The following is a 46988-nucleotide window of genomic DNA, read 5'->3' as shown; positions in this document are numbered from 1 at the left end:
AGGCATATAGGTTAATGTAGCATAAAAAACTTTAGATTTAACATTGTTAATAATTTCTTCAGAGTAATAATTATCATTAAAAGTTATATTAGGGTCTTTTAAATTAAGCAAATTTAGTATAAAATTATTATGAGACATGAGAAATCACTCCTTTTATGATTTTTTTGTGGTGATTAAATTATAACTAAGTGATTCTCTCTTGTCTCGTTTTTTTATACAAAAAATTAGTGTTAGTTTTCACCAACACTAAATATTATAGACCCAATTAACAACAGTCTTTTATTTTTTGTAGAAGAATATTTTTGTGAAAAGTGAATATGCTAAATGAAGGAATACATTATGTAATGTTTTTGAAATAATTTGGTTAAAATATAGAAATGAATATAGTATTGAGGTGGAAAATTTGAGATACAAAATAACCCCGTATCAGCTTTTTATTATGATGATTATTTTGCCTTATGGTAGTGCAATCCTTTTTTTCTTGGGCCCAAAGACAAAACAAGATGCATGGATAGCTATGTTTTTTTATTCATTATCAGGGGTTTGTTTACAAATTATATATACAGCATTACATTATAAGTATCCTAAAGATAGTTTGGTTGAATATATGCCAAAAATTTATGGAAAATTTTTGGGAAATATTTTAAGTGGAGTTTACATATGTTATTTTACATATATAGCATCAAGAGTGTTAAGGGATTATGAAGAAATGATATTTAATACTAGATTAAATAATACCCCGATGTTTTTTGTGGGTGTGTTTTTAATTATAGTTATAACTTATGGATTATATAAAGGTATTGAAGTTATTGTTAATCTTGCTAATTTGACATTTGTAATATTAGTAGGTATGCCTATTGTAGTGTTTATATTGGCGATATTTACAGAAGGATTATTTACGGTGAATAATCTCAAACCTGTTTTGGAAAATGGTTTTTTAGAAGTGATAATAAATGGATGGCAACTTATAGCATTTCCATATGGAGAAGAAATTGTATTTACTATGTTTTATCCTTATGTATTTGAAAATTATAAGGTAAGAAAAATAGCTATATTAGCTGTTGTTATTGAAGGGATTATATTGTCTATAAATGTAATACTATTTATAGGAGTATTAGGTTTAGAAATAGCAAGTGTATCTGTTTCGCCTTTTTTGCAGACTGTAAGTGTATTAAAAATAGGTTTTTTAGAGAGATTAGATACTTTATTTGTCGTTACATTAGTTGTTGGAGGATTTTTTAAAATTTCAATTTTTATGTATGCTGCTATTTTAGGAACATCTCAAATTATGAATTTAAATAATACGAAAATATTGGCAATTCCATTTGGAATTATTGTTTTATTTTTATCTCAAATTATAGCAAAAAATTATTTTGAACATATAAAAATAGGGCTTGAATTTGTAGTTAAGTATATACACATACCGTTGCAAGTTTTTATCCCTATTTTTACATTAATACTTTTATATGTTAAGCAAATTTTTATTAGTTGTAAGAAATAATATTTTATAAATAATTAATTTGAAGTAGGGGGAAAATAATTGAAAGAGGATAAAATGGATAAAATAGAAAAAAAATTAGATGAAATAGCTCAAATGTTAGATAAAAGCAGATTGAGAGAATATACAGATTTAATGAACAATCCGTTAAGACTTATTTATATTAATTTTATAGCTGGACTTGCTAGAGGACTTGGAACAGCTATAGGGTTAACTATTTTAGCAGCTGTAGTATTTTATATATTGAAAAGTTGGGTAAATTTACCTTTGATAGGGCAGTATATAGCAAAACTGTTAGATGTTATTGAAAATTACAGATAGGAGGAAAAATATGGGGAATATAGATTTGAATTATTATAAAAAAATTCTTTTAAAGGAAAGAGAAAAAGTTATAAATTTAATAGATGAAATTGATGATAATACTGTTTACGGAGATAATACTACACGTGTTAGCATGAGAGAAAATACTGGAGAATTATCGGGATATGACAATCATCCGGCAGATATGGGAACGGAAGTTTTTATGGCAGAAATGAATATGAATTTAAGAGATAATGAAAAAAATAGATTGTATCAAATAAATGCAGCATTAGAAAGGATAAATAATGGAACTTATGGAATATGTGAAAAGTGTAAAAAAGAAATAGAAGAGGAAAGATTAGATATAATTCCGGAAAGTTCTTTATGTTTTAGTTGTTCAAGTGAATACGATAAAATTTATAAAAATCAAGATTATAGACCAATTGAAGAAGAACTTTTAAATAAGAGAGACTATTTTTATAGTGATATAGTTGAAGATTTAGCAGATTTGAATAGAAATGAAGAACATGATCAAGTAGAAGATGATTTTTAAAATGCTATGGAAAGTATCCATGGCATTTTATTTTATGGTATAATTTTATGGATTAATTTATTAGGGGGTTGTATACGTGAGCATAATGTTAATTTTATTTTTAATAGGGTTAGATCAAATAACAAAATATTTTGTTTTAAAGTATTTATCTCAAGTAGGATCGATTGTTATTGTTAAAAATATTTTTAATCTTACATATGTAGAAAATAGGGGGGCTGCTTTTGGAATACTTCAGAATCAAAAATGGTTTTTTATTACAATTTCGCTAGGGGTAACTGTATTTATTCTATATTATTTATTTTCCAATAAAAATTTAGGAGTATGTACAAGAATTTCTTTAATATTGATTTTATCTGGAGCAATAGGTAATTTAATAGATAGAATAAGATTGAATTTTGTAGTTGACTTTTTGGATTTTATAGTATGGCCTGTTTTTAATGTAGCAGATATATGTGTTGTAATAGGAGGAATATTACTTTCATATACTATAATTTGGGGCAAAGAATAGGAGGAATTTTATGCAAGAAAAAGAGTTTATAGTTTTAGAGGAAGATGAAGGAAATAGATTAGATGTTTTTTTATCAAATGAATTAGGAGAAATGTCTAGATCATTTATACAAAAGTTAATAAAAGAGGGAAATGTACTTGTCAATGATAAAAAGGAAAAACCGAGATATTTAGTAAAAGAAGATGATAAAATCAGAATAAGTATACCTGAACCTAAAGTTTTAGAAGTAGAACCAGAAAATATACCTATAGACATAGTGTATGAGGATGAAGATGTTTTAGTAGTAAATAAACCTCAAGGTATGGTTGTTCATCCAGCACCGGGAAATTATACAGGGACTTTAGTAAATGCTATTTTATATCATTGTAGGGGTAATTTATCTTCAATAAATGGAGTGATAAGACCAGGTATTGTTCATAGAATAGATAAAAATACATCAGGGCTTTTAATGATAGCTAAAAATAACAATTCACATAATTTTTTGGCAGAGCAGTTAAAAGAGCATAGTATAACTAGAAAATATGAAATGATATGCCATGGCGTTTTAAAGGAGGATAATTTAACTGTAAATGCTCCGATTGGAAGACATCCTGTTGATAGATTAAAAATGGCTGTAGTACCTAATGGTAAAAGAGCTGTAACTCATTTTAAAGTAATTAAACGATTTGAAAAATATACATATGTTCAAGCACAACTTGAAACGGGGAGAACTCATCAGATAAGAGTTCATATATCATATAATAGACATCCTTTACTTGGAGATAGTGTATATGGGCCTAAAAGTTCTAAATTTAATCTAAATGGACAAGTTTTACATGCAAGAACTTTAGGATTTATCCATCCAACTACTAAAGAGTATATGGAATTTACATCAGAACTTCCAGATTATTTTCAAAAATTATTAAAAATACTTGACTAAAATATTTTTTAATGATACAATTTGTTAGAAGTAGATAAAATACCTTTAATTTCAGTCCAGAGAGGCTGGCAAGGATTATACTAAAAATTTTTATGGGATTATTATAACTTCTTGCCGTCTGGCAGGAAGTTTTTGTATTTATGGAGGTGTAATTCTTGAAAGAAAAAGCTAAATTAATGGATGAAAAGGCTATGGGAAGAGCTATAACTAGAATAAGTCATGAAATTATAGAAAAAAACAAAGGAATAGAAGATGTGGTTTTAATTGGAATAAAAACCAGAGGAGTTCCTTTGGCGAATAGAATTAGTAAAAAAATAGAGTCAATAGAAGGAAAAAAAGTCGAAGTAGGTGAGATAGATATAACCTTATATAGAGATGATTTAACTAAAGAAGATGTAGACCCAATAGTTCACGGTTCAAATATAGATTTTGATATAAATGATAAAAAAATAGTTTTAGTAGATGATGTTTTGTATACAGGAAGAACTGTAAGAGCTGCCATGGATGCAGTTATGGATATAGGAAGACCAAAATTAATACAACTTGCAGTACTTGTAGATAGAGGACATAGAGAACTTCCTATAAGAGCTGATTATGTAGGTAAAAATGTTCCAACATCAAAGAGTGAAATTATAAGTGTGAATTTAAATGAAATTGACGGTCAAGATTATGTTTCTATAAATGAAAAGTAAATAATCTAATTAGACCTTTTAATTCAGTCCAGAGAGACTGAAAAAGGGAGAAATTTTTCTCCCTCCTTATAAAAAATAAAGGAGGTATTTTTATGAAAACATTAAACCTATCTGTTAACAAATCTTTTGAGGCATCTGAAAATATTAAAAAAGTAGTTTTAGCAATTCAACATTTACTTGCCATGTTTGGAGCAACAGTACTTGTTCCTATCTTAACTGGATTTGATCCATCTGTAGCATTAATATCAGCTGGACTTGGCACTTTAATATTTCATTTAGCAACTAAAGGAATGGTTCCTGTATTTTTAGGCTCAAGTTTTGCATTTATACCTGTAATACTTACAGTTAAACAAATATATAATGGAGATTTATCTTATGCTCAAGGTGGAATAGTAATAGCGGGGATTTTATATGTTATAATGTCTTTTATAGTAAAAAAAGTAGGAGTTGAAAAAGTAAAAGAATATTTTCCTGCTCAAGTTACAGGACCAATGATTATGGTTATAGGGTTAAACCTTGTACCAGTAGCATTTGATATGGCGTCTGGCAATTATATAGTATCAATAGCAACTCTTTTAATAGCTATTTTGATAACTTTTTTAGGAAGAGGATTTATAAAACAACTTTCAATATTAATAGCTGTAACAGTAGGATATGTTATTTCTTTAAAATTAGGAATAGTAGATACTGGTGTTATAAAAGAAGCTTCTTGGATTTTGATTCCAAATTTTACATTGCCTAAATTTGAGATAGGAGCAATAGCTGTAATTGCTCCAGTGGTATTAGCTGTTTTTATGGAGCATATAGGGGATATAACTACAAATGGAGCAGTAGTTGGTAAAAACTTTATAGAAAATCCAGGGCTTAATAGAACGTTAATAGGAGATGGTCTTGCGACAATTATAGGTGGATTTATAGGAGGACCTGCTAATACAACATATGGAGAAAATACAGGAGTGCTTGCTATAACTAAAAATTACGATCCATCTATACTTAGAATTACAGCAGTATTTGCAATAGTACTTGGATGTATAAGTAAAGTGGGAAGTTTTCTCAGAACTATACCAACTCCAGTAATGGGTGGAATAAGTCTAATGTTGTTTTCTATGATAGCATTTATTGGATTTAAAACTATAAAAAATAGCAATGTAGAATTTAAAGTTTCAAATATTGTAATAATGATTTCAATATTAACAATAGGACTTGGAACAAATTATTTTCAAAGTAAAGGAATAGTTATTGGAATACCAGTTACTTCAACTGTCAAAATAACGGGGTTAAGTCTTGCAGCCATAATTGGAGTGTTACTTAATAAAGTGTTAAATAGAGAAAAAGCATCTTAAGATGCTTTTTCTATTTGTATGTCTTTATTTTTTATTTTACTTGCAAGTTTTCCTGTTTTATCTCCTAAATATCCAAGTATTGCTCCACATAATAATCCTGTTGCAGCCATTTTATAATCTCCATTTAATCCAAATGTTACAAAACATCCTATAAAACAGCATGGAATACAAGAAAGTATGTTAAATCTAGATTGATAAATTAAAAATACAGTTGCAACTCCTGTTGTAAGAACTATAGTTATTGCAGGAATATTTATTAAACTACTTATATAAAGTGTAACGCTTGCCCAAAATACACCACTTAAATTGCATATATATGATTTTATTGCTTTTTTTAGGGGATCGGTTCCATCAGCTACACAAAAACTTGTCCATCCTGCAAATCCTACCCATGTAAATATTCCACTTAAAAAGCTAGCACTTCCCCAAATTATAGCTACAACAGCAGAAAATATTGATATTAATAGTAATTCGCTAATAACAATCATCCTTTCTATAAAAATTTCAAGGAACTTCATTATATCAAGAAAATTAAAAAAAATAAAGTTTATTTTTTGAAAAGTTATAAAATAAGCGAGAAAAATTCCTCGCTTATTCATTTTCTTTATTATTTTTAATTTTTATAATATATTCTTCTGATGGAGTAACATATATAGTATTATTTGTTTCGTAAATTACCATTCCAGGTTTTGCGCCGTTAGGTTTTTTTATATTTTTCTTTTTTGTATAGTCTACAGGGACTTGAGATGACATTTTTGCTTTGCTAAAATACGCAGCAAGCATTGCTCCTTCAAATATTGTATTTTCAGGAACTTCTTTTCCTTCGCTTTTTATTATAACATGAGATCCAGGTATATTTTTTGTATGAAGCCATATATCATCGCTAGATGCCATTTTTAAAGTGAGATAATCATTTTGTTTATTATTTTTACCTACATAAATTTTAAATCCATCTGATGATATAAATTCATAAGGTGAAGTTTTTAATTTGTTTTTATCTTTATTTTTATTAGAGTTTTTGCCTTTAATATATCCTGTTTTTATTAGTTCTTCTTTTATTTCTTCAAGCTCATCTAGATTTTCACAGTTGTTTATATTAAATAGTATATTTTCTAAATATTCAATTTCTTCATTGGTTATTTTTAATTGATGTTTAAGTTCTATTGCTGCGTGTTTGAGTTTGTTGTATTTTTTAAAGTATTTTTGTGCGTTTTCTGATGGAGTTAGTTTTTTATCTAGTTTTATTTTTATGTTTTCGCCATCAGGATTATAGAAATTTACAACATCAATTTCACTCATTCCTTTTTTTATCATGTATATATAAGATGTTATCAATTCACCATAGGTTTTGTAGATATCAGCATTTTCAGATTCTAATAATTCTTCTTTTTGCTTTTTGAGTTTATTATAAAGTCTATCTAATTTATTTGAAATGTTTTTTCTTAGATTTTGTGATTTTTGGTTTATTCTTTCTTTAATATCTTTTTCGTAGTAATATTTATCGAGAATAAAGCTTATACTGTCATTTTCTATAAAAGAATAGTGGTTATACATTGTTATTTTTATGCAGCTAAAATCTATAACTTTATTTAGTCTTTTATCAATAGCAATACAAGGATAAAATATATTATTTTTTATTTGTTTAAAAAGTCTAGTAAATGCACTGTATAGTGAGCTAAAATCTTTTTTATCAATATAATTTGTATTAATATCTATATCAATATTACTTCTAAAGCATATTTCTTTGGCTATTAATGGGCTTATTCCTTTAAATGAAGAGTATATAGCTTTATATAGTTCTTTTTTGTTGTTGATAAGTGTATTTATAAATTTTTCTTGTGATATTTCATTTAGTGGATTTAATTTATTTTGAGATGGGGGATTGACATATTTTTGTCCTGGAAGAACTTGTCTATATCTGCTTATACTCAATGGTATTCTTTTTATAGAATCTAATATTTTGTTTTCTTCATTATCTACAAGTATTATATTGCTGTGTTTTCCCATTATTTCTATAATTAAATCTTTTGTTTTTTTTATTTTTAGTTCATCTAGAGATTCTATAGTTATTCGAATAATTCTTTCAAAATCTGGTTGATGTATGTTTACTATTTTTCCGTTTTGAATGTGTTTTCTAAGAACCATACAAAACATGGGTGCTTTTATAGGGTTTTCTTTGTTGTATGTATTAGTTATATATGCTCTTGGATTAGAGCTATTTGAACTAAGTAGTAATTTATAATTTGTTCCTTCGTTTCTTATGTTGAGAAGGAGTTCATCATCTTCAGGTTGGTATATTTTGTCTATTTTACCACCTGTTAGTTTAGAAGAAAGTTCTTTGATTAAAGAATTGATAACTATTCCATCTAATGCCATATAAAGTCCTCGCTTTCCAGTTTATTTTTAAATTTATAGGGAATTATATAATTTTAATAATAAATTGTACTTTGTACTAGTATATATTATAAATTAAAATTCTACAATTAAAAGAAAAATATTAAGAAATTGTAATAATTAGAGAGTTTTTGATTTATTTTTATTAAAACAAAATATATAATATAACTTTGTAGGAGGGGAGAGTATGATTGAATTTTGGAAAATGCATGGGGCTGGAAATGATTTTATAGTTGTGGATGGAGAAAAGTATTGCATACAAGATTATTCAGATTTTGCTAAAAAAGTATGTCATAGACATTTTGGAATAGGAGCAGATGGTCTTTTAATTGTAAAAAAATCAGATAAAGTGGATTGTAAAATGATATATTATAATTCTGATGGATCACGTGCTAAAATGTGTGGAAATGGATTGAGGTGTTTTTGTAAATTTGTTTATGATAAAAAAATAGTAAATAAGGATATTTTTAAGGTTGAAACTTTAGATGGAATAAAGGATGTTAAATTAAATTTAAATGGCGATAAAATAGAAAGTATTAAAATAAATATGGGCAAAGCAAAATTTGATTCTAATTGTGTTCCTGTAAAAACTGATAAAAATATGTTTATTAATGAGGATATATTTGTTGTAGATAAAAATATTAAAATATCTTCATTACTTGTTGGAGTTCCTCATACAGTAGTTTTTGTTGATAAAATAGATAAAGAAGAATTATTGAAATACGGGTCTGAAATTGAAAAAAACAGTATTTTTCCAGAAAAGACTAATGTAAATTTTGTTGAGGTGTTAGATAAAGAAAATATTTTAGTTTCTACTTGGGAAAGAGGATGTGGATATACTCTTGCTTGTGGTACGGGAATTTGTGCTAGTGTTGCCATGGCGTATTACTTGAATAAAACTTCAAATAAAGTTAAAGCAATATCAGAAGGAGGAGAATTATTAATAGAAATTATAGATGATTATATATATATGCAAGGAAGTGCAGTGAAAATTTGTCAAGGTATATTGGAGGGTTAAACATGGCTGTTAGTATGACGGGATTTGGAAGAGGAGAATATAAAGATGAAAAATTTCACTTTATTGTAGAATGTAAAAGTGTAAATCATAAATATACAGATATAAGTGTAAAAATACCTAGAAAAATATCTTTTTTAGAAGATAAAGTAAGACAATTAGTAAAAGAATACATTAAAAGAGGAAGAGTAGATTTATTTATTAAATTTGAATTAATAGGTGAAAGTGATATAAGTTTAAATTTGGATATAAATTTAGCAAAACAGTATTATAATATATTAAATAAAATAAAAGAAGAGATAAATGTAATAGATGATATATCTGTATTAAGTATAGCTAAATTTCCTGATGTAATTAAAATGGAGGAAAAAGAAGAAGAAGAGGAAATTATATGGAATTCTTTAAAAAATGCTTTGATTAATGCTCTTTTAAAATTAAAAGATATGAGAGAAGTAGAAGGTGTTAAACTTTCTCAAGATATAAAATTAAGATGTTCTCTTTTACAAAAATATATTGAAGAAATTGAAAGCCTTTCATATAATGTAGTTATTGAATATAAGGAAAAACTTGAAAATAGGATAAAAGAATTATTAGGAGATACTATAGATATAGATGAAAATAGACTTTCTCAGGAAGTTGCAATATACGCAGATAGAAGCAATATAACTGAAGAAATAGTGAGATTTAAAAGTCATATTAAACAAATAGAAAAAACGATAGATTTAAATGATTTAATAGGAAGAAAAATTGATTTTCTAATTCAAGAAATGAATAGAGAAATAAATACTATAGGTTCTAAATCTTCAAATTTAAGAATAACAGAATTAGTAGTAGAAGTAAAAAGTGAATTAGAAAAAATAAGAGAACAAATTCAAAATATCGAGTAGGAGGATATATAATGGCAATTAAGCTTATAAATATAGGATTTGGAAATATAGTTTCAGCAAATAGAATAATAGCTATAGTTAGTCCTGAATCAGCTCCTATAAAAAGAATGATTCAAGAAGCTAGAGAAAGAGGGATGCTTATAGATGCTACTTACGGTAGAAGGACTAGAGCTGTGATAATTACTGATAGTGAGCATTTAATACTTTCTGCTGTTCAACCAGAAACTGTAGCACATAGACTTTCAACAAAAGAAGATCACCACCATCATCATAATAATCATGAAGAATAGGAAGGAAGATATGGATGAAAAGAGAAGGACTTTTAATAGTTGTTTCAGGTCCATCTGGAGCTGGAAAAGGAACTATTTGCAAAGAACTTTTAAGAAAAAATAGTGAAATAAAACTTTCTGTTTCGGCAACTACAAGAAGCCCAAGAGAAGGAGAAATACACGGAGTAAATTATTATTTTATTACAAAAGAAACATTTCAAGATATGATAGATAAGGATGAATTTTTAGAATACGCAAATGTATACGACAATTTTTATGGTACTCCAAAAAAATATGTCTTTGAAACTCTTTCTAAAGGAGAAGATGTATTGCTTGAAATTGATATTCAAGGAGCTATGAGTGTAAAACAGAAATATCCAAATGGAGTTTTTGTATTTATACTTCCACCATCTTTAGAAGAATTAAAAAATAGAATTGTAAAGAGAGGGACAGAAAGCGAAGAAGATATTAAAAAGAGATTTGGAAGTGCACTTTCTGAAATAGAAAAAATAGAAAATTATAATTATTTTATAATAAATGAAGATGTAGAAAAGTCTGCATGCGAACTTCAAAACATAATTAATGCTGAAAAAAATAGAGTATCAAGATATAAAAATGATATAATAAAAATGTTTAAGGAGGAATTATAATATGTTAAATCCATCAATAAATGAACTTTTAAAAAAAATAGATAACAGATATAGTTTAGTAATTGCAGTTTCAAAGAGAGCTAGAAAATTAATAGATGGAGATGAAGGGTTAGTTGATGTAAAAGAGAATAAACCTGTAGCTATAGCTACTTATGAAGTTGCTCAAGATAAAATAACTTGTAGACCTATGACTAATGAGGAAGTTGAAAAAATGCAGGAAGATAAGAAAAATAAAGATAACATAAAGGAGTAACAAAAATGTTAAGTGGGAAAAATATAGTTCTTGGGGTTTCTGGAGGAATAGCAGTATATAAAGCTTGTGATATTGTCAGTAGATTAAAAAAATTAAATGCCAATGTAAAAGTGATAATGACAAAGTCTGCTACAGAATTTGTAACTCCTTTAACTTTTCAAAGTTTGAGCCAAAATTTTGTTATTACGGATATGTTCAAAGAGCCAAAAACATGGGATGTAGAACATATATCATTGGCACAATGGGCAGACTTATTTTTAATAGCTCCTGCTACAGCTAATATAATTGGAAAAATTGCTAATGGAATAGCTGATGATATGTTATCAACTACAGTTATGGCTACTAAAGCTGAAGTAGTAATAGCTCCGGCGATGAATACTAATATGTATGAAAATAAAATAGTGCAAGATAACATATCAAAACTTATAAAATTTGGATATAAATTCATAGAGCCAGAATCTGGGAGGCTCGCTTGTGGAGATGTTGGAAAAGGTAAATTGGCTTCTCCTGAAAATATAGTAAAAGAAATTATTGAAATATTTACAGATAAAAAAGATTTGAATGAAAAAAATATATTAATAACAGCAGGACCTACGATAGAAAGTATAGATCCTGTAAGGTATATAACGAATAGATCAAGTGGTAAGATGGGATATTCTATAGCAGCTGAAGCTGTAAAAAGAGGAGCTAATGTAACTTTAATATCGGGAAAAACAAATTTAGATATACCTGTAGGAGTTAAAAAATTTATAGAAGTAGAATCTGCAGATGATATGTATAATGTAGTTATGGAAAATTTAGAAAATAATGATATAATAATAAAATCAGCAGCTGTAGCAGATTATAAACCTAAATACAAACAAAGTAAAAAAATTAAAAAGAGTGATGAAGATTTATGTATAGAACTTGATAGAAATTATGATATTTTAAAAGAAATAGGAAAAATGAAAAAAAATAAAGTGCTAGTGGGTTTTGCAGCAGAAACGAATGATTTAATAGAAAATGCTAAGAAAAAAATAAAAAATAAAAATTTAGATTTTATAGTTGCAAATGATTTAACACAAGAAGGAGCTGGTTTTGGGGTAGATACGAATATAGTTAAGATAATAGACAAAAATGGAAATATCGAACAATATCCTAAAATGAGCAAATCTGATATTGCAAATATAATTTTAGATAAAATAAAATTATTATTAAAATAAGCATCTATATAGATGCTTATTTTTCTAATTAAGTAGGTGTATGATATGAACAAATATGCAAAAGTTGTAGTTAGTAATAATTCAAATCATACTGATGAATTATATACTTATAAAATTCCTGAGTTTTTAATAGATGAAATAAAAAAAGGTCATAGGGTATTAGTTCCTTTTGGAAGGGGAAATAAGCCTATAGAAGCTTTTGTATTTGAAATAACTTCTTTTGAAGAAATAAATTTTAAATTAAAAGAAATTATAGATGTAATTGATGAAAAGCCCATATTGAAAGAAAGAGATATAGAAATTATCAAATGGATGAGAGAAGAGTATATGTGTACTTTTATGGATGCTATTAATTGTATGTATCCTAAAGGTGTAAGAGTGGATAATTATAAAGTAGTAAAACTTGTAAAAGAAGAATTTGATGATTTAGAAGAAAGAGAAAAACATGTATTGCAAGAATTAATAAACAATAAAAGAAAAATTAAATTAGAATATTTAAAAAACAAAATAGGCAAAGGAATAGAAAGTATAGTAAAAAAATTAAAAAATAGAGGATTAGTAGATATATGTTGGGAGTATAAAAGTATAAAAAATGAAAAGTATATTTATAATATAAGTTTAAATATATCAAATGAAGAAGTAGATGAAATAGTAAAAGTTTTGATTAAAAAAAGGGCTTTTAAACAAGCTGATGTAATGAATTTTTTAAAAAACAATCCAAATATTCAATTGAGAGATTTAATGAATTTGTTAAATGTAAGTAAGCAGTCTATAAAGTCTTTACAAGAAAAAAAACTAATAAATATAGAAAAGCTTAATTATTATAGAAAACCAAAAATAAATTATATAGTAAAGAACAAAAAAATAAATTTAAATGAAGAACAATTAAATGTATTGAGTAAATTAAAAAAAACAATATATAAAGAAAATAAAAAACCATTTTTGCTTTATGGTGTTACTGGAAGTGGAAAGACTGAAATTTATTTAAATATAATAGAAGAAGCTTTAAAAAATGATATGGACAGTATTGTTTTAGTTCCAGAAATTTCGTTGACACCTCAGACTATAGCTAGGTTTAAAAATAAATTTGGAGATATAATAGCTGTATTTCATAGTAAACTTTCAAGTGGTGAAAAATACGATGAATATAGAAGAATAAAAGAGGGACATGCAAAAATTGTTATAGGGGCAAGATCTGCATTATTTGCACCATTCAGCAATTTAGGGGTAATAATTATTGATGAATTTCATGAGAATTCTTATAAATCAGAAATGAACCCGAAATATAATTCAATAGAAGTTGCTAAGCAAATAGCTAAATTAGAAAATTGTATTTTAATATTGGGATCAGCAACTCCGCCTATTGAAGAATACTATAAATGTAAGACAGGGGAATATGAATTATTAGAGCTTAAAAATAGAGCCAATAATAAAGAAATGCCTTTTATAGAAGTTGTTGATATGAAGGAAGAATTAGATAATGGAAATAAAAGTATATTTAGTAAAAAATTATTTGAAGCTATAAAAGAAAATTTAGAAAGTAATAATCAGATTATATTATTTTTGAATAGAAGGGGATATGCGAGTTTTATATCGTGTAGAAAATGTGGGTATATTTTTAAATGTTTAAATTGTGAAATATCTTTAACATATCATAAAATAAAAAATGTAGGTAAATGTCATTATTGTGGGTATGAAGTGGTTATACCGAAGGAATGTCCAGAATGTAAAAGTAATTATGTAAAAGAATTTGGGATAGGTACTGAAAAAATAGAAGAAGAAGTTAAACGTTATTTTAAATATGCAAAAGTTCTCAGAATGGATAAAGATACTACTTCAAAGAAAGGATCTCATGAAGAAATTTTAAATAAATTTAAAAATAAAGAAGCTGATATTCTTATTGGTACACAAATGATAGGTAAGGGGCTTGATTTTGAAAATGTAACACTTGTTGGAATATTATCTGCTGATATGATTTTGAATTTTCCTGATTTTAGAAGTTCTGAAAGGACATTTCAAATAATAAATCAAGTTGCAGGTAGAGCAGGAAGGGCTCATTTAAATGGAAGAGTAATACTTCAAACTTATGATACAGAACATTATGCAATAAAGCACGCATTGAATTATGATTACGAAGGTTTTTATGAAGATGAAATAAAAATAAGAAATGCTTTTAATTATACTCCATTTAATAATTTAATTAGTGTAGTTGTATATGGAAAAAATGAAAAAAAAGTAGTTGATAACACACAAAAGTTATATGATTCAATTATTTATATACTTAGAAAAAGAGGTTATGAAAAATACGATTTTATTTTAGGGCCAAACCCTTGTCCTATATCTAAAATTAATTTAAACTATAGATGGCAAATATTATTAAAAGATATAGATATTGAAATAAAATTGTTAAAGAGTATAATAAAATATATATGTATACAAAAAAGAGAGTTGATATTTAATAAGGATATAAATATAAGTATAGATATAAATCCATTTAATACATTATAAACATATAAGGAGGTTGTTATTATTATGGCACTTAGAATTATAAGAAAAGAGGGAGATCCGGTTTTAAGGAAAAAATCAAAGGTAGTTGAAAAAATAGATTCAAGAATAATTACATTGCTTGATGATATGGCTGAGACTATGTATGATGCTGATGGAGTAGGACTTGCAGCTCCTCAAGTAGGGATTTTAAAGAGAGTAGTTATAATAGATATAGGAGGAGGGCTTATAGAACTTATAAATCCTGAAATTATAGAACAAAGTGGAAAGCAAAGTGATGATGAAGGATGCCTTAGCGTACCTGGAAAGTTTGGAAAAGTTACTAGACCTAATAAAGTCAAAGTTAGAGCTTTTAATAGAAAAGGAGAAGAAATAATCATAGAAGGAGAAGGGCTTTTAGCTAGAGCACTTTGTCATGAAATAGATCATTTAGAGGGGATTTTATTTATAGACAAGGTGGAAGGAAATTTACAAAGATAAAAAGAGGTGATTTGTTTGAAGGCTGTATTTATGGGAACTCCTGATTTTGCTGTACCATCTTTAAAAGTTTTAATAGAAGAAGGGATTGAGATATTAGGTGTTATAACTCAACCAGATAAACCTAAAGGAAGAGGTAAAAAAATGTCTATGCCTCCAGTAAAAGAGGAGGCATTAAAATATGGAATTGACGTGTATCAACCTAAAAAAGTTAAAGATAAAGAGTTTGTTGAATTTTTAAAAAGTTTAAATCCAGATATAATTGTTGTTGTAGCTTTTGGGCAAATATTATCAAAGGAAATACTGTCTATACCTAAATATGGATGTATAAATGTTCATGCATCTCTTTTGCCTAAATATAGAGGTGCTGCTCCTATAAATTGGGTTATAATAAATGGAGAAAAAACAACTGGAATTACAACAATGTATATGGATGAAGGTCTTGACACGGGAGATATGATTTTAAAAGCTGAAATTGAAATAGGGAGTGAAGAAACAGCAGGAGAGCTTCACGATAGACTTTGTATTTTAGGTGGAGAGGTTTTAAGAGATACTTTAAAATTAATAAAAGAAAATAAAGCACCTAGAGAAGTTCAAGATGATTCGCTTTCTTGTTATGCTCCTATGATGGATAAAAGTCTTGGTAGTATTGATTGGAATAAAAGTGCTAAAGATATATTTAATTTGATAAGAGGAACAAATCCATGGCCAAGTTCTTTTACAAAATACAAGGGGCAAACAATGAAAGTATGGAAGTCAAAGGTATTAGATAAAAAATCAAATGAAAAGCCAGGAACTGTACTTAAAGTTGATCAAAATGGAATTTATGTATCTACAAAAGATGGTATTTTATTGATAGAGGAAATTCAAATGCCAGGTAAGAAGAGAATGTATGTAAAAGAATATATAAAAGGAAATGAAATAGATGAAAAAGTAGTATTAGGTGAATAAAATGGCAAATGAAAATAAGTTTATTTATTCCATGTTTACTTTGGTTATGTTTTTTGTTAGTTTATATATGGGAATTAACTATATAATTAGTGGAAAAAATATAAATGTAACTAATTTTTTTGTGATATTTTTTAATGTGATTTTTTTATTAATAATAATTGTAATATTATTAGCGATAATTGTATCTTATTTAGTATTAAAAGGGAAAAAAATCAACAAAACTATTATTAAATTGAATTTAAAAATAGTAAATATATTATATCCATTTATTATAGTTATAAGTAAATTACTTAAAATACCTAAAAATGATATAAGGAAAGTATATGTAAATTTAAATAATAAATATATATATGCCAGTGATTATAACTTAAAAGCTGAAGATATAATGCTATTAACACCTCATTGTATACAAAAAAGTTTTTGTAAATATAAAGTGACAAATGATATAAAAAATTGTAGACAGTGTGGAAAATGCAATGTAGGTGATTTAGTCAAATTAAAACAAAAATATAAAGTAAAAGTTTTCGTTGCAACTGGAGGAACTCTTGCTAGACGAATAATAATGGAAAATAAACCCAAAGTAGTAATTGCTATTGCGTGTGAAAGAGATTTAACTAGTGGAATTCAAGATGTATCTAAGTTACCGGTTCTTGGAATATTTAACAAGAGACCAAATGGACCTTGTTTTGATACGGAAATAGACATTTTAGAAGTGGAAAAAGCTATAAACTTTTTTTTAGGAGGTGATTATAATGTATTATAGATTTGATCCGACTTTTATAATATTAATTCCGGCAATAATACTTGCATTTTATGCTCAAATAAAAGTTCAAACTACATTTAATGAATATTTAAGAGTAGAGAGCTTAAGGGGATATACTGGAGCAGAAGTTGCAAGATATATATTAGATAGAAATGGATTAAACAATGTAAGTATAGAAGTTACAGGTGGAATGTTAAGCGATCATTATGATCCTAGGAGTAGGGTTTTAAGGCTTTCAAATGATGTATACTATGGAACATCTATTGCATCTATTTCTGTTGCTGCACATGAAGTAGGTCATGCTATTCAACATGCAAATGCTTATTTTCCACTTGTGTTCAGAAATAGCTTAGTTCCTATTGTAAATATAAGTTCGTCTATGTCTTGGATATTTATAATGATGGGTTTTGTGGCTAGTAGATTATTTTTAGATATAGGAATACTTTTATTTTCAGCAGCTGTTTTATTTCAAGTTATAACTTTGCCTGTTGAGTTTAATGCTTCATCTAGAGCTATAGATGAATTAGTAGCGAATAATTTAATAACATTTGATGAAGAAAAATTGAGCAAGAGAGTTTTAAATGCAGCGGCACTTACTTATATTGCAGCAGCTGCAAGTGCTATATTACAGCTTTTGAGATTAGTGCTTATAAGAAATAGTAGAGATGATTAATAATATAAATCCCATATTATTTTTATTCTGAAGGATAAAAATAATATGGGGATTTTTTTGAAAAATAAAAAAGGAGAGATTATATGAAAAATGCAAGAGAAGTAGCATTGAATGCTATATATGATATAGAAAATAAAGGGCTTTACTCAAATATAGGAGTTAATAAGTATCTTAAAAATAGTAATTTAAAAGATGTAGATAGAGGATTTGCAACGGAAATTATATATGGAGTTGTTGAAAATAGGTATTTTTTAAATTATGTTATAGATAAATTTTCAAGTATTAAATCGAATAAATTATCTTCTTATGTTAGAATAATACTTCAAATGGGAATATATCAAATTTTATTTTTAGATAGTGTAAAGGAGTTTGCAGCGGTAAATGAAAGTGTAAATTTAGCAAAAAAATATCATAAAAAAGCATCAGGTTTTGTAAATGGAGTTTTGAGAAATATTGTTAGAAATCAAGAGAAAATAAAATATCCAGATAAAAACAAAGATTTGATAAAATATTTTTCGGTAAAGTATTCCTATGAACGATGGATAATTGAAAATTGGATTAATAATTTTGGAGAAGAATTTACACAAGATTTAATAGAAGCGAATAGTGAAAAACCTAATTTATATTTAAGAACAAATACTTTAAAGATATCTAGAGATGAACTCATTAAAAAACTAAAAAATTATGGTATAGAGTGTGAAAAGGTAAAAATAGTAGAAGAGGCAATAATGGTAAAAAATTTAAAAAATATAGAAAATAATAAAATGTTTAAAAAGGGATATTTTCAAGTTCAAGATATAAGCTCTATGATTATTGGACATATTATAAATCCAAATAAAAATTCTCGTATATTAGATGTTTGTTCTGCTCCAGGAGGAAAGGCTACTCATTTAGCAACTTTGATGGAAAATACAGGACAAGTTGTTGCAAGAGATATATTTGAGCATAAATTAAAACTTATAAGTGAAAATGTTAAAAGATTGGGGCTTAACAATGTTAAAGTTGAAAAATTCGATGCACTTAATATTGATGAAAAAAACATAGGAAAGTTTGATTATGTATTGGTAGATGCGCCGTGTTCTGGATTTGGAATAATAAGGAGAAAACCAGAAATCAAATATAAGACTAAAAAAGAAGTTTTGAATCTTCCACAAATACAAAAAAATATATTAAAAAATAGTTCAAAATATGTAAAAAAAGGTGGATTATTAGTATATAGTACATGTACAATAGAAGATAGAGAAAATATAGAGATAATAAATGACTTTTTAAAGGAAAATGATAATTTTGAACTTGAACCTATAAGCAATATAAAAATTGATTTGGAAAATCAAGAAAAAGGATATATAAAACTTTATCCTCATATTCATGGAATGGATGGATTTTTTATAGCTAAAATAAGAAAAGTAAGGTAGTGATAATATGGAAAAAGTGTATTTAAAATCTTTAACAGAAGAACAGTTAAAGGAATTTATAAAAAATATAGGAGAAAAATCTTTTAGAGGAAATCAAATTTTTAGTTGGTTATATAAAGGTGTAGAAAGTTTTGATGAAATGAGTAATTTGTCTAAAGGCTTGAGAGAAAAGCTTTCAAGTATAGCTAGTGTAGGTAATATAAGGATATATAAAAAGTTTGAATCTAAAATAGATGGAACGATAAAATATTTATTTGCATTAGAAGATGATAATATAATAGAAAGTGTTATGATGAAATATGAACATGGAATATCTGTATGTATTTCAACTCAGGTAGGATGTAGAATGGGATGTTCATTTTGTGCATCTACTATTGATGGTCTTGAAAGAAATTTAAAATCGTGGGAAATTATAGACCAGGTGTTGAAAATACAAAAAGATATAGGTCATAGAGTATCCAATATAGTTCTTATGGGAAGTGGAGAACCATTAGATAATTTTGATGAAGTTAAGCAATTTTTAAAAATAGTTAATGAGAAAAATGGATTAAATATAGGTTATAGACATATTACGCTATCGACTTGTGGAATAGTGCCAAAAATATATGAACTTTCTGATTTAAAACTTCCTATTAATTTGGCTATATCTCTTCATGCTCCTGATGATAAAAAAAGAAAAGAGATAATGCCAATAGCAAAGGCATATTCTATAGATGAAATTATTAAAGCTTGTAAGTATTATATAAAAAATACAAATAGAAGAGTTACTTTTGAATATTCATTAATAAAGGGATTTAATGATACTAAAAAAGATATTGAAATTTTAGCAAATAGATTAAAAGGACTTTTATGTCATGTGAATTTGATACCTATAAACAAAGTTGAAGAGAGAAATTTTGAAAAACCTAAAATGGATTTTGTATATAAATTTAGAGATGAATTAAATAAAAGAGGAATTACAGCAACTATAAGAAGAGAAATGGGAAGTGATATTAATGGAGCGTGTGGTCAATTGAGGAGAAAGCATTTATAATTTATAGGGGTGATTTTATGGAATATAAGATTTTATCTGATATAGGTAATGCTAGAAAACAAAATGAGGATTTTTGTGGCGGGGAAATTATACTTGATAATAATAAAAAATTAGGAATATTTATTATAGCTGATGGTATGGGAGGACATAAAAAAGGAGAAGTTGCCAGTAAATTAGCGGTGGAAAATACATTATATTTTTTAAAGAAAAATTTAATAAAATGCAACTATGAAGATGAAAATGAAATTAAATTTGTATTAAAACAATCTTATAATTATGCAAATACTATAGTATATAGAACTTCTTTTTATGAGAAAGAGTATCAAGGAATGGGAACTACTTTAACAACAGCATTAATTTATAAAGACAACTTGTATGTTGCAAATATTGGGGACAGTAGATGTTATTTGTTTAGCGATGGAGTATTAAAAAAAATTACAAAAGACAATTCGTTAATTCAAGAATTAATGGATAAAGGTGCTATAACAGAGGAAGAGGCTTTAATTCATCCACAAAGAAATGTAATTACAAGAGCTATAGGAACAGATGAATATATAAAAATAGATTTTTATAAAGAAAATATTAAAAAAAATGATAAAATATTATTGACTACAGATGGACTTACAAATAGCGTTTTAATAGAAGAAATGAAGGAAGTATTAAGTAGCAATATTGATTTAGATTTGTGTTGTACTAAATTAATTTCTCTAGCAAAAGAAAAAGGTAGCCATGATAATATATCTGTTATATGTATATCAATCTAATTAGAGAGTGGTGATAAACTTGGTAGGAAATGTACTTGATAATAGGTATGAGATACTAGAGAAAATAGGAGATGGAGGAATGGCCTTTGTATATAAGGCTAAATGCAGAATATTAAATAGAATTGTAGCTATTAAAGTGTTGAGAATGGAATTTGTTGATGATGAAGAGTTCGTTTTAAAATTTAAAAATGAAGCTTTAGCTTCAGCAGGTCTTACTCATCCTAATATTGTAAGTATATATGATGTGGGACAAGATGATAAAATTCATTATATAGTAATGGAGTATGTTGATGGGTTAAATTTAAAAGAGCTTATAAAAAAGGAAGGAACTATTGAGCCTTTTTATGCTCTTAATATAACTAAGCAAATAGCCATGGCTTTAAGTCAAGCTCATAAAAATGGTATAATACATAGAGATATAAAACCACATAATATTTTGATTTCAAAAGATGGGCTTGCAAAGGTTGCAGATTTTGGAATAGCTAAAGCTGCAACTAGTACTACTATAACAGCTATGGGTAGCGTTATAGGGTCTGTTCATTATTTTTCTCCTGAACAAGCAAGAGGGGGATATATTGATAAAAGTTCAGATTTATATTCTTTAGGTATAGTTTTATATGAAATGCTTACAGGTAAAGTTCCATTTAGAGGTGATACTCCTGTCAATATAGCTTTAAAACACATAAATGAAGAAGTAATTTTTTCTCGTGAAATGGAAGCTAAAATACCTAAAGAAATAAGAATGTTGGTTTGCAAATTAACTCAAAAAAATCAAGTGAATAGATATCAAACTGCTGAGGAATTAATTAGAGATATAGAATATATAGAAAATGATGTTGAACCTGATTTTGAACAGGATTATGAGTATTACGCTACTCAAAAACTCGATACATTAAATGAAGAAATAAAACAAAAAATGGTCAAAGATTACAAGGAAGAAGGAGTTAAAACAGATATGAGGAAGAAAAAAACTAATAAGAAATTATTAACTTTATTAGCTATTTCTCTTGCATTAATTTTGTCTTTGGGATTGACTTTTACAGCGTATATGGTAAAAGATTTGTTTGTTGTAAAGCAATATGAAATGCCAAATTTGGAAAATACAACATTGGATGAAACAAAACAAAGATTAGAAGCAATAGGAATTAAAGTTGAAGTAAGAAGAGAATTATATGATGATTCAATAGAAAAAGATCATATAATAACTCAAATCCCTAAAGCGGGAAGTCCAATAAAAAAAGGACAAGTTGTAAAAGTCGATGTCAGTAAGGGTGGAGAACCTGTTAGTGTTCCTAATTTGATAAGAGAAAAATTAGAAGAGGCTGATAAAATATTAGAAGAAAATAATCTTAAAGAAGGTATTATAGAATATAAATTTAGTTCTTTACCAGAGGGAACTATATTAGATCAAAGACCAAAGGCTTTTACGGAAGTAGAAGAAGGTACAGGAATAGATCTTGTTGTTAGTAAAGGTAAAGAAGTAAAATTAATAAAAGTTCCAAATTTGATTGGAAAAACTTTAGAAGATGCTAGAATTAGTTTGGAAGGATTTACAATAGGAAATATAACTTATAAAGAAGATAAAACAAAGAAAGAGGGAGTAATATTACATCAAAGTATAAAAGCTAATCAATATGTAGAAGAAGGTTCTAAAATAGATTTGATTGTTAATGAATATAGTGAAGATTTGAATTATAATGATAAAGATCAACAAAAAGATGATGAAAAAGAAAATGAAGATATATTTGAAAAGCAAATTTCTATTGAATTGCCTGAAAACGAGGAAATTGTAAAAGTATTAGTTAAAGAAATAGGAAAAGACACATCGAAAATAATATTTAGTAAGGAAATTAATACAAAAGAAAAAGGAAATATAGTTTTAGTTCCGATAAAAGGAACAGGTCAAAAAGAATATGAGATATATGTAGATAATGAATTATATGAAACTATTTCAGTAAATTTTGAATAAAGGAGGGAACTATGTTAAGAGGAAGAATAATAAAAGGTATAGGTGGATTTTATTATGTAGATACAGATAAAGGGGTTTTTGAATGTAAGGCAAGAGGAATATTTAGAAAAAAGAAAATAGTTCCACTTGTTGGAGATTTAGTTGAGGTAAGTATTATAGAAGAAGATGAGAAAAAAGGTGTTATAGAAGAAATTTATGAAAGAAGTAGTGAATTAATAAGACCACCTGTATCTAATATAACTAAGGCTATAATAGTATTTTCTGTTAAAAATCCAAATCCTCATTTTTCACTTATGGATAGATTTATAGCCTTAGCTGAGAGAGAGGGACTTGAAATAGTAATAGTTATTAGTAAGATAGATTTAGATGATGACAATTATTTTGAAAAAATAGATAATATATACAAAAAAGCAGGCTATAAGGTTATACCAATAAGTGTAAAAAAATCTATAAATATAGAAAAAATAAAAGAAGAATTAGTAGATAATATAGTAGTTTTTGCAGGACCTTCAGGCGTGGGTAAATCAAGTCTTTTAAATGCTATTGATTCGAATTTAAAATTAGAAACAGGAAGTATAAGTAAAAAAATTAAAAGAGGAAAACATACAACAAGACATGCTGAACTTTTAAAATTACAGTGTGGAGGTATGGTTGTAGATACTCCTGGATTTAGTTCTTTAAATTTGGATAATATAGATGAAAGGGAATTAAAAGATTACTTTGTGGAATTTGACAAATATTCATCAGAATGTAAATTTTATAGAAATTGTTTACATGAAAATGAACCAGATTGTAGCGTTAAAGATGCGATTAAAAGAGGAGAAATATCAAAGCAAAGATATGAAAGTTATTTACAGCTACTCAAAGAAATAAGAAAAAATAATAGGAGGTATTAGATATGATAAAATTAGCTCCATCAATACTTTCAGCTGATTTTGCAAGACTTTTAGAAGATGTGAAGAAAGTAGAAAATGCAGGATGTGAATATTTGCATATAGATGTAATGGATGGTCATTTTGTTCCAAATATAACATTGGGACCAGCTATAGTTAAAAGCCTTAGAAAAGATGTTAATATGGTATTTGATGTCCATTTAATGATTGAAAATCCTGATATGTACATTAAAAGTTTTGTAGATGCAGGGGCTGATATAATAACTGTACATCAAGAAGCTTGTATTCATCTTCACAGGACAATACAAAATATAAAATCTTTAGGAGTTAAGGCGGCTGTTGCTTTAAATCCAGCAACGTCTATTGAAACTATTAAACATGTTGTAGATGAACTTGATATGGTTCTTGTTATGACTGTAAATCCTGGTTTTGGGGGTCAAAAATTTATACAGAGTATGGTATATAAGATAAAAGAATTAAAAAAATTAATAGATGAAAAAGGATTAAATGTAGATATACAAGTAGATGGAGGAATAAAACCTGATAATGTAGATAAAGTAGTAAAAGCAGGAGCCAATATTATAGTTGCAGGTTCAGCGATATTTAACAGTGAAAATATACCTGATACAGTTAAAAATTTTAGAGAAAATGCTAATGTTTAGGGAGTGATATATTGAAAGTAGCTATAATATCCAATGGGGATATTAAAGATTATGATTTTCATAAAAACATAGTAAAAAAATACGATTATATAATATGTGCAGATGGAGCATCTAATCACGCATATAAAATGGGGATAATTCCTAATATGATATTGGGTGATTTGGACTCGATAAATGAAGAAGTAAAAAAATATTTTATGAATAAAAAAGTAAAATTTAATACATTTCCTTCTAAAAAAAATAAAACTGATACAGAAATATGTATAGATTATGCGTTAAATTTAGGAGCTAAAGAAGTAGTTTTATTAGGTGTAATTGGGAGCAGAATGGATCATTCTTTAGCTAATATAAATATTTTGTATTATTTAATCAAGCAAGGCATAAAGGCAAGTATAGTAAATGAAAATAATGAAATACATATAACTGATAATGAAATAGAAGTTACAGGTAAACAGGGAGATATAATATCTATTATTCCTTTATATAATGATGTAGAAGGAGTTACTTTAAAAGGGCTTGAATATCCTTTGGATAATTTTTATTTGAAATTTTCAAGTTCTAGAGGTATATCAAATGTAATGATGGGTGATAGATGCAAAATAAGTTTAAAAAAAGGATATTTATTAGTTATAAAATCTAAAGATTAAATTTTTTAGGTCCTATGTTATTTTAATATAACGTAGGACTTTTTTATAACGAATAGGAAATTATATTCCTATTTAAATTGTGGATAAATATAAATTCCGTTATGAGTTTTAAGCAACGGAATTTGTTAGAATTCGTTGGCGCCATGAAATTTTAAAAAAGTCTACATTTAAAATCTTTAGAATGAAGACTTTTTTATTTGTATCATTTTAAATTTTTTTGAATATATTAAATATATGAAGAATATTGGGGTGAAGCCTATGAGAAGGTGTACGAAGCATTTAGTGGGATTAATTTGTATAGCTATAGGAATTAGCATTATAATTTCAATTGTTTTACCTAATTGGCTATGGATGACTTGTTTTGCAATTGTTCTTATTATAATAGGTTGTATTTGTTTTAAATAGGGGGGATAATATGAAAATAGTAGCTATTAAATTACCTAAATTTTTATCTGCAATAATAAAAATATTTATAAAAAAGAAATGAAAAAAGCCTACTTATTTAACAAGTAGGCTTGTGTATGTCAAATTATATAGCTCTTTCTACGTTGCCAGAACGTAAGCATCTTGTACATACGTTTAATCTCTTTGGAGTACCATCAACTATTGCTCTAACTCTTCTTAAATTAGGAGCCCAAGTTCTTTTGTTGTGACGGTTTGAGTGACTGACTGTATTTCCTGAAACTTTTCCTTTTCCGCAAATAGCACAAACTCTTGCCATAATTAACACCTCCTTCAAACCTTTATCAATGTCACTAAAAACATAATTATATTATCATATTACTTTTACTTTTGCAAGGGAAATGTTATATTTATATTGAATAAATTATATATATAATATAGAATTATATTATATGTTATTTTACGATTATTATAGGGGGTAAAAAAATGACTGGAACAATTGTCAATAAATATGGTAATATCTATATTGATAAAGAAGTTATAGAAAAAATAGCATCTCAAGCTGCAGTAGAATGTTATGGATTAGTAGGATTTGGTTATAAATCTAAAGTTAATGGATTGGTTGAGTTATTAAAAAAAGAAAATATGAGTAAAGGAGTAAAGGTCGAAATAGAAGAAGATAAAGTTTATATAGAATTATTTGTTATTATACAATATGGTACAAAAATATCGGTTGTTGCTGATAATATAATAAATAGAGTAAAGTACAGCATTGAAAAAATGACTTCACTTAAAGTAAAACAAATAGATATAAATGTGCAAGGAGTTAGAGTTTATAAGTAGTTAGGAGGTAAAATTTTGAAAATAGAATATATAGATGGGAAGCTCTTAAAGGACATGCTTGTATCTGGAGCAAATAATTTGGAAAATCACAAAGAGCTTGTAGATAAATTAAATGTATTTCCTGTACCAGATGGAGATACAGGAACAAATATGTCTTTGACAATAGCTTCAGCTATAAAAGAAGTTTTAAAAATTTCAAGTGATAATATAAATGATATTGGAAAGGCAGCTTCTAAAGGATCGTTAATGGGAGCTAGGGGTAATTCAGGAGTAATATTATCTCAGCTATTAAGAGGGTTTTCAAAATCTATAGAAGATAAAGAAAAATTGAGTACTATAGATATAGCTAATGCTTTAAAAGAAGGAGCGGATACTGCTTATAGAGCTGTAATAAAACCTATAGAAGGAACTATACTTACAGTGGCAAGAGAAACTGGGGAGTATGCATTAAAAATAGCTAAAAAAGAAAAAAATGTAAAGACATTTTTTGAAAAAGTGATTGATGCAGCTAATAGGTCTTTAGATAAAACTCCGGAAATATTAAAAACATTAAAAGAAGCAGGAGTTGTAGATTCTGGAGGCAAGGGATTAGTAATTATATATGAAGGTGCATATAAGGCTTTAATAGGAGAACCTGTTAAAAATGAGAAATATTTTATTGAGGAGTATAGTGAAGATGTATTTAATAAAAATATAAAAGATGATATAAAATTTTCGTATTGTACTGAATTTATATTAGAAAGTGATAAAATAGATTCAAATAATATAAAAAAAATTATAGAAAAATATGGAGATAGTTTAATTGTAGTTGGGGATGATTCTTTAATTAAAATACATATACATACAAATAATCCAGGTTTAGTATTGGAAGAAGCTTTAAAGTATGGACAATTGAATAAAATAAAAATAGATAATATGAGAATTCAACATGAGAATAGATTAGTTGAAGAATATAATAATGATAGTATAAAAGAAGAAACTATAGAAATTAAAAAATATGGATTTATAGCTACAGCTATGGGAGATGGAATTGCTTCAATATTTAAGGATTTTGGGGTGGACTATGTAATAGAAGGTGGACAGACAATGAATCCTAGTACAGAGGATTTTTTAGAAGGAATAGATAATATAAATGCAGAAAATATAATAATACTTCCAAATAATAGCAATATAGTAATGGCTGCAAATCAAGCGAGAGAAATTTCTAATAAAAATATAATAGTAATTCCTTCTAAGACTATACCTCAAGGATTTGCTGCACTTTTAGCTTTTAATTCAGAAGCGGATTACATTTCAAATGAAAAAGCAATGAAATATGCTTTAAACAATATTAAAACAGGACAAGTAACATTTGCTGTAAGAGATACTAATATTAATGGAGTAGATATAAAAGAAGGAGATATAATAGGAATAGGTGAAGGGGAAATAAAAAAATCTGGAAAAGATAAAAAAGAAGTTACATTGTCTTTGATAGAGGAATTAGTTGATGAGGATAATGAGATTGTAACTTTATTTTATGGAAAAGAAATAGATAAAAAGCACGCAGAGGAAATAAGAGATATAATAGAAGAGAAATATGATTATTTAGATGTGGAAATTTACTATGGAGGTCAACCTTTATATTATTATATTATTTCTGTAGAATAGATGCATTGTTTTAAAGCCCAATATTATTTTTAAAATAATATTGGGGTTTTTTATAATGAATAGGAAAAGTTTATTTTAGGGTGATTTTGATGAATTTAAATAAGAATTTGCAATACATAAAAGGAATAGGGCCTAAGAGGTGTAAAAAATTAAATAAGTTAGGCTTATATACGTTAAAAGATTTACTTTATTATTTTCCACGTCAATATGAAGATAGAAGTAAATTTAAAAAAATTTTTGATTTAGTAAATGGAGAAAAGGTATCTATAAGGGGTATTATAGTAGATTTTGAAGTTATAAAACCAAAAGATAATATAACTATAAGTAAAATTGAAGTTAAAGATGATACAGGGTATGCAAAACTTGTATTTTTCAATCAACAATATATTTTAAGCAATTTTAAAAAGGGAGATAGAATTGTTGCGTTTGGAAAAATAAAAAAAGAATTTGGAAAAACTGAAATTTTAAATTCTGAAGTAGAATTAGATACAAAAGATGCAACTTTAGTTGGCAAGATAGTACCTATATATTCTCTTACACATGGAATTACTAATAAAGAGTTAAGAAATATTATGAAAAATGTAATATTTAATTTAGATGAAAAAATAAAGGAATATTTACCAGAAGATATATTGGCAAAAAATAAACTTTGTGATATTGATTTTTCAATAAGAAATATTCATCTGCCTAAAACTTTAAATAATTTAAAAATAGCTTTATATAGACTTGTATTTGAAGAATTTTTAATTCTTCAATTAGGTCTTTTCTATTTAAAAAGTGGAGTTGTTGATAAAGAGGGGATTAAGTTTGAAAAAAAATCAAAGTTGTATGAAATAATAAATTCTTTGCCTTTTTCACTTACTAATGCACAGGCTAGAACTTTAGATGATATATTAAACGATATGAATTCAAATAAAGTGATGAATAGATTAGTTCAAGGAGATGTTGGGTCTGGTAAGACAGTAGTAGCTCTTTTATCTCTTGCTAATGCTGTGTTAAATGGATATCAGGGAGCGATGATGGCTCCCACAGAGATATTGGCAGAGCAACATTATAATTCTTTAATTCAAGTATTGTCTAAATTTGATATGAATATAGAATTGTTAGTTGGAAGTTTAACTAAAAAGAAAAAGAGAGAGATACTTAAAAAAGTAAAAGATGGTGATGTAAATATATTAATTGGAACTCATGCACTTATTGAAGATGAAGTTGAATTTAAAAATTTAGGTATGGTTATAACTGATGAGCAGCATAGATTTGGGGTAAGACAAAGAAGCAAATTGTCAGAAAAAGGTAATAATCCAGATGTTTTAGTAATGACTGCAACTCCTATTCCTAGAACACTTGCACTTATTTTGTATGGAGATTTAGATATATCTATAATAGATGAACTCCCTCCAGGTAGACAAAAAATAGATACATTTGCTATTCCTAAAGAAAAAAGAGGAAAAGCATATAACTTTGTAAGAAGTCAAGTTGAACTTGGAAGACAAGTTTATATAGTATGTCCATTAGTTGAAGAATCGGAGGTTATACAGGCAAAAGCTGCAGTTGAATTATTAGAAGAGTTAAGTTCAAAATATTTTTCTGATTTAAGATTAGGGCTTTTGCATGGAAAAATGAAAGCCAATGAAAAAGATGAAATTATGAAAAAATTTAAGAATGGAGAAATTGATATATTAGTTTCTACAACGGTTATAGAAGTTGGAGTAAATGTTCCAAATGCTACTTTGATGATAATAGAAAATGCAGAAAGGTTTGGACTTGCTCAGCTTCATCAATTAAGGGGGAGGGTTGGAAGAGGTAAGTATAAGTCTTATTGTATACTTATATATTCTTCAAAAAATGATATTGCACTTGAGCGTATGAAGATAATGGAACAAACTACAGATGGATTTAAAATATCTGAAAGAGATTTAGAAATTAGGGGTCCAGGAGAATTTTTTGGGACAAGACAGCATGGGCTTCCAGATTTGAAGATAGCAAATATTTTTAAACATATGAAAATATTAAAAGAAGCGCAAAAACAAGCAAAATTAATAATAAAAGAAGATAGTAAATTAAATCTTGAAAAAAATAAGAATTTAAAAAAAGAAATATTGGAAAAATTTAAAGGTAAATTAAATGAAATATCACTTAATTAATAAATTTATGTAATAATATATAATTATATGTTAAAATATATTGAGGAGGATAAGTATGAGAGTAATTTCAGGTAGTGCAAGGGGATTAAAACTTAAGTCTCCAAAGGGAATGGATGTAAGACCTACTACAGATAGAGTTAAAGAATCTGTGTTTAATATCATAAATAATAGATTGATGGATAGTTTTGTTTTAGATGTATTTTCTGGTACTGGCTCTTTAGGTATAGAGGCTTTATCAAGAGGAGCTCAAAAATGCATTTTTGTAGATTTAAGTAAAGAAAGTATAAAAATAATAAAAGAAAATGTGCAAAAGGCTAGATTTGATGAAAAGAGTGAAATTATTTTATCTGATGCTATAAATGCTATAAACAAATTAGCTGCTAGAAAAAATAAGTTTGATATAATATTTATGGATCCACCTTATCTTAAAAATTTAATAGAGCCTGTTTTAGAAGAGATAAGTAAAAAAAACATATTAGAAAATAATGGAATAATAATAGTGGAACATGATACTAAAGATAAATTATCAGAAAAAATAAATAATATTTATATGTATAGAGAAAAAAAGTATGGAAATACAACAATTTCATTTTTTGCTTTGGAGGAATAATATGAAAAAAATCGCAGTATATCCAGGTAGTTTTGATCCAGTTACAAATGGACATTTAGATATAATAAAAAGAGCATCTAAGTTATTTGATAAATTGATAGTAGCTGTTTTATATAACCCAAACAAAAAATCGTTATTTACATTTGAAGAAAGAGTAGAACTTTTGAAAGAAGCAGTTAAAGATTTAGATAATGTAGAAGTAGATAGTTTTTCGGGACTGTTAATAGATTATTGTAATGAAAAAAAAGTCAATGCAATAATAAGAGGATTAAGAGCTGTTTCAGATTTTGAATATGAACTTCAAATGGCTCAAATGAATAGACAATTAAATCCAGAAATAGAAACTGTTATTTTGACAACAAGTACAAAATATTCTTTTATAAGTTCATCTCTTATAAAAGAAGTAGCTAGATTTAAAGGAGATATTTCTAATTTAGTTCCAGATGTCGTATTGAGGAAATTGAACAAAATATTGTGCGGGGGGGATTAAAATTGGAACTTTTAAAGTTAATAGATGAGTTAGAAGATTTAGTAGAAGAAAGTTCAGGTATTCCTTTTGGAAATAAAGTTTTTGTTGATAAAAAACAATTTTTAGAAATAATAAAAGAAATAAGACTTCAGCTTCCAGATGAAATAAAGCAAGCGGAGTGGATTAATACAGAAAGACAGAGAATACTTGCTGAAGCACAGCAAGAGGCAGATAGTATTATAGAAAATGCAAAATCTTATGTTCAAGAACAAGTTGAAAATAGTGAAGTTATTAAGGAAGCTCAAAAACAGGCTGAAAAAATAATAGAGCAAGCTCAACATACGTCTAAAGAAATTAGACGAGGAGCAAGAGAATATGCAGATGGTATATTAGAAAAAATTCAAATTAATTTGGAAGGCTTAGTTGAAACCCTTAAACAAAATAGAGAAGAACTTAAATAAATTATTAAGTATATAAAATCCCGAATTGTTTTTTATATCAATATCGGGATTTTGTTATTGTGTTTTTTATAACGAATAGGAAATTATATTCCTATTTAAATTGTGGATAAATATAAATTCCGTTATGAGTTTTAAGCAACGGAATTCGTTAGAATTCGTTGGCGCCATGAAATTTTAAAAAAGTCTACATTTAAAATTTTTAGAATGAAGACTTTTTTATACAAGAAAAAATGTATATTATAAGACAAGTTATTAAAAATATTTTATTGTAGTATGATATTTCAGGGGTATATATTTTATAATAAATTGAATTGTAAAAAGTAGTTATATTTAAAGTGTTTTTAAATAAAGGATATAATAAATAACAGTAAATAGATGATAATATTCCATGTAAGAATTTACTAAATATGTATAGATATATGTTTATATCTGTTTTAGATAAAAAACTAGAACATTGAGCGAGAATAGATATTCCGCTAAAAGAAATTACAAAAGTGCATAGTGATATTTTAAATATTAGAGGAATTCCGTAAGACAGTGAAATATTATTACATCCTATAGTTATTTCAAATAAACCGCTTATAAATGCATATATAATATCTTTAGGTATATTGAGTGGATATAATAATATAAAAATTAAATTGCTGATTATATCTATAATTTTAAGTAAACTTAGTATTTTAAAAATAACTGAAAATATTATTACAAATCCACCAACTAAAAGTATTGAGTTTATTCCATTTCTTACAGAATCTCCAAGTATAGTATAAAATCCTGAGTTTTTATTATTTTTAGATTTTATAATTCTTTTTATTTCGTCTATTATATTTATATTTTTTTTAAATTTATACTTATTTTCTTGTTTGTTTTTATAATTTCTAAATATAAAGCCTACAGTTGCTGCTCCTAAATAGTGACATAGTGCTATAAAATAACCTATTTTAGAACTATTAAACATACCTATTCCAACAGAGCTTACCATAAATAATGGTCCAGAAGTAGAACAGAAAGAAGCTAGTCTTTGAGCTTCGTATTTTGTTATTTCTTTATTTTCTCTGAGTTGAGATGTCAATTTGGATCCTATGGGGTAACCGGAGATAATTGACATTGCAAATACTAACGAACCTTTTCCTGGAACATTAAACAAAAATCTAGTAATTTTTTCGAGAAATAATCCTATTATATCTATTATTTTTAAGTTAATTAATAAATTAGCTCCTATTAAAAATGGAAGTAGTGATGGAATTAATATATTAATAGTTATGTTCATTCCTACACGAGCAGATTCAACTGCGCTTTTGGGAAATATTACTATTCCACATATGAAAAAAAGGACTATTATTCCAGGAAGTAAAGATTTAATTAATGTATATTTTTTCATATAAACGCCCTCCAAAATTTTATTCTATATAAATATATTAACTTGAATGTGTATCTATGTAATTAATTATGATTTTTATGAAAATAAAAATTACAACATGTTACAATTAAATAACAAAATTGGTTTAAATATCAAAAAAAATTATAAATACAGTTGCATTTATAAATTTTTTCAATTGGACATATTGTTATAATTTTAATAAACTTGACTTAGAAATTTGTCTTAAAGTGTCATAATGAATAAAACGTTTTCAATGCGTTTTTAAGACAAAATAGATATTAGGAGGGAGAAATTTATGTATAATTTTCGAAAAATATTAGTTTTTGTACTTATTATGATTATGATTGCTATTTCTCTTGTTGGATGTGGAAGTACTAATTTATCAAAAAATACAGGTAAAGATGAAAAAGATAAATTAACTGTATGGTTACCGCCTATTGGTGAAAATGATAAGGTAGTTTGGGAACCTATATTAAAAGAATTTGAAGAAGAAAATAATGTTAAAGTCGATTTAGAGATAATTCCTTGGGAAGGATATCCTGAAAAGTATGCAACAGCTGTAGCTGCTGGGGAAGGACCTGATGTTGGTTATATGTATGCAGAGATGTTCCCTCAATTTATAAAAATGGGAGCTGTAGAAGATTTAACACCGTATTTAACGGATAAAGATTATGAAAATTACATATACATAGAAAATTGTAAAATGCTTGGAGGCATTTATGGTCTTGCAATAGAAGCTGCAAATCCAGCTGTATTATATTATAACAAAGATATATTAAAAGAATTAGGAGAAGAAGTGCCAAAAACTTGGGAAGATTTTAGGAGAATAGCTAAAAAAGCAACAAAAGATACTGATGGTGATGGAAAAATAGATCAATGGGGATTTGCTCAAGGATGGGGAGCTAATTTTTTTGGTGATCTTAATTGGAATTGGTATGGATTTTTATGGCAAGCTGGTGGAGAGCTTTATAATGATGATTTAAAGACAGTAAGATTTAATGATAAAGCAGGACTTGAAGCTGCACAATTTTTGTATGATCTTAAATTTGTAGATAAGGTAATTCCCGATAATGCCATGGCTCAAACTAATAAAGAAATGTTACAAACAACTTTTGGACCAGGTAAGGCTGCTTTTGCTATATGGCTTTCTTCAGGTGCATCTGAGATATTAGATAAGTCATTTCCAAATTTAAATTATGGATTTATAACATCGCTTAAAAACAAGGATATGGGGACTTTTGCGTCTGTTGATCAATTAACTTTAATGTCAGCAGCTAAGAATAAAAAATTAGCATTTAAATTAATGAAGCATATGTTAAGTGCTAAGTCTATGACTAAATTTCATAAATATCATCCAAGAGCACCAATATCTAAAGATGAGCCATATCAAGGTGATCCAAGATTTAAAGAGATTATAGAAAATGATAAAGGAATATACAGACCTTTGGTTGTAGCTCCTCATGGAGTTGAAGTGTATGAATATTTATGGAAGCAGCTACAAAGAATGATGGCTGGAGAAGTTAAGCCTAAAGAAGCTCTAGATGAAGCAGCAAGATATGCTAATGATTTGTTAGCTCAAGATCAAAAATAGCTTTAATTTTAATCTTTCTGAGAAGAAAGGAGCAATAAATGAAAAAATTAAGCGCTTATGGATATATACTTCCTTTAGGAATATTATTGACCAGCTTTTATGTTGTTCCGATAATAATGTCTATTTATTTTAGTTTTACAAAATATAATATTGTATCTCCAGCAAAATTTATTGGAATTAAAAATTATTTAAATCTTGGAAAAGATAAGATGTTTATAGCATCTTTAAAAAATACATTTCAATTTACTATTGTTGTTGTACCGCTTCAAACATTATTTTCTTTAATAATGGCAGTTTGGTTGACCAATAGAGAAAAAAGTAAGTTAACTGAATTTGTAAAAGGAGTAATGTTTATTCCTGTAATATCTTCTATGATACTCATTGGAATTGTTTGGAGAATATTACTTAATGGAGATACATCACCTTTAAATTTTATATTTACATTTGTTGGATTGAATCCGCCTAATTGGATTGGAGATGTTAAAACAGCTCTTCCGACTTTAATGATGATTGCTATATGGAAAAATATAGGTTATTTTATGGTTGTGTATATTGCAGGAATTATGGATATCCCTAAAAGTTATTATGAATCAGCAAAAGTAGATGGAGCAAGTAAGTGGCATGAATTTTGGTATATAACTGTACCACTTTTAAAACCGATTACTATTTTAGTAGTTTTCTTAGGATTTATATGGTCTTTTCAGGTGTTTGATTTGGTATATACATTGACAGGAGGAGGGCCAGGCGTGGCTACTATGACAATGGTTCTTCATATATATAATTTAGCGTTTAAACAATTTAATTCAGGATATGCCATGGCAGTTGCTAATGTATTATTTTTTATAATAGCTGTTATTTCAATACTACAAAAAAAATTTTTTAAAAAAGATCAATCAATTTATTAATGGAGGAAGTAAATGAAGAGTATAAAGAGGATTGCGGGAGATACGATTTTGCTTGTAATTGCAAGCTGTATGATGGTTCCTTTTGTGTATATGGTTATGACATCTTTAAAGGTTACTTATACAGCGTATAACTTTGATTTTTCGCTTTCTGATATAACATTTCGAAATTATATAAATATTTTTAGGAATCATAATTTCATGCATTATTTTTTTAACAGTACATTTATAGCACTAGGGGGAGTGATTCTGAATGTTTTATTCAGTAGTTTAGCTGGATTTGCTTTTGCTAAAAAGGATTTCCCTGGAAATGAAAAAATATTTTTTTTTATGATTATGACTTTAATTATACCTTCACAAGTTACAATGATACCTCTTTATATAATAATGAAATATTTAGGTTGGATTAATACGTATTATGCTCTGATCCTTCCGATACCAACTGCTTTTGGAGTATTTTTAATGCGTCAGGCAATACTTAATATTCCAAATGATTTAATAGAGTCAGCGAGAATAGATGGATGTTCAGATATTAGGATATTTTTTCAAATTGTGCTTCCGTTAATTAAACCTGCTATTATAACTCTTTCGATTTTTACTTTTGTAGGTGCGTGGAACGAATTTTTATGGCCTCTTATTATGACTACTAATGATTCGGTTAGAACATTAACAGTAGGACTTTCTACTTTAAATGCTCAATATACAGTGAATTATGGTCTTGTAATGGCTGGAGCAACACTTACATTTCTTCCTTCTTTTATATTTTATTTGATTTTACAAAAGAAATTTGTTGAAGGAGTTACATTATCAGGGATTAAAGGATAATCATAAATTAATGAGAAAAGAGGTTGATTTATGCGAGTAGTAAGAGGAACTAAAAAGGAAGAGTTTAAATCTGTAATTGATTTAATTAATAATGTCTTTAGAATTTCTAAGGGACATAATCCTACTATGGATAAGGAATTTCCACTTTTGCTTAATGAAAATAATGTGAATAATATGAGGATAATTAAAGAAGATGGAAAAATTGTTTCTGTTGTTAATTTTTTAAAAGAAGATATTTTTATAGAGGGAAGCGTAATAAAAGCAGCATCTATTGGTGCAGTATGTACGGATAAAAATTATAGAAAAAGAGGATATTCTTCATTGATTTTAGATGATGTTGAAAAAAAGATGTATAAAGATGGTGTTGATATTGTTCTTATTTCAGGAACGAGAAATTTATATAAGAGGAGAAATTATATTGAAGTTGAAAATTTTTATGAATATACAATAAAACCCGAAAATATAGATATGAATATTGAAGTTGTAGATTATAAATTAGAGTACTTAAATGAAATGGCTTATATGTATAATCAAAATTCTACAAGATATTATAGAACATATGAAGAATTTGAAATACTTTTAGAGGCTGCAACTATTCCCTGGGGAAGATATACTTATAAAAAATATGTATTGATAAACGATAAGAATTTAATAGGTTATATTGTGCTTAGAATAATTGATGAAAATGTTAAATACGGACAAGTTATAGAACTATTTGGAAGTCAAGATGTTGTATTTAAAGTTCTTTCAAATATTTGTTTAGATCTTAAACTTGATAGTATTAAATATTATGTTCATGTAAATGATAAAATAAACCAACTGATTAATTGCTTTAAGAAAGAAAAAACATATCTTCATGGAACTGTTAAGATAATTAACTTTGTTAGTTTTATGGAAAATTTAAGAAATTATTTTATTCAACATGTATCAAAAAGAGTAATAGATAAAATTAAATTTAAGCAGGATGAAGAAGGTTATTATTTTGAAATAGAAAATGAGATATTAAAAATTAAAGATGTTAAAGAGCTTACAAAATTAGTATTTGAAGGGTATGATGAGACTGATATAGATTTAGAAGATAAACCTTATATTAAAAAATTTTTGAAAAATGTTTTTCCAATTCCATTTATATGGACTGCGAATTTGAATTATCAATAAAATTAAGGGGCTGAGTAAATTGAATATTAAATATGCTGTTTTAGATTCATCATATAAACATATAAAATACGGTGATATTTCTAGAAATATATGGGAAAAAAATAATATGGAAATTACTGTTGCAAAACAAGAAAAATTTGCATTTCAAATAATGTTAAATTGTGATGAGGAAATTTATTGTTTACTAGATAAAAATAATAATTTGAGTTGGAAGGGTCTTAAAAATAGACTGAGATTGGATTTGAAATTAGATAAGGAGTTAGAAAAGTATTTTAATATTTCATTTTTAGGTTATGTAAAAGATGATACAGGAATACTTGTTAGTGACCCTATTTTAAGAGAATCAGGACTTTTAATAGAAGAAGAAATTTCTCAAATGATTTGGGTAGAAGGGGTAATACCTTTTTTTTGGGAAAATAAAAATATAGATATAAGTATAGAGATATATAGTCAATGTGGTTTTGAAGATGAAGAAAAAATAGGAACAATTAAAGTGAAAGTGAATGTTATGGATATATGTTTAAGTCCATTAAATAAGTTTGATTTTTATCTAGATTTATGGCAACATCCAAGCAATTGGGCTAGAATGTATAAAGTTTCTTTTTGGTCTAAAGATCATTGGGAGATTATAAAGAATTATTTAAAGGAATTAGCATCTATAGGTGAAAAGGTTATCACAGTAATTGTTTCGGATTTTCCATGGGCAGGTCAATCTTGTTATAAGTTTCAAAAAAATGCTTCAAATCTTTTTGAACACAATATGGTCAAGATAATAAAAAATAAGAATGGAAAATTATTGTGTGATTTTTCTGTTTTAGATAAATATATTAATATGTGTATGGAATTGGGGATAGATAAAGAGATAGATTTATTTGGTCTTTTGGGTAATTGGGATGCCTTTGATTTTGGAAATCCTATTAGAGATTATAAAGATCCAATAAGATTAAATTATTATGATGAAGATAGTGGAACTTTTAAATATATAAAAACAAAAGAAGAATTAAAGACTTATATTACATTGTTATTTGATCATCTCATAGAAAAAGGTTGGTGGGATAAAATTTATGTGATGAGTGATGAACCTAATAATTCAGATGTTTTTAATGAATGTGTTGAATTTATTAATTCTTGTTCTAAAGAATATAAAGTACTTTATAAAACTGCTGTTCATGATGGAAAATTTATGAAAAAATCTTTTCGAAAAGTAGATTCTTTTTCTTTAAGTCTTCCGCTTATAATAAGTAATTTAGATAGTTTACATGAAATTAGAAGATATTTTAATGAGAAAATGGGAAAATTTACATGGTATGTATGTTGCTTTCCTCAAAGACCTAATAATTTTATAAGCTCTCCATTTATAGAGAGTAGATTAATTGGATGGTTTACATATTACTTTGGATTAGATGGTTTTTTGAGATGGGATTATGCAATATGGCCAAATAATCCTTGGAATGAGCCAAGTTATAAATTTCCTAAATGGAAAGCTGGTGATATGTTTTTTGTTTATCCAGGATATGATTTAAAGCCGGTACGTTCTGTTCGTTGGGAGAATTTAAGATTTGGGATTCAGGATTATCAGTTATTTAGACTTTTAGAAGAAAAAGGCTTTTCTAAAGAAGAAATAGAAGAAAAATTTATGGAAAAAGTTTTAGGAAAAAAAGGATATATGGAAGCTCCAAGTGATAGAAGTGTAGAATTAGATTATAAGATTGAATATAATTTATACAATGAAATTAGGAAAAGTATTATGGAAAAATTATTGTAACTGCCGGTTAAGCCGGCAGTACTGAAATTTCTTTCTCGTCTTACGTAGGTATCGTTTTTATCTTCTATTGTTTCTTCTCTTTTTGCACTAATAGTTAGATAGTTGTTTTCATAATCTATATTGATAGCTTCTTTATTAATTCCAGGTAAATCTGCTTCTATTATATATTCATTTTTTGTTTCTTTTAGGTCGACTTTGAAATTATTGCCAAATACAGTTGTTGGAAAGAAGTCATCTTCGAAAAAGTTATTAAAAAGATGATTAAAATAATCGCTTTTTTTTGTTATAGAATTATTATTTTTTTTAAAAGGAACCATATCAAACATGAAAAAACCTCCCTTAACTATGTTTAAATACAATGTATTTATTATTATTTTAACCAAAAAAACAAAATGAATTATATTTTTTTATGTATTTTTTTGTTTTTATTTGACGGTTAAAAAAAATTCAATAAATTAAGTTGTGATTTAAAATATTGTGAATATTTTATTTAAAAATGGAATTATTGTGGTATACTATTAATTAAATTAATGTGAAAGTAGGTGAAACTAATGAAAAAAGCAAAAGTTGTAATTGTAGATGATTCTCCTTTTTCAATAGCTATTATTAGAGATATATTGATTGAAAAAGGATTTGATGTGGTTGGAGAGGCAGGGTCATTGGAAGAAACTATAAGAGTAGTTGAAGAAAAAAAGCCAGATTTAGTCACTATGGATATGACAATTCCAGGAACTGATGGATTGGAGTGTACAAGAGCAGTCCATTCAATAAATCCTAATATAAAAGTTATAGTAATTAGTTCTATGATGGATGATGAAATAATTAAAGAAGCTAAGAAAAATAAAGTATCTGGATATATTCAAAAGCCAATAGATCCAGAAAATCTTATTACTGAAATAGAAAGAGTAATGGCTGGAGAAGAATTGTTTGAGGAATTAAATGAAATTTATCCAAAAGTATTTAAGGAAGCATTTTATGATAATATGAATAGGTTTACAAAAACTATACCTTGTTTTAATGATGAGGTTAAAGAGAATAAGGGTTTATCTTCAAGAGGTATTTCTGTTGTCGTAGGTATAATAGGAAAATATTTAGGAAGAATGATTTTTGATTTATCTTATGAAACTGCGCAAAATATGGCTAAAAGTATATTAAAAAGAGATGTTAAAGATATACATGAGACTTTAGCCATGGTTGAAGAATTTGCTAATATTGTTGCAGGAAATGCATGTTCTATGATAAATAGAAGAAATAAAGTTTATGGACTTCGTGTAGCTCCTCCTACTGTATTTCATGGTAAATCTTTAAATATATCAAAAACTGAGTTGGAGACCATTTCATTAGTAATTCAAACGGATTTTGGTGAAATGTACTTAAATGTAGGTTTTAAAAGAGGTGATAATGAATGGATGTAAAAGTTGTAAATCCTTTCATTAACTCTTTTTCAGCTGTAATGCCTCAATTTGGGTTTGAACGTGTTGAAAAAAAAGAAGTGTTTGTTAAAGGAAGAGTTATCAAAAGTTCTGGGGTAATGTTAATTTTAGGAATTGTAGGAGATATAAGAGGTAATGTAATTTATTCTATGGATATTGAAAGTGCAAAAAAGATTGCTTCTAAAATGATGATGGGAATGCCTGTTGATGAATTAAATGATATGGCACAGAGTGCAATTTCTGAACTTTCAAATATGTTAACAGCAAATGCAAGTATTAATCTTGAAAATATAGGGGTGAATATAAATATATCAACACCATCTTTGATGTATGGTAAAGATTTTGAAGCAAAAATGAACACAGATAAGGTTTTATGTGTTGAGATTTTAGTTGATGATATTCCAGTTGAAATTAATATTGCTTTTGAGTAATTTGAAGTATAAAGCATCTGAAATTATATATTCAGATGCTTTATTTGATATAAATAGGAGATATATAATAATCCATGGCTCCTTTTAATAAATCTTTTCTTTTATTGTAATAAATTAAATTATATAAATTAGTAGCTTTTATGTCGTATTTTAAAAACAAATTTAGTATTCTGTCTTCTTTTAAGTTTACATTGCTCAGTTTGTTTATTATTTTAATATTTGAGTTTTGTTTTATATTTTTTATAATTTCTCGACCTTTATCGTTAAATGCAAGTATTCTAATATATGGAACAGTATCGATGTCTTTAATTGTTAATATGTCTTCTTTTTTTATTCCTAATAGTATATTTGTAAGAATTCTTTTTATTTTAGTGAGTGTATATCTTTTAGATTTTATATTTAAAATAAGTTCTTCAAATGAAGATGTATTGAAAATTGAATTGACTATTTTATTTTCTATTCCTTCATTTACTTCAAAATAATAATTTATATTTTTTTCTTCTCTTAATATAATTCCCTGTATTAATTGATAAAAACAATCCGAAAAAACAGGATTAAAATTATTTTTGGTTTGAAAATTTATTAAACTATAAGTGGCTTTAGGAACAACTTTATTTAAAATATCTAAATTGAAATTTGATTTTAGCAATTCTCTTATAGCTGTAGCACTGCATATATCATTTTCTATATTTGTAGAATTGTATTCAGATTTAATTCTTTTTATTGTATAAGGTTTGATTGAACTTTTAAGTTTAATAATACTTTTGATGTATTCTATTCCTAATATGTTATTAGAGCTGTTTAAAATTTTTGAGAGGGTGTCTTCGTTTATATTTAAAATACTATTATTTTTTATATAGTCAAATAAAGATTTAGATCTAGCTGATGGGAACAATAATCCTTTATTCAAATAATTTTTAAGGTGTTTTTTAAACTCTATTGGTTCATTAACTAGTATTTTGCTGATTTTATACAATATATCTATATTTCCAATTTCACTACCAAAGCAAATACTATCTACAATGTTAGTACTATTTAAAGTATTAATAGCGCCATGGCTGAAAAATTCTGCACTTTGAGTAGAGTAAAGAGTGGGAAGTTCTATAACTAAATCTATTCCGGATTTTACAGCCATTTTAGCTCTTGTCCATTTATCAAATAATGCTGGTTCTCCTCGTTGCAAGAAATGACCACTCATTATAGCTATAGTATGAGTAGAATTAGTTATTTTTTTGGATTCTAAAAAATGATATAAATGACCGTTGTGAAAAGGGTTGTATTCGACTATTAATCCTAAAACTTTCATATTTGACTCTCCTTTAGTTTTTTCAAAATTTATTTAGAGTGAAGATTTATTTACTTTATATAATTTATATATTAATTCAATTTGCAATTAAAATAAATAAATTTATAAAAAAATAAAAGGGATTCGATGGAATTTGTAGAATATTAAAAAAATAAAAACGTTTACTTATGATTTTGTTAGTGTAACTTTTTATGTACATTTTTAATCAAAAATGCTATATTATTTATTGTTAGGTTTATTGTGTAATGTATACACAAACAAGTTAATATTAAATGAAACTAGGAGGTAGTAAAAAAGATGAATGTATTAGTTATTAACTGTGGTAGTTCTTCTTTAAAGTATCAATTAATTGACATGGAAAATGAGAGTGTATTAGCTAAAGGTTTAGCGGAAAGAATAGGTATAGAAGGTTCGGTGGTGAAACATCAAACTACTGGAAAAGATAAAGTTACTATTGAAAAACCAATGAAAGATCATAAAGATGCACTTGAGATAGTTTTAAACTCTATAGCACATCCAGAATATGGTGCGGTAAAAGATATGAAAGAGATATCAGCTGTTGGACATAGAGTTGTTCATGGGGGAGAAAAATTTACGACTTCTGTTGTTATAACTGATGAAGTTAAAAAAGGTATAGAAGATTGTGTGGAACTTGCACCTCTTCACAACCCAGCAAACTTAATAGGAATAAATGCTTGTCAAGAAATACTTCCAAATGTTCCTATGGTTGCAGTTTTTGATACAGCGTTCCATCAAACAATGCCAAAGTCTTCTTATTTATATGGTCTTCCATATGAATTATATGAGAAATATGGAATAAGAAGATACGGATTCCATGGCACATCTCATAAATATGTATCACAAAGAGCTGCTCAAATGCTTAATAAAAATATAGAAGATTTAAAAATAGTTACTTGTCATTTAGGAAATGGAGCTAGTATAGCGGCGGTTGAAAATGGAAAATGTGTGGATACTTCTATGGGATTTACTCCGCTTGAAGGTTTAATAATGGGAACTAGATGTGGAGATATAGATCCTGCTATAGTACCATTTTTAATGGAAAAAGAAGGATTAGATGCAGATGCATTAAATACTTTAATGAATAAAAAGTCTGGAGTTCTTGGAATGACAGGAATATCAAGTGATTTTAGAGATATAGAAGATGCTGCTGATAATGGAGATGAAAAAGCTATAACTGCATTAGATGCTTATTGTAAGAGAGTTAAAAAGTACATAGGATCTTATATGGCTGAAATGGGTGGATTAGATGTAGTTTTATTTACTGCTGGAATAGGAGAAAATTCTGTAGCAATTCGTGAACAAGTATGTAAGGGACTTGAAGGAATTGGAATAAAAATAGATACAGAAAAAAATAAAGTTAGAGGAGAAGAAAGAATAATAAGTACAGAAGATTCTAAAGTTAAAGTATTAATAGTTCCTACTAACGAAGAATTAATGATTGCAAGAGAAACTGCTGAGTTAGTAAAATAATTATTGGGTAAAATAAAAAGGTAGGTTGTAACCTACCTTTTTATTATCTATCAAGTAAAAATACTTGACAAAACAATAAGGCATTTGTATAATTAACTTGGCAATATATTGAGGTGATTAAATGATAATAAGTCTAGAAAAATTAATAAAAAGAGAAGTTGATATTTTAGACTTGAATTTTTCTCAAAAAATTGATAGTATTAATTGTTGTGGTAAAAGTTATAAAGTAACTTCTCCAGTTGAACTTAAAGGGAAAATAATTAAGACTGGTGAAGGGATGTATTTAGATAGTGAAGTTAAATTTTCAATATTAGATTATTGTAGTAGATGTTTAAAAGAACTAGAAATAGATTTAGAGTATCCAATCAAGGGATTTCTAGTTAAAAATGAAAAAGATGTATTGGAAGATGAGGATACTTATGTTTATAATGGGGACGAATTAGATTTTAAGAATATAATTGAAGATACTTTTGTATTGAATATTCCACAAAAGGTTCTATGTGATGAAGATTGTAAAGGTCTTTGTCCAGGATGTGGAGTGAATTTGAATGAAGAAGAGTGTAAGTGTCATGATGATGAAAATGACGAACAATTTGTTGATCCCCGTTTTGCTAAATTGAAAGATTTTTTTAAAAATGACTAAGGAGGTGGGATAAATGGCAGTACCAAAGCGTAAAACTTCAAGATCAAAAAGAGATTCAAGAAGAGCAGCTAATTCAAAAATGGTTGCAGTAGGGTTTGTAAAATGCCCACAGTGTCACGAACCAAAATTACCACACAGAGTATGCCCAGATTGTGGATACTATAAAGGTAAAGAAGTAGTAGCTAAATAATAAAGAAAAGCATGTAGTTGCAACTACATGCTTTTTGTTTTTTTGCTATATTGATTTATAGTATTAAATATTATATACTAATATTAGTATCTGGTACTAAGACGAGTTATAATTTAGGGGTGAAAACCGTGAAAAGAAAGAGTAAAGAAACAAGACAAAAAGAGCTTTCCCAAATGTTAAAACAAGACCCTTTTTATACAGATGAAGAATTATCTGCCTATTTTGGCGTTAGTATACAAACTATACGATTAGATAGATTGAGACTTGGTATACCAGAACTTAGAGAAAGAGTAAAAAAGGTTGCGGAAGATAATATAAATAAAGTAAAAACTTTGGGAAGTAAAGAAATTGTAGGAGAAATTATAGATTTAGATGTCGGAAATTTAGGGATCTCAATACTTGAAACTACTTCTTATATGACATATTCTAAAACAAATATAGTAAGAGGACATTTTGTTTTTGCTCAAGCAGAATCATTAGCCATGGCAGTAGTCAATGCTCCTGTAGTACTTATGGGGGTTGCAAATATAAAAAATATAAATCCTATAAGACCTAATGATAGACTTATAGCAAAAGCAGAGGTAATTAGAGTAAGAGATAAAAAGCATTATGTGCACGTTAAAATAAACAACAAAAATCACGAACAGGTTTTTAGGGGGAAATTTATTTTTAATGAGATATTTTAAAGGGAGGAATAAATGTGAAGATAGTAGTTGACTGTATGGGAGGAGATAATGCCCCGTATTCAACTGTCGAAGGAATAGTCAGTGCTATAAATGAATTTAATGTAGAAATAATAGCAATTGGAGATAAAAATATATTAGAAGAAAATTTTAATAAATACACATTTGATAAAAGTAAATTAGAAATAATTCATACGAGTGAAATAATTTTAAATGAAGATAAACCTGTAAAAGCAATAAGAAGTAAAAAAGATTCCTCTATGGTAGTAGCTTTAAATTTAGTAAAAGAAGGTAAAGCTGATGCTATAGTTTCTGCTGGAAATACTGGAGCACTTCTCGCTGGAGGGTTGTTTATACTTGGAAGAATAAAAGGAGTAGATAGACCTGCTCTTTGTACGTTTTTGCCAAATAAAAAAGGAATGTCAGTATTACTAGATGCAGGAGCTAATGCTGATTGTAAACCTAGAAATTTATTAGAATTCGGTGTTATGGGTTCTATTTATGCTAATAAAATTTTAAAAATAAATAGTCCTAAAGTTGGAATTGTAAATGTTGGAGAAGAAGAAGGAAAAGGGAATGAGCTTACTAAAAAATCTTATGAACTATTAAAAAGTAATGAAGATATAAATTTTGTAGGAAATGTTGAAGCTAGGAATATACCTTATGGTTATAGTGATGTAATAGTTTGTGATGGATTTACGGGAAATGTAATTTTAAAGCTCATAGAAGGGGTTGCTATGTCGATATTTTCAATGCTTAAAGAAATTTTTACAAATAGCATTAAGACAAAGATTGGAGCGACATTATTAAAAGGTGATTTAGTAGATATGAAAAGAAAATTAGATTATACAGAATATGGTGGTGCACCTTTTCTTGGAGTGAATGGAGCTTTAATTAAAGCACATGGAAGCTCTAATGCAAAAGCTATAAAAAACGCAATTAAACAGAGTATTAAATTTGTAGAAGGCAATGTTTTGAATGAGATTAAACTAAAAATAGATAAATTAGGAGTTGATAATATTGAATAAATTAAAAAGAGCTGGAATTATTGGTTTAGGAAGTTGTGTTCCAGAAAAAGTTCTTACTAACTTTGATTTGGAAAAAATGGTTGATACATCAGATGAATGGATAGTTACAAGAACTGGGATCAAAAAAAGAAGAGTAGCTGATGAAAATACAGCAACTTCTGATCTTGCTACAATTGCTGCACAGAAGGCAATAAAGTCTGCAGGTATTAGTGCTGAAGAAATTGATTTAATAATAGTAGCAACTGTAACTCCTGATATGGCATTTCCATCAACAGCTTGTATAATTCAAAAAAATATAGGAGCGGTTAATGCGGCTACATTTGATTTAGAAGCTGGTTGTTCAGGATTTA

The 46988-nt window shown here is 27.0% G+C and carries 51 protein-coding genes (1 of these 51 only partly in view); 45 read left to right on the top strand and 6 right to left on the bottom strand.

What is annotated here, in order from left to right:
• The first annotated feature begins 403 nt into the window (after positions 1-403).
• The 7 genes from BUA19_RS04110 to BUA19_RS04080 all read left to right on the top strand — a co-directional run bounded on the left by BUA19_RS04110 (position 404) and on the right by BUA19_RS04080 (position 5813).
• Complete coding sequence (locus BUA19_RS04110; RefSeq protein ID WP_072723954.1) at positions 404-1501, top strand: GerAB/ArcD/ProY family transporter; 1098 nt, start codon at positions 404-406, stop codon at positions 1499-1501.
• A gap of 39 nt (positions 1502-1540) precedes the next feature.
• The gene (locus BUA19_RS04105; RefSeq protein ID WP_084601933.1) at positions 1541-1819 is read left to right on the top strand and encodes a DUF5665 domain-containing protein; all 279 of its coding nucleotides are present in this window, start codon (positions 1541-1543) and stop codon (positions 1817-1819) included.
• Positions 1820-1829: 10 nt separating this feature from the next.
• Complete coding sequence (locus tag BUA19_RS04100) at positions 1830-2351, top strand: TraR/DksA C4-type zinc finger protein (RefSeq protein WP_178137450.1); 522 nt, start codon at positions 1830-1832, stop codon at positions 2349-2351.
• Between the two features lie 85 nt (positions 2352-2436).
• The gene (gene lspA / locus BUA19_RS04095; RefSeq protein WP_207645971.1) at positions 2437-2859 is read left to right on the top strand and encodes a signal peptidase II; all 423 of its coding nucleotides are present in this window, start codon (positions 2437-2439) and stop codon (positions 2857-2859) included.
• 10 nt (positions 2860-2869) lie between these two features.
• Positions 2870-3778, top strand: a complete 909-nt coding sequence (locus BUA19_RS04090) for an RluA family pseudouridine synthase (protein ID WP_072723950.1) — start codon at positions 2870-2872, stop codon at positions 3776-3778.
• Between the two features lie 155 nt (positions 3779-3933).
• The gene (pyrR, locus tag BUA19_RS04085; RefSeq protein WP_072723948.1) at positions 3934-4470 is read left to right on the top strand and encodes a bifunctional pyr operon transcriptional regulator/uracil phosphoribosyltransferase PyrR; all 537 of its coding nucleotides are present in this window, start codon (positions 3934-3936) and stop codon (positions 4468-4470) included.
• A gap of 92 nt (positions 4471-4562) precedes the next feature.
• Complete coding sequence (locus tag BUA19_RS04080) at positions 4563-5813, top strand: uracil-xanthine permease family protein (protein ID WP_072723946.1); 1251 nt, start codon at positions 4563-4565, stop codon at positions 5811-5813.
• Here BUA19_RS04080 and BUA19_RS04075 read toward each other — a convergent pair.
• Together BUA19_RS04075 and BUA19_RS04070 are read right to left on the bottom strand one after the other, a co-directional pair.
• On the bottom strand, positions 5810-6301 hold the full coding sequence (locus BUA19_RS04075; protein WP_072723978.1) for a DUF1097 domain-containing protein: 492 nt from the start codon (positions 6299-6301) through the stop codon (positions 5810-5812). The genes BUA19_RS04080 and BUA19_RS04075 overlap by 4 nt on opposite strands.
• Before the next feature lie 103 nt (positions 6302-6404).
• Positions 6405-8189: an Rqc2 family fibronectin-binding protein gene (locus BUA19_RS04070; protein ID WP_072723944.1), complete on the bottom strand. Its 1785-nt coding sequence runs from the start codon at positions 8187-8189 to the stop codon at positions 6405-6407.
• A 208-nt stretch (positions 8190-8397) separates the two neighbouring features.
• Here BUA19_RS04070 and dapF point away from each other — a divergent pair, with 208 nt between their 5' ends.
• From dapF to BUA19_RS11695, 19 genes are all read left to right on the top strand, one after another.
• On the top strand, positions 8398-9225 hold the full coding sequence (gene dapF, locus BUA19_RS04065; RefSeq protein WP_072723976.1) for a diaminopimelate epimerase: 828 nt from the start codon (positions 8398-8400) through the stop codon (positions 9223-9225).
• Between the two features lie 2 nt (positions 9226-9227).
• Positions 9228-10109 (top strand): YicC/YloC family endoribonuclease, encoded by an 882-nt coding sequence (locus tag BUA19_RS04060; protein WP_072723943.1) that lies wholly within the window; start codon positions 9228-9230, stop codon positions 10107-10109.
• Between the two features lie 11 nt (positions 10110-10120).
• On the top strand, positions 10121-10399 hold the full coding sequence (gene remA / locus BUA19_RS04055; RefSeq protein ID WP_072723940.1) for an extracellular matrix/biofilm regulator RemA: 279 nt from the start codon (positions 10121-10123) through the stop codon (positions 10397-10399).
• A gap of 14 nt (positions 10400-10413) precedes the next feature.
• On the top strand, positions 10414-11028 hold the full coding sequence (gene gmk / locus BUA19_RS04050; RefSeq protein WP_072723938.1) for a guanylate kinase: 615 nt from the start codon (positions 10414-10416) through the stop codon (positions 11026-11028).
• Position 11029: 1 nt separating this feature from the next.
• Positions 11030-11281, top strand: a complete 252-nt coding sequence (rpoZ, locus tag BUA19_RS04045) for a DNA-directed RNA polymerase subunit omega (protein WP_072723935.1) — start codon at positions 11030-11032, stop codon at positions 11279-11281.
• Between the two features lie 5 nt (positions 11282-11286).
• Entirely contained in the window at positions 11287-12483 is a 1197-nt protein-coding gene (gene coaBC, locus BUA19_RS04040) for a bifunctional phosphopantothenoylcysteine decarboxylase/phosphopantothenate--cysteine ligase CoaBC (protein ID WP_072723933.1), read from the top strand.
• Between the two features lie 45 nt (positions 12484-12528).
• Positions 12529-14991 (top strand): primosomal protein N', encoded by a 2463-nt coding sequence (gene priA / locus BUA19_RS04035; protein ID WP_072723931.1) that lies wholly within the window; start codon positions 12529-12531, stop codon positions 14989-14991.
• Positions 14992-15015: 24 nt separating this feature from the next.
• Positions 15016-15468, top strand: a complete 453-nt coding sequence (gene def, locus BUA19_RS04030) for a peptide deformylase (protein WP_072723929.1) — start codon at positions 15016-15018, stop codon at positions 15466-15468.
• Positions 15469-15483: 15 nt separating this feature from the next.
• Positions 15484-16416, top strand: coding sequence for a methionyl-tRNA formyltransferase (gene fmt / locus BUA19_RS04025; protein WP_072723927.1), 933 nt, complete (start codon positions 15484-15486; stop codon positions 16414-16416).
• Position 16417: 1 nt separating this feature from the next.
• On the top strand, positions 16418-17179 hold the full coding sequence (locus tag BUA19_RS04020; protein ID WP_072723925.1) for a DUF116 domain-containing protein: 762 nt from the start codon (positions 16418-16420) through the stop codon (positions 17177-17179).
• Complete coding sequence (locus tag BUA19_RS04015) at positions 17169-17852, top strand: zinc metallopeptidase (RefSeq protein WP_072723923.1); 684 nt, start codon at positions 17169-17171, stop codon at positions 17850-17852. Before BUA19_RS04020 ends, BUA19_RS04015 begins: the two co-directional genes overlap by 11 nt.
• Positions 17853-17935: 83 nt before the next feature.
• Complete coding sequence (rsmB, locus tag BUA19_RS04010) at positions 17936-19267, top strand: 16S rRNA (cytosine(967)-C(5))-methyltransferase RsmB (protein WP_072723921.1); 1332 nt, start codon at positions 17936-17938, stop codon at positions 19265-19267.
• Between the two features lie 7 nt (positions 19268-19274).
• Positions 19275-20300 (top strand): 23S rRNA (adenine(2503)-C(2))-methyltransferase RlmN, encoded by a 1026-nt coding sequence (gene rlmN / locus BUA19_RS04005; protein WP_072723915.1) that lies wholly within the window; start codon positions 19275-19277, stop codon positions 20298-20300.
• Between the two features lie 17 nt (positions 20301-20317).
• Positions 20318-21064 (top strand): Stp1/IreP family PP2C-type Ser/Thr phosphatase, encoded by a 747-nt coding sequence (locus tag BUA19_RS04000; RefSeq protein ID WP_072723913.1) that lies wholly within the window; start codon positions 20318-20320, stop codon positions 21062-21064.
• Between the two features lie 10 nt (positions 21065-21074).
• Positions 21075-23033 (top strand): Stk1 family PASTA domain-containing Ser/Thr kinase, encoded by a 1959-nt coding sequence (gene pknB / locus BUA19_RS03995; protein WP_178137449.1) that lies wholly within the window; start codon positions 21075-21077, stop codon positions 23031-23033.
• An 11-nt stretch (positions 23034-23044) separates the two neighbouring features.
• A complete protein-coding gene (gene rsgA / locus BUA19_RS03990; RefSeq protein WP_072723909.1) occupies positions 23045-23929 on the top strand; it encodes a ribosome small subunit-dependent GTPase A in 885 nt (294 codons plus the stop codon).
• 2 nt (positions 23930-23931) lie between these two features.
• Positions 23932-24588 (top strand): ribulose-phosphate 3-epimerase, encoded by a 657-nt coding sequence (rpe, locus tag BUA19_RS03985; protein WP_072723907.1) that lies wholly within the window; start codon positions 23932-23934, stop codon positions 24586-24588.
• Positions 24589-24599: 11 nt separating this feature from the next.
• Complete coding sequence (locus BUA19_RS03980) at positions 24600-25235, top strand: thiamine diphosphokinase (protein WP_072723905.1); 636 nt, start codon at positions 24600-24602, stop codon at positions 25233-25235.
• 258 nt (positions 25236-25493) lie between these two features.
• A complete protein-coding gene (locus BUA19_RS11695) occupies positions 25494-25640 on the top strand; it encodes a hypothetical protein (RefSeq protein WP_178137448.1) in 147 nt (48 codons plus the stop codon).
• 124 nt (positions 25641-25764) lie between these two features.
• Here BUA19_RS11695 and rpmB read toward each other — a convergent pair whose 3' ends face one another.
• Positions 25765-25956 carry a 50S ribosomal protein L28 gene (gene rpmB, locus BUA19_RS03975; protein WP_072723902.1) on the bottom strand — a complete coding sequence of 64 codons (192 nt, stop codon included), beginning with the start codon at positions 25954-25956 and terminating at the stop codon, positions 25765-25767.
• A 167-nt stretch (positions 25957-26123) separates the two neighbouring features.
• Between rpmB and BUA19_RS03970 the strand changes: the two genes are divergently transcribed.
• From BUA19_RS03970 to BUA19_RS03945, 6 genes are all read left to right on the top strand, one after another.
• A complete protein-coding gene (locus BUA19_RS03970; RefSeq protein WP_072723900.1) occupies positions 26124-26480 on the top strand; it encodes an Asp23/Gls24 family envelope stress response protein in 357 nt (118 codons plus the stop codon).
• A gap of 54 nt (positions 26481-26534) precedes the next feature.
• Positions 26535-28127: a DAK2 domain-containing protein gene (locus BUA19_RS03965; RefSeq protein WP_072723974.1), complete on the top strand. Its 1593-nt coding sequence runs from the start codon at positions 26535-26537 to the stop codon at positions 28125-28127.
• 89 nt (positions 28128-28216) lie between these two features.
• Positions 28217-30271 (top strand): ATP-dependent DNA helicase RecG, encoded by a 2055-nt coding sequence (gene recG, locus BUA19_RS03960; protein ID WP_072723898.1) that lies wholly within the window; start codon positions 28217-28219, stop codon positions 30269-30271.
• Positions 30272-30326: 55 nt separating this feature from the next.
• Complete coding sequence (gene rsmD / locus BUA19_RS03955) at positions 30327-30881, top strand: 16S rRNA (guanine(966)-N(2))-methyltransferase RsmD (RefSeq protein WP_072723896.1); 555 nt, start codon at positions 30327-30329, stop codon at positions 30879-30881.
• A 1-nt stretch (position 30882) separates the two neighbouring features.
• Entirely contained in the window at positions 30883-31371 is a 489-nt protein-coding gene (coaD, locus tag BUA19_RS03950; protein ID WP_072723894.1) for a pantetheine-phosphate adenylyltransferase, read from the top strand.
• A 2-nt stretch (positions 31372-31373) separates the two neighbouring features.
• Positions 31374-31811 carry an ATPase gene (locus tag BUA19_RS03945; RefSeq protein ID WP_072723892.1) on the top strand — a complete coding sequence of 146 codons (438 nt, stop codon included), beginning with the start codon at positions 31374-31376 and terminating at the stop codon, positions 31809-31811.
• A 199-nt stretch (positions 31812-32010) separates the two neighbouring features.
• Here the strand turns inward: BUA19_RS03945 and ylbJ are convergent, their stop codons facing one another.
• Positions 32011-33192 (bottom strand): sporulation integral membrane protein YlbJ, encoded by a 1182-nt coding sequence (gene ylbJ / locus BUA19_RS03940; protein ID WP_072723890.1) that lies wholly within the window; start codon positions 33190-33192, stop codon positions 32011-32013.
• A 295-nt stretch (positions 33193-33487) separates the two neighbouring features.
• On the opposite strand from ylbJ, the gene BUA19_RS03935 reads away from it, so the two are divergent.
• From BUA19_RS03935 to BUA19_RS03915, 5 genes are read left to right on the top strand one after another with little or no spacing between them, the layout of a single operon-like run.
• On the top strand, positions 33488-34783 hold the full coding sequence (locus tag BUA19_RS03935; RefSeq protein ID WP_072723888.1) for an ABC transporter substrate-binding protein: 1296 nt from the start codon (positions 33488-33490) through the stop codon (positions 34781-34783).
• A 38-nt stretch (positions 34784-34821) separates the two neighbouring features.
• Entirely contained in the window at positions 34822-35688 is an 867-nt protein-coding gene (locus tag BUA19_RS03930; RefSeq protein WP_072723886.1) for a carbohydrate ABC transporter permease, read from the top strand.
• A 12-nt stretch (positions 35689-35700) separates the two neighbouring features.
• Complete coding sequence (locus BUA19_RS03925; protein ID WP_072723884.1) at positions 35701-36510, top strand: carbohydrate ABC transporter permease; 810 nt, start codon at positions 35701-35703, stop codon at positions 36508-36510.
• 30 nt (positions 36511-36540) lie between these two features.
• A complete protein-coding gene (locus tag BUA19_RS03920) occupies positions 36541-37668 on the top strand; it encodes a GNAT family N-acetyltransferase (RefSeq protein WP_072723882.1) in 1128 nt (375 codons plus the stop codon).
• Positions 37669-37687: 19 nt separating this feature from the next.
• Positions 37688-39433, top strand: coding sequence for a DUF4091 domain-containing protein (locus BUA19_RS03915; RefSeq protein ID WP_072723881.1), 1746 nt, complete (start codon positions 37688-37690; stop codon positions 39431-39433).
• Here the strand turns inward: BUA19_RS03915 and BUA19_RS03910 are convergent.
• Entirely contained in the window at positions 39370-39759 is a 390-nt protein-coding gene (locus BUA19_RS03910; RefSeq protein WP_072723879.1) for an Hsp20 family protein, read from the bottom strand. The genes BUA19_RS03915 and BUA19_RS03910 overlap by 64 nt on opposite strands.
• Before the next feature lie 225 nt (positions 39760-39984).
• On the opposite strand from BUA19_RS03910, the gene BUA19_RS03905 reads away from it, so the two are divergent.
• Together BUA19_RS03905 and BUA19_RS03900 are read left to right on the top strand one after the other, a co-directional pair.
• A complete protein-coding gene (locus BUA19_RS03905) occupies positions 39985-40848 on the top strand; it encodes a response regulator (protein ID WP_072723877.1) in 864 nt (287 codons plus the stop codon).
• A complete protein-coding gene (locus BUA19_RS03900) occupies positions 40839-41297 on the top strand; it encodes a chemotaxis protein CheX (RefSeq protein WP_072723876.1) in 459 nt (152 codons plus the stop codon). Before BUA19_RS03905 ends, BUA19_RS03900 begins: the two co-directional genes overlap by 10 nt.
• A gap of 40 nt (positions 41298-41337) precedes the next feature.
• Here BUA19_RS03900 and BUA19_RS03895 read toward each other — a convergent pair whose 3' ends face one another.
• Positions 41338-42603 (bottom strand): nucleotidyltransferase, encoded by a 1266-nt coding sequence (locus tag BUA19_RS03895; RefSeq protein WP_072723874.1) that lies wholly within the window; start codon positions 42601-42603, stop codon positions 41338-41340.
• A gap of 297 nt (positions 42604-42900) precedes the next feature.
• On the opposite strand from BUA19_RS03895, the gene BUA19_RS03890 reads away from it, so the two are divergent.
• The 6 genes from BUA19_RS03890 to BUA19_RS03865 all read left to right on the top strand — a co-directional run.
• A complete protein-coding gene (locus BUA19_RS03890) occupies positions 42901-44094 on the top strand; it encodes an acetate/propionate family kinase (protein WP_072723872.1) in 1194 nt (397 codons plus the stop codon).
• Positions 44095-44215: 121 nt separating this feature from the next.
• On the top strand, positions 44216-44737 hold the full coding sequence (locus BUA19_RS03885; RefSeq protein WP_072723870.1) for a YceD family protein: 522 nt from the start codon (positions 44216-44218) through the stop codon (positions 44735-44737).
• A 13-nt stretch (positions 44738-44750) separates the two neighbouring features.
• Positions 44751-44927, top strand: coding sequence for a 50S ribosomal protein L32 (gene rpmF / locus BUA19_RS03880; protein ID WP_072723868.1), 177 nt, complete (start codon positions 44751-44753; stop codon positions 44925-44927).
• Between the two features lie 128 nt (positions 44928-45055).
• Positions 45056-45613 carry a transcription factor FapR gene (fapR, locus tag BUA19_RS03875; protein WP_072723866.1) on the top strand — a complete coding sequence of 186 codons (558 nt, stop codon included), beginning with the start codon at positions 45056-45058 and terminating at the stop codon, positions 45611-45613.
• A 14-nt stretch (positions 45614-45627) separates the two neighbouring features.
• Positions 45628-46638 (top strand): phosphate acyltransferase PlsX, encoded by a 1011-nt coding sequence (gene plsX / locus BUA19_RS03870; protein WP_072723865.1) that lies wholly within the window; start codon positions 45628-45630, stop codon positions 46636-46638.
• A protein-coding gene (locus tag BUA19_RS03865) for a beta-ketoacyl-ACP synthase III (RefSeq protein WP_072723863.1) crosses the window boundary here: on the top strand, positions 46631-46988 show its 5' end (the start). Its footprint extends 638 nt past the window's final position; the window shows 358 of its 996 coding nt (coding positions 1-358); it begins with the start codon at positions 46631-46633; its stop codon lies off the right edge, out of view. Before plsX ends, BUA19_RS03865 begins: the two co-directional genes overlap by 8 nt.

Source organism: Tepidibacter thalassicus DSM 15285 (assembly GCF_900129915.1).
Taxonomy (GTDB): Bacteria; Bacillota; Clostridia; order Peptostreptococcales; family Peptostreptococcaceae; genus Tepidibacter; species Tepidibacter thalassicus.
This window is presented reverse-complemented; position numbering and strand designations above follow the sequence as displayed.

Coding starts and splice junctions, on each gene's coding strand:
- rpmF (WP_072723868.1), top strand. CDS start 44,751: ATGGCAGTACCAAAGCGTAAAACTTCAAGATCAAAAAGAGATTCAAGA.
- rsmD (WP_072723896.1), top strand. CDS start 30,327: ATGAGAGTAATTTCAGGTAGTGCAAGGGGATTAAAACTTAAGTCTCCA.
- BUA19_RS03935 (WP_072723888.1), top strand. CDS start 33,488: ATGTATAATTTTCGAAAAATATTAGTTTTTGTACTTATTATGATTATG.
- BUA19_RS11695 (WP_178137448.1), top strand. CDS start 25,494: ATGAGAAGGTGTACGAAGCATTTAGTGGGATTAATTTGTATAGCTATA.
- rpoZ (WP_072723935.1), top strand. CDS start 11,030: ATGTTAAATCCATCAATAAATGAACTTTTAAAAAAAATAGATAACAGA.
- BUA19_RS03920 (WP_072723882.1), top strand. CDS start 36,541: ATGCGAGTAGTAAGAGGAACTAAAAAGGAAGAGTTTAAATCTGTAATT.
- BUA19_RS03970 (WP_072723900.1), top strand. CDS start 26,124: ATGACTGGAACAATTGTCAATAAATATGGTAATATCTATATTGATAAA.
- BUA19_RS04000 (WP_072723913.1), top strand. CDS start 20,318: ATGGAATATAAGATTTTATCTGATATAGGTAATGCTAGAAAACAAAAT.
- rsgA (WP_072723909.1), top strand. CDS start 23,045: ATGTTAAGAGGAAGAATAATAAAAGGTATAGGTGGATTTTATTATGTA.
- BUA19_RS03885 (WP_072723870.1), top strand. CDS start 44,216: ATGATAATAAGTCTAGAAAAATTAATAAAAAGAGAAGTTGATATTTTA.
- BUA19_RS03910 (WP_072723879.1), bottom strand. CDS start 39,759: ATGTTTGATATGGTTCCTTTTAAAAAAAATAATAATTCTATAACAAAA.
- rsmB (WP_072723921.1), top strand. CDS start 17,936: ATGAAAAATGCAAGAGAAGTAGCATTGAATGCTATATATGATATAGAA.
- coaBC (WP_072723933.1), top strand. CDS start 11,287: ATGTTAAGTGGGAAAAATATAGTTCTTGGGGTTTCTGGAGGAATAGCA.
- BUA19_RS04075 (WP_072723978.1), bottom strand. CDS start 6,301: ATGATTGTTATTAGCGAATTACTATTAATATCAATATTTTCTGCTGTT.
- BUA19_RS04020 (WP_072723925.1), top strand. CDS start 16,418: ATGGCAAATGAAAATAAGTTTATTTATTCCATGTTTACTTTGGTTATG.
- recG (WP_072723898.1), top strand. CDS start 28,217: ATGAATTTAAATAAGAATTTGCAATACATAAAAGGAATAGGGCCTAAG.
- def (WP_072723929.1), top strand. CDS start 15,016: ATGGCACTTAGAATTATAAGAAAAGAGGGAGATCCGGTTTTAAGGAAA.
- ylbJ (WP_072723890.1), bottom strand. CDS start 33,192: ATGAAAAAATATACATTAATTAAATCTTTACTTCCTGGAATAATAGTC.
- BUA19_RS03965 (WP_072723974.1), top strand. CDS start 26,535: ATGCTTGTATCTGGAGCAAATAATTTGGAAAATCACAAAGAGCTTGTA.
- priA (WP_072723931.1), top strand. CDS start 12,529: ATGAACAAATATGCAAAAGTTGTAGTTAGTAATAATTCAAATCATACT.
- lspA (WP_207645971.1), top strand. CDS start 2,437: ATGTTAATTTTATTTTTAATAGGGTTAGATCAAATAACAAAATATTTT.
- rpe (WP_072723907.1), top strand. CDS start 23,932: ATGATAAAATTAGCTCCATCAATACTTTCAGCTGATTTTGCAAGACTT.
- BUA19_RS04015 (WP_072723923.1), top strand. CDS start 17,169: ATGTATTATAGATTTGATCCGACTTTTATAATATTAATTCCGGCAATA.
- gmk (WP_072723938.1), top strand. CDS start 10,414: ATGAAAAGAGAAGGACTTTTAATAGTTGTTTCAGGTCCATCTGGAGCT.
- BUA19_RS04080 (WP_072723946.1), top strand. CDS start 4,563: ATGAAAACATTAAACCTATCTGTTAACAAATCTTTTGAGGCATCTGAA.
- BUA19_RS04090 (WP_072723950.1), top strand. CDS start 2,870: ATGCAAGAAAAAGAGTTTATAGTTTTAGAGGAAGATGAAGGAAATAGA.
- rpmB (WP_072723902.1), bottom strand. CDS start 25,956: ATGGCAAGAGTTTGTGCTATTTGCGGAAAAGGAAAAGTTTCAGGAAAT.
- BUA19_RS04070 (WP_072723944.1), bottom strand. CDS start 8,189: ATGGCATTAGATGGAATAGTTATCAATTCTTTAATCAAAGAACTTTCT.
- rlmN (WP_072723915.1), top strand. CDS start 19,275: ATGGAAAAAGTGTATTTAAAATCTTTAACAGAAGAACAGTTAAAGGAA.
- BUA19_RS03890 (WP_072723872.1), top strand. CDS start 42,901: ATGAATGTATTAGTTATTAACTGTGGTAGTTCTTCTTTAAAGTATCAA.
- BUA19_RS03925 (WP_072723884.1), top strand. CDS start 35,701: ATGAAGAGTATAAAGAGGATTGCGGGAGATACGATTTTGCTTGTAATT.
- BUA19_RS03895 (WP_072723874.1), bottom strand. CDS start 42,603: ATGAAAGTTTTAGGATTAATAGTCGAATACAACCCTTTTCACAACGGT.
- BUA19_RS03930 (WP_072723886.1), top strand. CDS start 34,822: ATGAAAAAATTAAGCGCTTATGGATATATACTTCCTTTAGGAATATTA.
- BUA19_RS03905 (WP_072723877.1), top strand. CDS start 39,985: ATGAAAAAAGCAAAAGTTGTAATTGTAGATGATTCTCCTTTTTCAATA.
- BUA19_RS04100 (WP_178137450.1), top strand. CDS start 1,830: ATGGGGAATATAGATTTGAATTATTATAAAAAAATTCTTTTAAAGGAA.
- BUA19_RS04060 (WP_072723943.1), top strand. CDS start 9,228: ATGGCTGTTAGTATGACGGGATTTGGAAGAGGAGAATATAAAGATGAA.
- BUA19_RS03900 (WP_072723876.1), top strand. CDS start 40,839: ATGGATGTAAAAGTTGTAAATCCTTTCATTAACTCTTTTTCAGCTGTA.
- coaD (WP_072723894.1), top strand. CDS start 30,883: ATGAAAAAAATCGCAGTATATCCAGGTAGTTTTGATCCAGTTACAAAT.
- remA (WP_072723940.1), top strand. CDS start 10,121: ATGGCAATTAAGCTTATAAATATAGGATTTGGAAATATAGTTTCAGCA.